Annotated in this window: 60 protein-coding genes (2 of these 60 only partly in view); 40 read left to right on the top strand and 20 right to left on the bottom strand. The window is 66.7% G+C overall.

Annotated elements, in window-relative coordinates:
- Nucleotides 1–139: the 3' end of a peptide chain release factor 1 gene (gene prfA / locus HLH48_RS02765; RefSeq protein WP_182995966.1), read on the top strand. Its footprint begins 920 nt before the window's first position; the window shows 139 of its 1,059 coding nt (coding positions 921–1,059); the start codon falls outside the window, past its left edge; the stop codon is at nt 137–139.
- A 6-nt stretch (nt 140–145) separates the two neighbouring features.
- Here prfA and HLH48_RS02770 read toward each other — a convergent pair whose 3' ends face one another.
- Entirely contained in the window at nt 146–577 is a 432-nt protein-coding gene (locus HLH48_RS02770; protein WP_408871442.1) for a hypothetical protein, read from the bottom strand.
- 63 nt (nt 578–640) lie between these two features.
- On the opposite strand from HLH48_RS02770, the gene prmC reads away from it, so the two are divergent.
- Nucleotides 641–1,579, top strand: coding sequence for a peptide chain release factor N(5)-glutamine methyltransferase (prmC, locus tag HLH48_RS02775; RefSeq protein WP_182995968.1), 939 nt, complete (start codon nt 641–643; stop codon nt 1,577–1,579).
- 237 nt (nt 1,580–1,816) lie between these two features.
- Nucleotides 1,817–2,251, top strand: coding sequence for a DUF4167 domain-containing protein (locus HLH48_RS02780; protein WP_182995969.1), 435 nt, complete (start codon nt 1,817–1,819; stop codon nt 2,249–2,251).
- 45 nt (nt 2,252–2,296) lie between these two features.
- Here HLH48_RS02780 and HLH48_RS02785 read toward each other — a convergent pair whose 3' ends face one another.
- Nucleotides 2,297–3,562 (bottom strand): adenosylmethionine--8-amino-7-oxononanoate transaminase, encoded by a 1,266-nt coding sequence (locus HLH48_RS02785; protein WP_182995970.1) that lies wholly within the window; start codon nt 3,560–3,562, stop codon nt 2,297–2,299.
- Between the two features lie 46 nt (nt 3,563–3,608).
- Between HLH48_RS02785 and HLH48_RS02790 the strand changes: the two genes are divergently transcribed.
- Genes HLH48_RS02790 through bioD form a run of 3 tightly spaced genes read left to right on the top strand, consistent with a single transcriptional unit; the run spans nt 3,609 to nt 6,914 of the window.
- Nucleotides 3,609–4,832: an aminotransferase class I/II-fold pyridoxal phosphate-dependent enzyme gene (locus HLH48_RS02790; protein ID WP_408871443.1), complete on the top strand. Its 1,224-nt coding sequence runs from the start codon at nt 3,609–3,611 to the stop codon at nt 4,830–4,832.
- The gene (locus HLH48_RS02795) at nt 4,816–5,499 is read left to right on the top strand and encodes an alpha/beta fold hydrolase (RefSeq protein WP_182995971.1); all 684 of its coding nucleotides are present in this window, start codon (nt 4,816–4,818) and stop codon (nt 5,497–5,499) included. The genes HLH48_RS02790 and HLH48_RS02795 overlap by 17 nt, the downstream gene beginning before the upstream one ends.
- A complete protein-coding gene (gene bioD, locus HLH48_RS02800; protein ID WP_182995972.1) occupies nt 5,496–6,914 on the top strand; it encodes a dethiobiotin synthase in 1,419 nt (472 codons plus the stop codon). Before HLH48_RS02795 ends, bioD begins: the two co-directional genes overlap by 4 nt.
- Here bioD and lexA read toward each other — a convergent pair.
- Nucleotides 6,905–7,648, bottom strand: a complete 744-nt coding sequence (gene lexA, locus HLH48_RS02805; protein ID WP_182995973.1) for a transcriptional repressor LexA — start codon at nt 7,646–7,648, stop codon at nt 6,905–6,907. The two genes, bioD and lexA, sit on opposite strands and share 10 nt — an antisense overlap.
- 121 nt (nt 7,649–7,769) lie before the next feature.
- Nucleotides 7,770–8,975 carry a molybdopterin molybdotransferase MoeA gene (locus HLH48_RS02810; RefSeq protein WP_182995974.1) on the bottom strand — a complete coding sequence of 402 codons (1,206 nt, stop codon included), beginning with the start codon at nt 8,973–8,975 and terminating at the stop codon, nt 7,770–7,772.
- Between the two features lie 159 nt (nt 8,976–9,134).
- Here HLH48_RS02810 and rpmG point away from each other — a divergent pair, with 159 nt between their 5' ends.
- Nucleotides 9,135–9,302, top strand: a complete 168-nt coding sequence (rpmG, locus tag HLH48_RS02815; RefSeq protein WP_114728317.1) for a 50S ribosomal protein L33 — start codon at nt 9,135–9,137, stop codon at nt 9,300–9,302.
- Between the two features lie 91 nt (nt 9,303–9,393).
- Here rpmG and HLH48_RS02820 read toward each other — a convergent pair whose 3' ends face one another.
- Nucleotides 9,394–9,723, bottom strand: a complete 330-nt coding sequence (locus HLH48_RS02820; RefSeq protein ID WP_182995975.1) for an FtsB family cell division protein — start codon at nt 9,721–9,723, stop codon at nt 9,394–9,396.
- A 117-nt stretch (nt 9,724–9,840) separates the two neighbouring features.
- Nucleotides 9,841–11,121, bottom strand: a complete 1,281-nt coding sequence (gene eno, locus HLH48_RS02825; RefSeq protein ID WP_182995976.1) for a phosphopyruvate hydratase — start codon at nt 11,119–11,121, stop codon at nt 9,841–9,843.
- Nucleotides 11,122–11,297: 176 nt separating this feature from the next.
- Here eno and HLH48_RS02830 point away from each other — a divergent pair, with 176 nt between their 5' ends.
- Complete coding sequence (locus HLH48_RS02830) at nt 11,298–11,771, top strand: DUF3429 domain-containing protein (protein ID WP_182995977.1); 474 nt, start codon at nt 11,298–11,300, stop codon at nt 11,769–11,771.
- Nucleotides 11,772–11,790: 19 nt separating this feature from the next.
- Here the strand turns inward: HLH48_RS02830 and kdsA are convergent, their stop codons facing one another.
- The 4 genes from kdsA to tpiA all read right to left on the bottom strand — a co-directional run bounded on the left by kdsA (nt 11,791) and on the right by tpiA (nt 15,475).
- A complete protein-coding gene (gene kdsA / locus HLH48_RS02835; protein ID WP_182995978.1) occupies nt 11,791–12,621 on the bottom strand; it encodes a 3-deoxy-8-phosphooctulonate synthase in 831 nt (276 codons plus the stop codon).
- A complete protein-coding gene (locus HLH48_RS02840) occupies nt 12,618–14,249 on the bottom strand; it encodes a CTP synthase (protein ID WP_182995979.1) in 1,632 nt (543 codons plus the stop codon). The genes kdsA and HLH48_RS02840 overlap by 4 nt, the downstream gene beginning before the upstream one ends.
- 105 nt (nt 14,250–14,354) lie before the next feature.
- Nucleotides 14,355–14,696 (bottom strand): preprotein translocase subunit SecG, encoded by a 342-nt coding sequence (secG, locus tag HLH48_RS02845; RefSeq protein ID WP_182995980.1) that lies wholly within the window; start codon nt 14,694–14,696, stop codon nt 14,355–14,357.
- 35 nt (nt 14,697–14,731) lie between these two features.
- Nucleotides 14,732–15,475: a triose-phosphate isomerase gene (gene tpiA / locus HLH48_RS02850; protein WP_182995981.1), complete on the bottom strand. Its 744-nt coding sequence runs from the start codon at nt 15,473–15,475 to the stop codon at nt 14,732–14,734.
- Nucleotides 15,476–15,705: 230 nt separating this feature from the next.
- Here tpiA and HLH48_RS02855 point away from each other — a divergent pair, with 230 nt between their 5' ends.
- From HLH48_RS02855 to moaC, 6 genes are all read left to right on the top strand, one after another.
- Nucleotides 15,706–17,637: a peptidylprolyl isomerase gene (locus tag HLH48_RS02855; protein WP_182995982.1), complete on the top strand. Its 1,932-nt coding sequence runs from the start codon at nt 15,706–15,708 to the stop codon at nt 17,635–17,637.
- Entirely contained in the window at nt 17,634–19,202 is a 1,569-nt protein-coding gene (gene trpE, locus HLH48_RS02860) for an anthranilate synthase component I (RefSeq protein ID WP_182995983.1), read from the top strand. Before HLH48_RS02855 ends, trpE begins: the two co-directional genes overlap by 4 nt.
- Before the next feature lie 143 nt (nt 19,203–19,345).
- Nucleotides 19,346–19,942, top strand: a complete 597-nt coding sequence (locus tag HLH48_RS02865; protein ID WP_182995984.1) for an anthranilate synthase component II — start codon at nt 19,346–19,348, stop codon at nt 19,940–19,942.
- Between the two features lie 6 nt (nt 19,943–19,948).
- Nucleotides 19,949–21,064: an anthranilate phosphoribosyltransferase gene (gene trpD / locus HLH48_RS02870; protein ID WP_182995985.1), complete on the top strand. Its 1,116-nt coding sequence runs from the start codon at nt 19,949–19,951 to the stop codon at nt 21,062–21,064.
- 2 nt (nt 21,065–21,066) lie between these two features.
- Entirely contained in the window at nt 21,067–21,927 is an 861-nt protein-coding gene (gene trpC / locus HLH48_RS02875; protein WP_182995986.1) for an indole-3-glycerol phosphate synthase TrpC, read from the top strand.
- Nucleotides 21,928–21,930: 3 nt separating this feature from the next.
- Nucleotides 21,931–22,473, top strand: coding sequence for a cyclic pyranopterin monophosphate synthase MoaC (moaC, locus tag HLH48_RS02880; protein WP_182995987.1), 543 nt, complete (start codon nt 21,931–21,933; stop codon nt 22,471–22,473).
- On the opposite strand, the gene HLH48_RS02885 is transcribed toward moaC, so the two are convergent.
- Nucleotides 22,452–23,870: a helix-turn-helix domain-containing protein gene (locus HLH48_RS02885; protein ID WP_182995988.1), complete on the bottom strand. Its 1,419-nt coding sequence runs from the start codon at nt 23,868–23,870 to the stop codon at nt 22,452–22,454. The two genes, moaC and HLH48_RS02885, sit on opposite strands and share 22 nt — an antisense overlap.
- A gap of 345 nt (nt 23,871–24,215) precedes the next feature.
- On the opposite strand from HLH48_RS02885, the gene pdhA reads away from it, so the two are divergent.
- From pdhA to HLH48_RS02920, 7 genes are all read left to right on the top strand, one after another.
- The gene (pdhA, locus tag HLH48_RS02890) at nt 24,216–25,169 is read left to right on the top strand and encodes a pyruvate dehydrogenase (acetyl-transferring) E1 component subunit alpha (RefSeq protein WP_182996053.1); all 954 of its coding nucleotides are present in this window, start codon (nt 24,216–24,218) and stop codon (nt 25,167–25,169) included.
- Nucleotides 25,170–25,172: 3 nt separating this feature from the next.
- On the top strand, nt 25,173–26,519 hold the full coding sequence (locus tag HLH48_RS02895; protein WP_182995989.1) for a pyruvate dehydrogenase complex E1 component subunit beta: 1,347 nt from the start codon (nt 25,173–25,175) through the stop codon (nt 26,517–26,519).
- A 12-nt stretch (nt 26,520–26,531) separates the two neighbouring features.
- Entirely contained in the window at nt 26,532–27,788 is a 1,257-nt protein-coding gene (locus HLH48_RS02900; RefSeq protein WP_182995990.1) for a pyruvate dehydrogenase complex dihydrolipoamide acetyltransferase, read from the top strand.
- A gap of 70 nt (nt 27,789–27,858) precedes the next feature.
- Nucleotides 27,859–29,268 carry a dihydrolipoyl dehydrogenase gene (lpdA, locus tag HLH48_RS02905; RefSeq protein ID WP_182995991.1) on the top strand — a complete coding sequence of 470 codons (1,410 nt, stop codon included), beginning with the start codon at nt 27,859–27,861 and terminating at the stop codon, nt 29,266–29,268.
- 128 nt (nt 29,269–29,396) lie between these two features.
- A complete protein-coding gene (gene lipA, locus HLH48_RS02910) occupies nt 29,397–30,386 on the top strand; it encodes a lipoyl synthase (RefSeq protein WP_182995992.1) in 990 nt (329 codons plus the stop codon).
- Nucleotides 30,386–30,880 (top strand): type II toxin-antitoxin system RatA family toxin, encoded by a 495-nt coding sequence (locus HLH48_RS02915; RefSeq protein ID WP_182995993.1) that lies wholly within the window; start codon nt 30,386–30,388, stop codon nt 30,878–30,880. The genes lipA and HLH48_RS02915 overlap by 1 nt, the downstream gene beginning before the upstream one ends.
- A gap of 61 nt (nt 30,881–30,941) precedes the next feature.
- The gene (locus HLH48_RS02920) at nt 30,942–31,283 is read left to right on the top strand and encodes a hypothetical protein (RefSeq protein WP_182995994.1); all 342 of its coding nucleotides are present in this window, start codon (nt 30,942–30,944) and stop codon (nt 31,281–31,283) included.
- 13 nt (nt 31,284–31,296) lie between these two features.
- On the opposite strand, the gene HLH48_RS02925 is transcribed toward HLH48_RS02920, so the two are convergent.
- The 4 genes from HLH48_RS02925 to HLH48_RS02940 are packed head-to-tail and all read right to left on the bottom strand — an operon-like array spanning nt 31,297 to nt 34,821.
- Nucleotides 31,297–31,794, bottom strand: a complete 498-nt coding sequence (locus tag HLH48_RS02925) for a CinA family protein (protein WP_182996054.1) — start codon at nt 31,792–31,794, stop codon at nt 31,297–31,299.
- 26 nt (nt 31,795–31,820) lie between these two features.
- The gene (locus HLH48_RS02930; RefSeq protein WP_182995995.1) at nt 31,821–32,300 is read right to left on the bottom strand and encodes a phosphatidylglycerophosphatase A family protein; all 480 of its coding nucleotides are present in this window, start codon (nt 32,298–32,300) and stop codon (nt 31,821–31,823) included.
- Nucleotides 32,297–34,234, bottom strand: coding sequence for a lytic transglycosylase domain-containing protein (locus HLH48_RS02935; RefSeq protein WP_182995996.1), 1,938 nt, complete (start codon nt 34,232–34,234; stop codon nt 32,297–32,299). The genes HLH48_RS02930 and HLH48_RS02935 overlap by 4 nt, the downstream gene beginning before the upstream one ends.
- Nucleotides 34,231–34,821, bottom strand: a complete 591-nt coding sequence (locus HLH48_RS02940) for a YjbE family putative metal transport protein (RefSeq protein ID WP_182996055.1) — start codon at nt 34,819–34,821, stop codon at nt 34,231–34,233. Before HLH48_RS02940 ends, HLH48_RS02935 begins: the two co-directional genes overlap by 4 nt.
- 220 nt (nt 34,822–35,041) lie before the next feature.
- On the opposite strand from HLH48_RS02940, the gene purB reads away from it, so the two are divergent.
- From purB to HLH48_RS02990, 10 genes are all read left to right on the top strand, one after another.
- Nucleotides 35,042–36,397 (top strand): adenylosuccinate lyase, encoded by a 1,356-nt coding sequence (purB, locus tag HLH48_RS02945; RefSeq protein ID WP_182995997.1) that lies wholly within the window; start codon nt 35,042–35,044, stop codon nt 36,395–36,397.
- Between the two features lie 25 nt (nt 36,398–36,422).
- Entirely contained in the window at nt 36,423–37,157 is a 735-nt protein-coding gene (locus HLH48_RS02950) for an NRDE family protein (protein WP_182995998.1), read from the top strand.
- Between the two features lie 143 nt (nt 37,158–37,300).
- Nucleotides 37,301–38,065, top strand: coding sequence for a phosphoribosylaminoimidazolesuccinocarboxamide synthase (gene purC / locus HLH48_RS02955; RefSeq protein WP_182995999.1), 765 nt, complete (start codon nt 37,301–37,303; stop codon nt 38,063–38,065).
- Nucleotides 38,062–38,304: a phosphoribosylformylglycinamidine synthase subunit PurS gene (purS, locus tag HLH48_RS02960; RefSeq protein ID WP_182996000.1), complete on the top strand. Its 243-nt coding sequence runs from the start codon at nt 38,062–38,064 to the stop codon at nt 38,302–38,304. Before purC ends, purS begins: the two co-directional genes overlap by 4 nt.
- Nucleotides 38,301–38,678: a Rap1a/Tai family immunity protein gene (locus HLH48_RS02965; RefSeq protein ID WP_182996001.1), complete on the top strand. Its 378-nt coding sequence runs from the start codon at nt 38,301–38,303 to the stop codon at nt 38,676–38,678. The genes purS and HLH48_RS02965 overlap by 4 nt, the downstream gene beginning before the upstream one ends.
- Nucleotides 38,675–39,376 carry a phosphoribosylformylglycinamidine synthase subunit PurQ gene (purQ, locus tag HLH48_RS02970; protein ID WP_182996002.1) on the top strand — a complete coding sequence of 234 codons (702 nt, stop codon included), beginning with the start codon at nt 38,675–38,677 and terminating at the stop codon, nt 39,374–39,376. The genes HLH48_RS02965 and purQ overlap by 4 nt, the downstream gene beginning before the upstream one ends.
- Nucleotides 39,373–41,586, top strand: coding sequence for a phosphoribosylformylglycinamidine synthase subunit PurL (gene purL, locus HLH48_RS02975; protein WP_182996003.1), 2,214 nt, complete (start codon nt 39,373–39,375; stop codon nt 41,584–41,586). Before purQ ends, purL begins: the two co-directional genes overlap by 4 nt.
- A gap of 28 nt (nt 41,587–41,614) precedes the next feature.
- Entirely contained in the window at nt 41,615–41,851 is a 237-nt protein-coding gene (locus HLH48_RS02980; RefSeq protein ID WP_182996004.1) for a BolA family protein, read from the top strand.
- Nucleotides 41,852–41,908: 57 nt separating this feature from the next.
- Nucleotides 41,909–42,244, top strand: coding sequence for a Grx4 family monothiol glutaredoxin (gene grxD, locus HLH48_RS02985; RefSeq protein WP_182996005.1), 336 nt, complete (start codon nt 41,909–41,911; stop codon nt 42,242–42,244).
- A 139-nt stretch (nt 42,245–42,383) separates the two neighbouring features.
- Entirely contained in the window at nt 42,384–42,704 is a 321-nt protein-coding gene (locus HLH48_RS02990) for a hypothetical protein (RefSeq protein WP_182996006.1), read from the top strand.
- 12 nt (nt 42,705–42,716) lie between these two features.
- Here the strand turns inward: HLH48_RS02990 and HLH48_RS02995 are convergent, their stop codons facing one another.
- Entirely contained in the window at nt 42,717–43,136 is a 420-nt protein-coding gene (locus HLH48_RS02995) for a YraN family protein (RefSeq protein WP_246386742.1), read from the bottom strand.
- 99 nt (nt 43,137–43,235) lie between these two features.
- Here HLH48_RS02995 and cls point away from each other — a divergent pair, with 99 nt between their 5' ends.
- On the top strand, nt 43,236–44,654 hold the full coding sequence (cls, locus tag HLH48_RS03000) for a cardiolipin synthase (protein ID WP_182996007.1): 1,419 nt from the start codon (nt 43,236–43,238) through the stop codon (nt 44,652–44,654).
- Here cls and HLH48_RS03005 read toward each other — a convergent pair.
- Together HLH48_RS03005 and HLH48_RS03010 are read right to left on the bottom strand one after the other, a co-directional pair.
- A complete protein-coding gene (locus tag HLH48_RS03005; RefSeq protein ID WP_182996008.1) occupies nt 44,645–45,346 on the bottom strand; it encodes an endonuclease/exonuclease/phosphatase family protein in 702 nt (233 codons plus the stop codon). The two genes, cls and HLH48_RS03005, sit on opposite strands and share 10 nt — an antisense overlap.
- Nucleotides 45,343–46,413, bottom strand: coding sequence for an AI-2E family transporter (locus HLH48_RS03010; RefSeq protein ID WP_182996009.1), 1,071 nt, complete (start codon nt 46,411–46,413; stop codon nt 45,343–45,345). Before HLH48_RS03010 ends, HLH48_RS03005 begins: the two co-directional genes overlap by 4 nt.
- Before the next feature lie 219 nt (nt 46,414–46,632).
- Here HLH48_RS03010 and HLH48_RS03015 point away from each other — a divergent pair, with 219 nt between their 5' ends.
- The 6 genes from HLH48_RS03015 to HLH48_RS03040 all read left to right on the top strand — a co-directional run bounded on the left by HLH48_RS03015 (nt 46,633) and on the right by HLH48_RS03040 (nt 51,548).
- Nucleotides 46,633–47,505: a sulfurtransferase gene (locus tag HLH48_RS03015; protein WP_182996010.1), complete on the top strand. Its 873-nt coding sequence runs from the start codon at nt 46,633–46,635 to the stop codon at nt 47,503–47,505.
- A 47-nt stretch (nt 47,506–47,552) separates the two neighbouring features.
- Complete coding sequence (gene metC / locus HLH48_RS03020; protein WP_246386765.1) at nt 47,553–48,740, top strand: cystathionine beta-lyase; 1,188 nt, start codon at nt 47,553–47,555, stop codon at nt 48,738–48,740.
- An 84-nt stretch (nt 48,741–48,824) separates the two neighbouring features.
- Nucleotides 48,825–49,607: a 5'/3'-nucleotidase SurE gene (gene surE, locus HLH48_RS03025; protein ID WP_264813394.1), complete on the top strand. Its 783-nt coding sequence runs from the start codon at nt 48,825–48,827 to the stop codon at nt 49,605–49,607.
- Between the two features lie 209 nt (nt 49,608–49,816).
- A complete protein-coding gene (locus HLH48_RS03030; protein WP_182996012.1) occupies nt 49,817–50,152 on the top strand; it encodes a PadR family transcriptional regulator in 336 nt (111 codons plus the stop codon).
- Nucleotides 50,149–50,733: a DUF1700 domain-containing protein gene (locus HLH48_RS03035; protein WP_182996013.1), complete on the top strand. Its 585-nt coding sequence runs from the start codon at nt 50,149–50,151 to the stop codon at nt 50,731–50,733. The genes HLH48_RS03030 and HLH48_RS03035 overlap by 4 nt, the downstream gene beginning before the upstream one ends.
- Before the next feature lie 41 nt (nt 50,734–50,774).
- Entirely contained in the window at nt 50,775–51,548 is a 774-nt protein-coding gene (locus HLH48_RS03040) for a GIN domain-containing protein (RefSeq protein WP_182996014.1), read from the top strand.
- A 32-nt stretch (nt 51,549–51,580) separates the two neighbouring features.
- Here the strand turns inward: HLH48_RS03040 and HLH48_RS03045 are convergent, their stop codons facing one another.
- A complete protein-coding gene (locus HLH48_RS03045; protein ID WP_246386774.1) occupies nt 51,581–52,753 on the bottom strand; it encodes an outer membrane beta-barrel protein in 1,173 nt (390 codons plus the stop codon).
- A 375-nt stretch (nt 52,754–53,128) separates the two neighbouring features.
- On the bottom strand, nt 53,129–53,710 hold the full coding sequence (locus tag HLH48_RS03050) for a TetR/AcrR family transcriptional regulator C-terminal domain-containing protein (protein WP_182996016.1): 582 nt from the start codon (nt 53,708–53,710) through the stop codon (nt 53,129–53,131).
- 70 nt (nt 53,711–53,780) lie between these two features.
- On the opposite strand from HLH48_RS03050, the gene HLH48_RS03055 reads away from it, so the two are divergent.
- Together HLH48_RS03055 and HLH48_RS03060 are read left to right on the top strand one after the other, a co-directional pair.
- Nucleotides 53,781–54,221, top strand: coding sequence for a hypothetical protein (locus HLH48_RS03055; protein ID WP_182996017.1), 441 nt, complete (start codon nt 53,781–53,783; stop codon nt 54,219–54,221).
- A 55-nt stretch (nt 54,222–54,276) separates the two neighbouring features.
- A protein-coding gene (locus tag HLH48_RS03060) for a hypothetical protein (RefSeq protein WP_182996018.1) crosses the window boundary here: on the top strand, nt 54,277–54,766 show its 5' portion. It continues 110 nt past the right edge of the window; only the first 490 of its 600 coding nucleotides appear in the window; the start codon lies at nt 54,277–54,279; its stop codon lies off the right edge, out of view.

Below are 54,766 nucleotides of genomic sequence, written 5' to 3' on the forward strand. Positions count from 1 at the left end.
CCAGGGCCGGGTGACCGACCACCGCATCAACCTGACCGCCTACAAGATCGACCGCGTGATGCTGGGTGAGTTCGACGAATTCATCGATGCGCTGATCCAGGACGAACAGGCCAGCCTGCTGGCCGCCGAGGGCCTGTAGGAGGTCTCAGGATGTCGGCACCGAACAGACGGACGAGCGGCCGGGCTGGCGCTCGACCACTGTCGGGTCGTCGGGGTCGGCCAGATAGAATTCGGTGAAATTGCGCGTGCCCAGCGCGTTCAGCGTGCGCCCTTCCGGACGATGCAGGATACCGCCGCCATTAACCTCGTGCGTCTCGGTTCTGCCATCGGGCAGGCGTATGGTAATTTCGCCGCACAGCGCATAGGTGTGGTTGGCGCGCCCCGCCGCGGTCTCGACCCGGACGGATCGCTGCGGCAACGTGGCGTCGAGTCGGATCGTGGCGGCAAGCTGGTCGTCGACATACAGGCGGGAGATTTCGGAAATCTCGTTATCGGCGCGGCCGTCGACGACGACGAAACTGCCTGCCCGGGCCGGTCGGCCCACCAGCGTCAAGGCCGCGAGGCCGCCCAGAAACACGAGGATTGTCCATGAATGAGGCAGCCGCGTCATGCGACCAGAGTAGGACGGATCCGGCCTGAAATGAAAGAGGACACACCGGCCGCGCCGGACGACGAGGCCGATCTGCGGGCTTGCCTGGCCTGGGCGGGTGCGCGTCTGCGCGACGGGGGCGTGGACGATCCGCGTCGCGAGGCGCGGCTGCTGATGGCCCACGTGCTCGGCACCGATCTGGCCGGCCTGCTGGCGCGGACGCGCATCGACGATGCCGGTCGGACCTCCTTCCTGTCGGCGGTGCGGCGCCGCGCGGCGCGCGAGCCGATGGCGCATATTACGGGGCGGGCTGGCTTCTGGTCGCTGGAACTGGAAACCTCGCCCGCGACCCTGATCCCCCGCGCCGACAGCGAAACGTTGATCGAGGCCCTGCTGGAACACCGTCCCGACCGTGCGCGGGTTCGCAACGTGCTGGATCTGGGAACCGGAACCGGGTGCCTGCTCCTGTCGGCGTTGAGTGAATATCGCGCGGCCTGGGGAGTGGGGGTGGATATCGCCCCCGATGCCGCCCGCCTGGCCGCGCGCAACGCCCGGCACGCGGGGCTGGACGACCGCTGCGCGATGCTGGCCGGCGATTGGGCGTCGTCGATTCGCGGTACGTTCGACGTGGTGTTCAGCAATCCGCCCTATATCCCGCGACGCGATCTGGCCGGCCTGATGCCCGATGTCCGGGAATACGAGCCCGCCCGCGCGCTGGATGGCGGAACGGATGGACTCGACGCCTATCGGAAGTTGACGGAGACCTTACCCTTGCTTCTGGCGCATGACGGGATTGCAGTTTTCGAGATCGGGATCGGCCAGGAGCACAGCGTGCCGTCCCTGGCACGGCGATCCGGACTGGAAATCGTGGATATTCGCGCCGATCTGGGGGGGATTCCCCGCGCTGTATTGATGCGCCATCGGCCGGATCGACGCATCGGGGCACGCGCAAGCGAAAAATCATTTGGCAGACCGGATATAAGGGCATAGATTGCCAACGGAATGCGGGCGGGGGTTTTTACCTTTCCGAGGTGCCGCATGCCGATCCTGAATGCATGAAAACTGAAATGACCGCACGGGTACGTGCAGGTATCCGGGTCATTGCATCATGTCGCGGGGTCAGATGCCGGGCTGCACGCCAGGCACTCAGAATGACAATAGGGGATGGATGGCCCCGGCGGTCGCGGGAAAACGGCGACCGTTAACAGGAAAGTGCTGCGACAGCCTATGAACATGAAACGCATGCGGGGCCGAAACCATCGTACGGGCGGCAGCGGTGGCGGAAGTGTACGCCAGCAGAACGGCCAGATCCCCCTCAATCGTAACCATATCTTCGACAGTAATGGGCCGGACCTGCGTATTCGCGGCACCGCCCAGCAATTGTTCGAGAAATATCTGCAACTGGGGCGCGATGCCAGCGGTGCGGGCGACCGCGTAATGGCCGAGGCCTATTTCCAGCATGCCGAACATTATTTCCGCATCCTCAACGCCATGGCCCAGGCGGCGCAGCAGAATCAGCAGGACCGCCAGGAACGGCATGTCCGCCAGCGTCCGCTCGCCGTGACTGACAGCGACGAGGCGCCCGAGGAGGGCGGCGAGGACGCCGCGGCCGAAAAGCACCGCCCCGGATCGGATTCGGAACTGACGCCGGTCGAAGCCTGATCCCGCAAGGGGCCGGCGTGTGGCGCCGGTCCCTGATGCCCGTTTTCAGGGAGCTTCGGCGAGGACGGTACGAATAGCCCGAGTCAGGTGGCCCAGCTCGTCTTTCGTTATCGTGAAGGCGGGCGTCAGATAGACGATCGTCCGGAATGGGCGGACCCATACCCCCTGGTCGAGCAGCCTGGCCTTCAGGCGGTTCATGTCGCTGATACGCTCCAGCTCGACCACGCCGATCGCCCCCAGCACCCGCACATCGCGTACCGCCGGCAGGTGACGGCAGGGCGCGAGTTCATCGCGCATCTGCATGCCGATCGCCGCGACCTGTTCCAGGCGCGGTTCGCTCTCGAACAGATCCAGCGAGGCGTTGGCGCAGGCGCAGGCCAGCGGATTGGCCATGAAGGTCGGGCCGTGCATCAGCGCACGCATCGGGTCGTCCGACAGAAAGGCCGCGAAGACGTGCCGCCGCGCCACGGTGGCCGCCAGCGGGACCGTGCCGCCGGACAGCGCCTTGGACAGGGTGATGATATCGGGCACGATATCCGCCTGCTGGCATGCGAACATCGTGCCGGTGCGGCCGAAGCCGGTAAAGATCTCGTCCAGGATCAGCAGCACGCCATGCCGGTCGGCGATCTCGCGCAGGCGCCGGAGGGTCGCGGGGTCGTGGAACAGCATGCCGCCGGCACCCTGGACCAGCGGTTCGACCAGAATCGCCGCCACGTGCTGCCCCTCGGCCTCCATCAGCCGTTCCAGCGCGGCTGTGGCTTGGTCGTCGCTGGGCAGGTCGGTGATGAAATGCTGGGGCAGGATGCCGGCGAACAGGCTGTGCATGCCTTCCTCGGGGTCGCATACCGCCATGGTCGCCAATGTGTCGCCGTGATAGCCGCCGCGAAAGGCCACCAGCCTGGTGCGCGCCTTCTGGCCCCGGTTCAGCCAGTATTGCATCGCCATCTTGATCGCGACCTCGACCGCGACCGAACCGGAATCGGAAAAGAAGACGCGCTCCAGGTCGCCCGGCAGCAGGTCGGCCAGCCGCCGCGCCAGGCGCAGCGCGGGTTCATGCACCAGCCCGCCGAGCATGACATGGGGCATGCGCGCCAACTGGTCGATGGCTGCCTGGCGGATATGCGGGTGATTGTAGCCATGGCACGCGGTCCACCACGAGGCAATTCCGTCCACCAGGTTCCGCCCGTCGGCGAGGTGGATCCGACACCCCGCCGTCGTCGTCGCGGGCAGGGGGGGCGATGCCGTGTGCATCTGGGTGTAGGGCAGCCAGATATGCGACAAGCCGGCTTCGCGCCAGTCCGGTCCGGTCATGGGGTGCTCTCCTCGCGGGGACGGCAGACTGGAATTGACCGGCTTCATGGGGTCCGGCACAAACCATCGCTTCATGACCCGTTTCGATGAATTTTTCCAGACCGCGCTGGATGGATTGTCCCGCGACCATCTGCGGCGTGCCGTGCGGCCGCTGGAACGCGACGGACCGGTGATCGTCCGGCGCGAGGGCGCGACGTTGCTGAATTTCTCGTCCAACGATTATCTCGGCCTGTCCGTGCATCCGGCGCTGAAGGCACGGTCCATCGACTGGACGCGGCGATTCGGCACCGGCAGCGGGGCCTCGCGCCTGGTGACGGGTACCAGCGAGCAGCATCGGCTGGTCGAGGAAAAGCTGGCACGCTTCAAGGGGACCGAGGCCGCGTTGCTCCTGGCATCGGGCTGGCAGGCCAATGCCGCGATCCTGCCCGCGCTGTTTCGCCTGTCAATGGAGACCACCGGCGCCCCGGCCGTGGTCTTTACCGACAGGCTGAACCACGCCAGCCTGCATCATGGCTGCCAGGCGGCCGGACTCCGCCAGATCCGCTTCGCCCATAACGATCTCGGCCATCTGGAACAGGCGCTGGAGCGTCATCGCGACCGGAAGGGCTTGCGGTTCATCGTCACGGAAAGCGTGTTCAGCATGGATGGCGACCGGACGGAGGTCGCGGCCCTGAAGGCGCTCGCGGCGCGGCATGACGCATTTCTGTATCTGGACGAGGCGCATGCGACCGGCGTGCTGGGACCGCAGGGCCGGGGCCTGTCCGCCGAGGCGGGAGGGGTGGATCTGGTGATGGGCACGTTCAGCAAGGCGCTGGGCGGGTTCGGGGCCTATGTCGCGGGCACGCGCGCGCTGTGCGACTGGCTGGTCAGCACCTGTTCGGGCTTTATCTATACCACCGCGCCGCCGCCCGCGCTGCTGGGGGCGATCGACGCGGCGCTGGACCTGGTGCCGACGATGGAGGACGAACGCCGGCATCTGGCGACGCTGGCGGCACATCTGCGCGCGGAATTGGGCGATCGGGGCTGGTCCACCGGCTTGTCTTCCACCCAGATCGTGCCGGTCATGGTCGGCGACAGCGGGCAGACGCTGGCGCTGGCCGAGACCCTGGCGCGCTTTGGGATTCTCGGTGGGGCGATCCGGCCGCCGACGGTGCCGTCCGGGACGGCCCGCATCCGGCTGGCGCTGAGCGCGGCGCATGATACGGCAATGGTCGATCGTCTGCTGCGGGCGCTCGATGAGGGGGCACGGGAGCATGGCATTGTCCGATGACCCGGCGTCGGTGGCGCTGTTTCTGATCCATGGCTGGGGATTTACGCCCGATTTCTGGCAGCCGGTCCGCGCGCGGTTGGGCCAGGTCGAGGCCACGGCGCTGGATCTCGGTTTCTTCGGTGCCGCGCGGATGGCGGATCGGCCGGCGGGACGCCATGTTGCGGTCGGCCATTCGCTGGGTGCGCTGTGGCTGCTGCTGAACCCACCGGCCGAGTGCGTCGGCATGCTGCTGATCAACGGGTTCGCCCGTTTCGGCGCCGCGGAAGACTACCGCCAGGGCGTCTCGCCGCGCGTGATCGAACGGATGGCGCGCGGGCTGGACCATCATCCGGACGATGTGGTCGCCGCCTTTCGCGGCCGGACCGGAATCACGACCCCTGCACCCGGCGCCGCCCGGGCGGAGCGGCTGGCCTGGGCGCTGGACCTGCTGCGGAACGCCGATGCGCGCGCGGCGTGCGATGCGGGGCAGGGCGCCGGCCTGCCACCGATCCGGGTGCTGGCAGGCGCCGAGGACCCCATCGCGCCGCCTGCGATGACCGAAGCCAGCTTCCTTGGCCGCGTGCCGGTGGAATGGGTCGAGGATGGTGGCCATCTGCTGCCTCTGACCCATCCCGACCGATGCGCCGACGCCATCACCCGCATGATCGCGGAGCCCTGCCCGCCATGACCACGCGCAAGCAACGGATTGCCGCCCGCTTCGGCGCCGCCGAAACCTATGACGACGCGGCGCGGGTGCAGCGCCTGGTCGCCGGGCGGCTGGCGGAGCGGATCGCCGCCACCGGCAGGGCGCCCACCCGGATCCTGGAGTTGGGATGCGGCACCGGTTTTCTCACCCAGCATCTGCGCCGCCTGTTTCCGGATGCCGACCTGACGGTGAGCGACCTGGCACCCGAGATGCGCGATCGTGCCCGCCGTCGCCTGGACAGCATGCAGGGATCAGGCCATGTGCGCTACCTGGTGCTGGATGCCGAGGCGCCGGAAGAGGTAGGCGGCCGCTACGACCTGATCTGTTCCAGCCTGTCGATGCAATGGTTCAGCGACCGCGCGGCAGCACTGGCACGGTTGGCCGCGATGCTGACCCCCGGCGGGATGATGGCATTTTCGACCCTTTGCGCGGGCAGTTTCGCCGAATGGCGGCGTGTGCATGCGGCGGCGGGGGTGGCGTGCGCGATCCCGCTCTATCCACCGCCGGCGACGCTGGAGGACGAGTGGCCTGCCACCGGCCAGGGCCTGTGGCAGGCCGAGACGATTCTCGACCGGCCGGAAACGTCGCTGGCATTCGTGCGCGAACTGCGTCAGATCGGCGCCTCGCTGCCGCGCGAGGGCACGCGCCCGCATGCGCCGGGCGTGATGCGGCGGCTGCTGCGCGCGCTGGAGACCCCCGAGGGCGTGACGGCAAGCTATATCGTCGGGTACGGCCTGTTCCGTGTCCCCGCCTGCCCGGGCGTCTTTGTGACGGGTACCGATACCGGGGTCGGCAAGACGCTGGTTTCGGCGTGCCTGGTCCATGCCTGGGCGGCGGAATACTGGAAGCCGTTCCAGACCGGCGTTGCCGAGGACATCGCCGACAGCGTGACGGTCGCGGAACTGGCCGGGCTGGAGCCGGCCCGCATCCATCCGCCCGCCGCCGTGCTGTCGGCTCCGCTCTCGCCCTTCGACGCCGCCGGGCGGGAGAATATCGTGCTCGACACCGCGGGGTTGAGGCTGCCCGCGCCGCGAGGCACGCGGCCGCTGGTGGTGGAGGGGGCGGGCGGGGTGATGGTGCCGATCGCGCCGGATTGCATGATGATCGACCTGATCGCCCGCTTCGCGCTACCGGTGGTGCTGGTCGCGCGCAGCCAACTGGGCACGATCAACCATACGCTGCTGACCTTGCAGGCCCTGCGCCGACGAGGGATTGCGATTGCCGGGGTGGTGCTGAACGGCCCCCCATCCCCCGAGGCGCGACGGGCCATCAGCCTGTTCGGGGGTGCCAGGGTGCTGGCGGAATTTCCGCATCTGGATAGGATCGGCCCGGCGGACGTCGAGCGACTGGCCCGGCTGCTGCCGTCTTTCGAACGTCTCCTTGCCCCTTATTCGTAACGGCGGAGCAGCCCGACCAGAAACCCCTGGATGCGCACCCGGTCGGCCGGCACGATGCGCGATTCGTAGCGCGCATTGGCGGGTTCCAGGGCGATGGTGCTGCCGCGCCGGCGAAGCCGTTTCAGCGTGACTTCCTGATCGTCGATCAGCGCCACCACGACCTGCCCGTTATCGGCCGTGTCGCTGCGGCGGATGACCACGGTGTCGCCGTCGAGAATCCCGGCTTCGACCATCGAATCGCCCGCGACTTCCAGCGTGTAATGATCGCCGCGGCCCAGCAGGGTCATCGGCACGGCGACCTGCGCCTCGGTCTCGCGCAGGGCCTCGATCGGCTGGCCGGCGGCGATGCGTCCGTAGAAGGGCAGGCTGACGGCCTCGGCATCGGTCGCGATGGGAGCGCCCGCCAGACGGCCGGCGAAATCGCCCTTGATGACATTCGGCACGAAAGGCTGATCCGCCGTGCCTGGCGCGGGACCGGCGTCAGGCGTGACATCCTTCGACGGGGTGGGAGGAGCCGCCATTTCCGGCAGGCGCAACACCTCCAGAGCCCGGGCGCGGTGATGGCGGCGTTGCAGGAAGCCCCGTTCCTCCAGCGCCGAAATCAGCCGGTGGATGCCGGATTTCGACCGCAGGTTCAGCGCGTCCTTCATTTCGTCGAACGAAGGGGAAAACCCCGTCCGCTTCAGGTGCCGGTCGATGAACAGCAGCAGTTCATGTTGCTTGCGTGTCAGCATTGGCACCCCGTGACATCGTTGTTCCGCCCGTCTGCCCATCGGTTGCCAGAAAAGGAACAAACAGGAAACAGTTCGGTTGTGTTCTATATTGGTTCCTGCCCGTCCGTCAATATCATTGCGCTCAGATCGAGAGCGTATCCAGCCTGACCACGCGGCACGATTCGCCCGCCCGCGCCGGCGGAGCGAAAGGCGGTCGCAGGATCAGGGCCTGGCTGCTGGCCAATATGTGCAACATCGCCGAATCCTGCCGGTCGAAGGCGGTTGCGACCAAGCTGCCATCCGGCACGCGGGACAAGGTGGCGCGCAGATAATCGGCCCGGCGGTCGTTCTCCGGCAGGTCGCCCCCAAGGATCGCCCGATCCTCGGGCAGGCACCGTTCCTGGTGCCCCGCCAGCGCGCGGATCGCCGGCAGCGCGAAGATCAGGCCGCAGACCAGGGCCGCCACCGGATTGCCGGGCAGCCCGAGGACCGGAACCCGGCCGATCCGGCCATGCATCAGCGGCTTGCCCGGGCGCATCGCGATCTTCCAGAAATCGACCGTCAGCCCGATCCGTTCCAGGCCCTGCTGCACCAGGTCGTAGCGGCCGACGCTGGCGCCGCCCACGGTCAGCAACAGGTCGGCGGTTTCGATTCCCTGCGCCAGGCGTGCGATGTCGGGCGCGGTATCGCGCGCGGCCGGCAGCATCACCGGCTCGCCGCCGCAGGCGCGCACCAGGGCGGCGAGCATCGGGGTGTTGGAATTGGCGATACCGCCCGGAGCGATCGGGTCGCCCGGCAGCGCGATTTCATCGCCCGTGGAGAGAATGACGACCACGGGGCGCCGCCGCACGGCGACCCAGGCATGATTCGCCGCCGCCACCAGGCCGATATCGCGCGCCGTGAGCGCGCGCCCGGCCGGGACGACCATTTCGCCCCGGGCGAAATCCTGGCCTCTCCGGCGGATATGCTGCCCGACGCCTGGTGTGGCGGCGACCGTGACCCGCTCCGCATCCTGCCGCGCGTTTTCCTGGATCAGGATCGCGTCGGCGCCCTGGGGAACCACGCTGCCAGTATAGAGTCTGACGGTCTCACCACTTCCGACCCGGCCGGGGAAGGGATGGCCTGCCGGACCTTCACCCACCAGCGACAGGACGTTGCCCGGCGCGCAATCCTCCGCGCGGACGGCGTAGCCGTCCATGGCGGACATATCGGCGGGCGGATTGTCCAGCCGCGCGGCAATGTCGGCGACGGCGATTCGTCCCCATGACTCGGCCAGGGATACCAGTTCCGGCCCCGTGGGCACGAGGTCTGCCAGGATACGCGCCTGGGCTTCGGCGACACTCAGCATCGGTCCCAATTCTCCCGTGTTCGACGGTCAGGCACATATATCTGCGCGATTCGTGCGACTAACGCTTGACCTCGGGGCTCTGTATGCGCATTTTCCGCCGACTTGAACCACTGCTGCACCTGATTGTTCCAGCAGCGGCGGAGCAGTGCTGAGGATTCCATGGCCAAGACCAACACCATTCAGATCAAGCTCGTCTCGTCGGCGGACACCGGGTATTTCTACGTCACGAAGAAAAACGCCCGTGCCCAGACCGGCAAGCTCGAAATGCGGAAATACGACCCCGTCGCGCGCAAGCACGTGGCCTTCCGCGAAGCGAAGATCAAATAATCCATCCGGTTCCGCGCCTCGCGTGCGGGCTGGACATGAAGAAGGCCGGGCATCCGCAGGGTGCCCGGCCTTCCTTGTTTTCAGGCACCCTTTAGAACAGCCGGTCGTGCGGTCCGTAGGGGATGACGAGTTCACCGGGCCGCGCCAGATTCAGCATCGCACGCGACCGTTCGTCCAGCGTGTCGCGGTCCAGCGCCTTTTCCTTCAATCCGTTGACCCTGCGGGCCCAGGCAGCCTGTTCCGACACCGCGTCCACCTGGGCGGCGCGGGCCTCGTCCAGCAGATGCAATTGCGCCTGATAGCTGTGGATCCCGTGATCGCCATGCATGGCGTTCACCCCGAAATAGGCGGTCAGGCCAATGAACAGGGCAGGGGGGACGACCATACGGACGGTCCGCCGCACAATCCGGCCGATCTGCATGGACGGTCTTTCTCCCGGTTTCCGCAAGGAATCGTTGGAATAGCTTACTATTCCCGATTCGGCGGCCGCTGGAAACTGTTTTCCGCGTTGCGCCGCCGAATCGGGTTGCTGGCTTGGTCAGGCCGTCTTCAGGATCGACCGGCCGGCATAGCGGGCGGCGGTCGCCAGCTCGTTCTCGATTCGGATCAACTGGTTGTATTTCGCCGTCCGGTCGGAACGCGACAGCGAACCGGTCTTGATCTGCCCGCAATTGGTCGCCACCGCCAGGTCGGCGATGGTCGAATCCTCGGTCTCGCCGGAACGGTGGCTCATCACCGCCGTGTAGCCCGCGCGATGCGCCATCTCGACAGCTTCCAGCGTTTCGCTGAGTGTGCCGATCTGGTTGACCTTGACCAGCAGCGAATTGGCGACGCCGGCCTTGATGCCGCGGCGCAGGCGATCCGGATTGGTCACGAACAGATCGTCACCGACCAACTGGACTGTCTTGCCCAGCGTCGCCGTCAGGGCGGCCCAGCCTTCCCAATCGTCTTCCGCCAGTCCGTCCTCGATCGACACGATGGGGTAGCGCGCCGCGAGATCGGCCAGATATCCGATCATGCCGGCCGAATCGAGGCTCTTGCCTTCGCCTTCCATGACATAGCGGCCGTCGTGGTAGAATTCGGTCGAGGCGCAATCGAGCGCGAAGGTCACGTCCTCGCCCGGGCGATACCCGGCTGCCTCGACCGCCTTGGTGATGAAGCCCAGCGCCTCGTCGGCCGATTTCAGGCCGGGGGCGAAGCCGCCTTCGTCGCCGACATTGGTGTTGTGGCCGGCCGCCGACAGGTTCTTCTTGAGCTGGGCAAAGATTTCGGAACCCACGCGCACCGCGTCGGCCAGGGTGGGCGCGCCCACCGGCTGGATCATGAATTCCTGGATATCGATCGGATTGTCGGCATGCTGGCCGCCATTGACGATGTTCATCATCGGCACCGGCAGGGTACGCGCGTAGACGCCACCGACATAGCGATAGAGCGGAACCTGCAATTCCTCGGCTGATGCCTTGGCGACCGCCAGCGACACCGCCAGGATCGCATTGGCGCCCAGCCGAGCCTTGTTGGGCGTGCCGTCCAGATCGATCATCGCTTCGTCGATCGCGATCTGGTCGGACGATTCGGCGCCTTGCAGGGCTTCGAGGATCTCGCTCTCGATATGTTCCAGCGCCTTGAGCACACCCTTGCCGCCGTAGCGGGACTTGTCGCCGTCACGCAGTTCGACCGCCTCGTGCGCGCCCGTCGACGCGCCGGACGGGACGGCGGCCCGGCCTTTGGCGCCGGACTCGAGTTCGACATCGACCTCCACGGTCGGGTTGCCGCGACTATCCAGGATTTCACGCGCGACGATATCGACGATAGCACTCATGGATCTAGCTTCCTCGGTTTATGACTATTGGGCCCGTTGCAGGTCAGGCAGCGACATGCAACGGCGGCCGGGAAATCGTTCCCGACATGCCTGGCAGGATTCATCTGCCGCCTGTGATCGGTATCATGGGCAAGCGGCGAGCCACGCGATAATAGCAGGGCTGGAGGAAGATAAACATGAAACGCCTGCCCCTTCCAACGGTTCTGATGGGAATTGTCAGCCCGCTTCCGGCCATTGTCCTCGCGGTCGGGGGGCTGTTTTCAACCGCCGACGTGCCGGGCACGACCATGGGCCTGGTAGAATATGCCGCCCTGCTGCTGGCTTTCAGCGGCGCGGTCCATTGGGGACTGGCACTGGACCGGCCGACGTTGATCACGGGCAAGCGGCTGGATACGCGGCGCGACGACCGGCGGCTGATGATCGGGGGACTGCCGCTGCCGGTCGGCTGGGTAGCGTGCCACGCGACCTTCCTGGGCCATGTCACGCTCGGGCTTGCCGCGCTGATGGCGGGATTTTTCGGGCTGTTTCTGGCGGAGCGGGCGGCATGGCGCCGGGGCGAACTGCCGTCGGGCTATCTGGCCCTGCGGCTGTGGGTCACCGCGATCTTCATGGCCTGCCTGGGGCTGGCCATGCTGATACGCCTGGCCTGACCCCGAGTGCGACGACGGATCAGGCGCCCTTGGTCAAACGATCGTAACGGGCCAGGCGCTCGACCAGGGGTTTCATTTCGCGGATCGGAATCATGTTCGGGCCGTCGCTGGGGGCGTGGTCCGGATCCTGGTGCGTCTCGATGAACACCGCCGCCACCCCGATCGCCAGCGCGGCGCGGGCCAGAATGGGGGCGTATTCACGCTGTCCGCCCGACGATCCGCCCAAGCCGCCAGGCTGCTGGACCGAATGGGTGGCATCATACACCACCGGATAGCCGGTCTCGGCCATGATCGGCAGGCCGCGCATGTCGTTGACCAGCGTGTTGTAGCCGAAACTGGTGCCGCGCTCGCACAGCATGATCCGCTCGTTGCCCGTCGAGGCGATTTTGGCCGCGACATTCTTCATGTCCCACGGCGCCAGGAACTGCCCCTTCTTGACATTGATCGCCGAGCCGGTTTCGCCCGCCGCCAGCAGCAGGTCGGTCTGGCGGCACAGAAAGGCCGGAATCTGGAGTATGTCGACGGCCTGGGCCACCGTCGCGCATTGCTCGGCCGCATGCACGTCGGTCAGCACCGGCACGCCGAACCGCTCGCGCACCCGGGCCAGGATTTCCAGCCCCCTGGCCATGCCGACCCCGCGTTGCGCGCCGATGCTGGTGCGATTGGCCTTGTCGAACGAGCTTTTATAGATCAGCCCGACCCCGGTCTCCTGCGCGATCGCGCACAGCGCCTCGGCCATTTCCATGGTGTGGGATTCGGATTCGATCTGGCACGGACCGGCGATCAGGACGAAGGGGCGGTCGTTGCCGACCGCGAGATCTCCGATCTTCAACAGACGGTGGTCGGTCATACCAGGCGCATCTTCTTGACCGCCGCGCCGACGAAGCCGGAGAACAGCGGATGCGGATCGAAGGGCTTGGACAGCAGCTCGGGGTGATACTGCACGCCGATGAACCAGGGATGATCGGGATATTCGACCACTTCGGGCAGGATATCGTCGGGCGACATGCCCGAGAAGCGCATGCCGGTCTTTTCCAACTGCTCGCGGTAATGGACGTTGACCTCGTAGCGATGGCGATGCCGCTCGCGGATGTCGGTTCGGCCATAGATCCCGGCCACGCGCGATCCCTCGGCCAGCTTGGCGGGGTAGGCGCCCAGGCGCATCGTCCCGCCCAGATCCCCACCTTCGCGCCGGCGCAGCAATTCGTTGTTGCGTGCCCATTCCGTCATCAGGCCGACGAGCGGTTCCCCGGTCGGGCCGAACTCGGTCGAGGAGGCGTCGGGCAGGCCCGCCAGATTGCGGGCACACTCGATGACGGCCATCTGCATGCCGAAGCAGATACCCAGGAATGGAATATCATGCTCACGCGCGAAGCGCACGGCCTGGATCTTGCCTTCCGCGCCACGCTCGCCGAATCCGCCGGGCACGAGAATCGCGTGGACGTTGTGCAGGGCTTCCAGCGCGTCTTCCGATTTCTCGAAGGTCTCGGCCTCGACCCAGTCCAGCCTGACCCGCACCCGGTTGGCGATGCCACCATGCAGCAGGGCCTCGATCAGGGATTTATAGGCGTCCAGCAGGGCGGTATATTTGCCGACGACCGCGATCCGGACCTCGCCCTCGGGGTGGCGGATGGCGTCGAGCGCCCGGTGCCAGCGCGACAGGTCGGGCTCCTGGTCGAAGGGCAGGCCGAAATGGCGCAGGACTTCGGTGTCCATGCCTTCGGCATGGTACGAGATCGGGCAGGCATAGATCGTGTCGACATCCAGCGCCGCGATCACGGCCTCGGAACGGACATTGCAGAAATTGGCGATCTTGCGCCGTTCGGCGTCGGGAATCGGCCGGTCCGACCGGCACAGCAGCATCTGGGGCTGGATGCCGACATTCTGCAATTCCTTGACGGAATGCTGGGTCGGCTTGGTCTTCAGTTCGCCGGCCGAGGGAATCCATGGCAGCAGGGTCAGGTGGACGAACATCGTCTGCCCGGCGCCCAGGTCGTTGCGCAACTGGCGAATGGCCTCGAGAAACGGCAGGCTTTCGATATCGCCCACGGTGCCGCCGATTTCGACCAGCACGAAATCCAGGTCCTCGGTGCCCGCGACCACGGCATCCTTGATGGCGTCCGTGATGTGGGGAATGACCTGCACCGTGGCGCCCAGATAATCGCCGCGGCGCTCGCGCGCGATCACGTCCGAATAGATCTGGCCTGTGGTGGCGTTGTCGGCCCGCGTGGCATGAACGCCGGTAAACCGCTCGTAATGGCCGAGGTCGAGATCGGTCTCCGCGCCATCGTCGGTTACGAAGACCTCGCCGTGCTGATACGGGCTCATGGTGCCCGGATCGACGTTGAGATAGGGATCGAGCTTGCGCAGCCTGACCTGGTATCCGCGCGCCTGCAACAGCGCCGCGAGGGCTGCGGAGGCGATGCCTTTACCGAGGGAGGAAACCACGCCGCCAGTGATGAATACAAAACGCGTCATGGATGGCCTCCCTACACCGTTTCGACCTGCCGGGCAAAGCGAATAACCGTCGCCTGTGCCCTGATAAAAAAAGGCTGCCTTCCGTGGGGAAAGGCAGCCGATCCTTCAGTGCGTGGCCGTGGGGGCCGTCGGAGCCGGAGCAGGCGCCGGAGGGCTGGCCGGGGTGACCGCCGCCGGTGCGGGCGGCTGGGCCAGGATGTCGTGGCCCCCGCCGGTCGAGGCGCCGCGATTGAGCACCGCCAGCGTCAGCGACAGCAGCATGAAGATGCCGGCCAGAACCGAGGTGGTGCGCGTCAGCAGATTGGCCGTGCCGCGCCCGGACATGAAGCTGCCCATGCCCTGGCTGCTGCCGATTCCCAGGCCGCCGCCCTCGCTGCGCTGAATCAGGACCGTCCCGATCAGGGCCAAGGTGACGAACAGGTGCAGGAAAAGCAGGAGGGTGATCATTCTCGACTTCCGAAAGGGCGGCGCAGACAGACCGTTTACAGATCAATGGCGGCGCGGACAATCGGCAGAAACGCATCGGCCTCCAGGCTGGCGCCCCCCACCAGCGCGCCGCCGACCTCCGCGATCGGCAGGATGTCCGAGGCGTCGCGCCCGCTGACCGATCCGCCATAGAGAATCCGGGTGGTCTTGCCGGCCTCGCCGAACTGCCGCGTCAGTTCGGCGCGAAGGAAGCCCATCATGTCCGCGATGTCCTGGACCGGGGCCGGCACGCCGGACCCGATGGCCCAGATCGGCTCGTAGGCCACGATACCGTTGAAATTGTCGGGCAGCGAACCCTTGATCTGCCAGCCGACGGCGTCCTGATATTCGCCGGCGGCGCGCTGGTCGGCGCTCTCGCCGACACAGACGATCGGCGTCAGGCCGGCGGCCATCGCCGCGAGCGCCTTCTCGCGCACCGTCTCGTCCAGTTCGCCATGGTCGCGCCGCCGTTCGGAATGGCCGAGAATGACATACTCCACCCCCAGTTCGGCCAGCATGCTGGCCGAGATGTCGCCGGTATGCGGGCCGGACGGCGCAGGATGGCAATCCTGGGCGCCCAGAGCGATGCCCGTGCCGTTCAACAGGGGACCAAGGACCGCCAACTGGGTAAAGGGCGGGCAGACCACGACCGGCGGGGGGTTGGGCGTGGCGCGCAGGCCGTCCGCGATCGCGCTCACGAGCGCGCGCGACGGGGCGCTCAGGCCGTTCATCTTCCAGTTGCCGACGATCATCTGCCTCATGTCGCTTGATCCCTATATTTATTTTATATTGCAGGGCCGTTGCGCCGCCCGGTTGCGGATTCATGGTACATCATGGGCGCCACGCCTGCACAATGGCCATGTGACGACGCGGCACCCGCGTACAGGGTTCTGGTCAATCGCGGGGCGTATCCCTATGGTGCCCCGCCGAATATGGCGGCCATCCGGCCGCCGCACGCGCCTGTACCGCCTTCGTCCGGATATTGTCGTTCATGATTTCCTTCCTGCGTCACGTCTTCGTCGATTCCTGGCTCGGGCGTATCATCGCCGGCCTGCTGTTCCTCGCCTTCGTCGGTTGGGGTGTGGGCGATGTCCTGTCGAATATCGGCAGCGAGCGCGCCGATGTCATCGCGCGGGTGGGCGATCAGACCGTCACCACCAACGATTTCCTCACGGCGGTGCAGAACGAATTGCAGCAGGTCGCGCGCCAAGCGGGCGTGACCGATCCGTCCCAACTGCCGGTCGCGACCAGGCGCCAGGCGGCGGAACAGGTGCTGCAACGGCTGGTGATGCAGTCCGAGATCGTGCTGTCGGCGGACAGGCTGGGCGTGCGGGTGCCCGACCAGGCGTTGCGCGAGGAAGTCTTCGGGCTGCCGGCCTTCAAGGGGGTCGACGGACGATTCGACCGCAAGCTGTTCGATTCGCGCCTGCGGCAGATCGGCATGACCGAGGCCCGCCTCCTGGACCTGCTCCGCGCGGACATGGCGGTGCGTGCGCTGGTCGAGCCGCTCCAGAACGGTGCTCGCGCGCCGGAAATCATGGTCCGCCAGGCATTCGATTTCGCTGCCCAGACCCGGACCATCGATCTGGTCCGCGTTCCGCTGACCGCACAGGTGCCCGCGCCCGACGCCGCGCAGCTTCGCCGGTTCTACGACAACCATCCCTGGCTGTTCCAGACGCCCGAATACCGTCATGCGCGCATCGTCGTGCTGTCGCCCGACAGCGTGGCACAGTCGGTCGAGATCCCCGATGCCGAACTGAAGCGGCTATATGAGGCTGAAAGCGCGAAATATCACGTCCCCGAGACCCGCAGCGTGCAGATCGTAACCGCGCCGAACCAGGCCCGCGCCCAGGCGATCGCGGACCAGTGGAAGGGAGGCGCCGACTGGGGCCGCATCCAGGCCGACGCCAGGGATGCCGCCACGGTGCAGATGGATGATGTCCGCGAGGCGGGCATTCCGTCCGCGGGGCTGGCGAAGCTGGTCTTCGCCGCTGCGCCGTCCGACCTCCAGGGACCGGTGCAGGTCGATACAGGCTGGGTCGTCTTCAAGGTCACGCGGATCACCCCGCCGCACGATACCGACTTCGCCGCGGCGCGGCAGGAACTGCGCGAGCAGGTCGCCCGCGGGCAGGCAGCGGAGTTGATCGGCCAGCGCGTATCGAAGCTCCAAGATGCGATTGCCGGCGGCGGGCTGGACCATATTCCCGACAATCTGGGGGCCGCCGCGATTGCCGGCACCCTGGACGCGCGGGGCATGACGCAGGGGGGCGAGACCGCGCCGATCCCGGCCTCGCCCGCGCTGCGCCAGGCGATCATCGGAAGAATCTTCAGCCAGGCGAAGGGCGCCAACCCGACCCTGGTCCAGGGGCCGGAGAATGGCTGGTACGCGGTCGCGGTCGACAGCATCGTGCCCGGGCAGCTTCAGCCGTTCGATACCGCCATCGCCCAGGTGCGCGCGGCATGGAACGACGAGGCCGAGCGCCATGCGGCCAATGTCGCGGCCACCGCGCTGTATCTGGCCGCCAAGGCGCAAGGAGGCGTGTCCGCCGCCGCTGCCGCCACCGGCCGGCAGGTCGAACATCCTGCGCCGCTGACGCGCGGGCAGCAGGCCGATGGCGTGCCCGAGGAACTGGCGCGACTGGTCTTCCGCCTCGGTTCCACCGGGCAGACCGTCATGCTCGACGAGCCCGACGGCTTCTATATCGCGACGCTGACCGCGATCACGCATCCCGCGCCCGCGACCCAGGCCATGCAGGTCGACCGCATCCGCACCAGCCTGTCGCAGGCCCTGGCGGATGATATCGGAATGTCGTACGCCGCCGCCCTCCAGCAGGCGGTAAAGCCCAAGACCAACATGGGCGCGCTGAAATCCGCCCTGTCCTCGGTGACCGGCACGGGCGGTGCCGGCGAGGGCAGTCCGTGACCGCCGTCGTTCCGACCCTTCCCGCCGCCCCGACGCCGGCGGATCGCGAGGAGGCCCTGTCCGCGCTGCGGCTCGGGCACGGCAGCGTGGTGTGGAGTGTCGAGGCCGCCGACCTGCTGACGCCGGTCGCGGCCTATATGCGGCTGTCGCGTCTGGCCGGTGCCACGGAGACGGACCCGGCACGGAACGCCTTCCTGCTGGAGAGCGTCGAGGGCGGGGTGGCGCGCGGCCGCTATTCGGTCATCGGCCTGCTGCCGGATCTGATCTGGCGCTGTCATGACGGCAAGGCCGCGATCAATATCGCGCCCGACCGCGATGCGGACTGTTTTACCCCGGTTGCCGAGGCGCCGCTGGATTCGTTGCGCGCGATCATCCGCGACTGCCGGATGGCCCTGCCGGCGGGGTTGCCGCCGATGACGGCCGGCCTGTTCGGCTATCTGGGCTACGACATGGTGCGGCAGATGGAATATCTGCCCGACAGTCCGCTAGACGACCTGGATCTGCCCGAAGGGGTCATGATCCGCCCCGGACTGTTCGCCATCTTCGACACGGTGCGGGATGAACTGATCCTGGCGGCGCCGGTCCGTCCGGACCCGGATCGCGCGCCCGAACAGGCATGGCAGGCGGCGGCGGAACGGATCGCCCTGGCGCGCAGGACGCTGTCGGAACCCCTGACGCTGAACGAGGTCCGGCCGGACTATACCGGCCCGCTGGACCCTCCGCGCTCGAATTTCACACGGGAGGCATTCTGTGCCACCGTCCGACGCATTCAGGATTATATCGCGGCCGGCGACGCCTTTCAGGTCGTGCCCAGCCAGCGTTTCTCGACCCGGTTCACCCTGCCGCCGCTGGCACTGTACCGGGCCTTGCGCCGGATCAACCCGGCACCGTTCCTGTTTCATCTGGCCTTTGACGGCTTCAGCCTCGTCGGTTCCTCGCCCGAGATTCTGGTGCGTCTGCGCGACGGGCGGATGACCGTGCGGCCTCTGGCCGGCACGCGCCCGCGCGGCCGCACGAACGAGGAGGACCTGGCGCTGGAGCGGGACCTGCTGGCCGACCCGAAGGAACTGGCCGAGCATCTGATGCTGATCGACCTGGGCCGCAACGACGTGGGGCGCGTCTGTGAGATCGGCAGCGTCAAGGTCACGGAGAAATTCGTGATCGAGCGGTTCAGCCACGTCATGCACATCTCATCGAATGTCGAAGGCACGTTGCGGCCGGGGCTGGAAGCGCTGGACGCGCTGGTCGCCGGGTTTCCGGCCGGCACGCTGACCGGGGCCCCGAAGATCCGGGCGATGGAGATCATCGACGAGGTCGAGCCGACCCGCCGCGCCACATATGCCGGGTGCATCGGCTATTTCGGCGCGAACGGCGAGATGGACACCTGCATCGGCCTGCGGATGGCGGTCGTCAAGGACGGGCAGATGCATGTTCAGGCCGGATGCGGAGTGGTCGCCGACAGCGTGCCCGACGCCGAATACGAGGAAACCCAGCACAAGGCCCGCGCGCTGTTTCGCGCGGCCGAAGCGGCGGTGCAGTTCGCGCGCGGTGGCAACGCGGAATGACCGCGTTGCTGGCGCTGGTCATAAAGTTACGTAATGTTCGGCGTTTTTGTAACAAATGACTCAATTTGCGAGAGTATGTATTATTTCGATGAAATTCTGAACTGTCGTTTGACCCGATTGGAACAGAAGGCCATCATATCGCCATGATCCTGCTGATCGACAATTACGACAGTTTCACCTTCAATCTCGTCCATTATCTGGGCGATCTGGGGGAGGAATGCCTCGTGCGCCGGAACGATGCGCTGGCGGTCGATGAGGCAATGGAACTGAATCCCGAGGCGATCGTCCTGTCGCCGGGTCCGTGTTCGCCGAACGAGGCCGGGATCTGCTGCGACCTGATCCGCCGCGCGGTCGGGCATGTGCCGATTTTCGGGGTCTGTCTCGGCCATCAGGCCATCGGGCAGGTCTTCGGTGGCACCGTGATACGGGCCCCGGCGCCCATGCATGGCAAGGTCAGCCCGGTCTTCCATGACGGCACCGGAGTCTTCGCCGGGCTGCCCAGCCCCTTCCAGGCGACCCGTTATCACAGCCTGACGGTCGAGCCCGACACTCTTCCGCCAGACCTGGTGCCCGACGCGCATACCGGGGACGGCGTGATCATGGGGCTTCGCCACCGCGCGTTGCCGATCTTCGGGGTGCAGTTTCATCCTGAGAGCATCGCATCTGAACATGGTCATGCGATCCTGGCCAATTTCCTGGCGATCACGCGAGGCCTCAATTCGCCGCGAAAGGCGGCCTGACCGAAGATGGATGGCACGCCGTCACCGATCGTCGACCCGTCCGACGCGTTTCGGGCCGTCCTGGGCCGGCTGGCGCGTGGTGAGATCCTGAACGAAGCCGACGCCGAGCAGGCTTTTGGCCTGATCATGGATGGCGGTGTGCCGGACATGCTGATCGCGTCCTTCCTGATGGCGCTGCGGGTGCGGGGCGAGCGGCAGGTCGAGCTTCTGGGAGCCGTCCGTGCCGTGCGCGCGCGCATGCATGGCGTCACGCCGGTACCGGCGGGCACGATCGATGTCTGCGGGACCGGCGGCGACGGGCTGGGCACGCTGAACATATCGACCGCCGTCGCGTTCGTGCTGGCTGCCCTGGGCGTGCCGGTGGCCAAGCATGGCAACCGGGCCTTGTCGTCGCGTTCGGGGGCCATCGACGTGCTGGGGGCGTTGGGCGTGGCGCTGTCGGACGATCCGGCGGTGATCGCGGCGCAACTGAACGATACCGGCCTGGCCTTCATGGCGGCACCGGCGCACCATCCGGCCATGCGCTATGCGGCGCCCGCGCGCAAGGCGCTGGGGATGCGGACGCTGTTCAATCTCATCGGGCCATTGTGCAATCCCGCCGGCGTCACGCGTCAGTTGGTCGGGGTGTTCGATCCGTCCTGGTTGCGTCCGGTCGTCGAGACGCTCAAGCTTCTCGGCTCGGAGCGGGCCTGGGCCGTTCATGGATCATGTGGCGTGGGGCAGGGGGTCGATGAACTGACATTGGCCGGCCCGACGGCGATCGCGGCCTTGCAGGACGGCATTCTGTATGATTTCACTCTGGAACCCGGCGATGCCGGCTTGCGCCCGGCGCCGATTTCAGCGATCGGAGGCGGCGGTCCGGCGGAAAACGCCGTCGCGCTGGAAGCTCTTCTGGCCGGTGCCCATGGCGCGTATCGCGATACCGTGCTGTTGAACGCCGCGGCGGCGCTCCATGTCGCCGGCCGTGGGGACATTCTGCAAGAAGGCGCCGTGCAGCGCCCGGCGTTGCGGGCGCTGATCGCGGAGGCGGCGCGTGTTCTGGATGACGGGTCCGCGCTGGCTGTTTTAAAATCCGTGCGCGGTGACCGGCCGTCCGTACAAGACGAATGCATACAGGGTTGATTATGAACGATACCGCGACGAATCTCACCCCGGGCGCGTGCGGCACCATCTTGGATCCGGATGGAATTCCGGATGTTCTCGCGCGTATCTGTGCCCGGACCAGGGTGGATGTCGCGCAACGGGCGACCGTGACCCCGTTGAAGGAAATCACGGCCCGCGCCCGGGAGATCACCACGCCGACCCGTGGTTTCGGCCAGGCGCTGAAGCAGCGGACGGCGGACCGGCAGATCGGATTGATCGCGGAAGCCAAGAAGGCCTCGCCATCGGCCGGCATCCTGCGTCCGGACTATGATCCCGCCGGGATTGCCGCCGAGTATGAAACGGCCGGTGCGGCCTGTATCTCGGTGTTGACCGAGGGGTCGTGCTTTCATGGCTGCGCGGAAGATCTCCAGCGGGTGCGCGAGGCCTGCTCGCTGCCGATCCTGCGCAAGGATTTCATCCTCGATCCCTGGCAGGTGCATGAAAGCCGCCTGATCGGCGCGGATTGCATCCTGCTGATCCTGGCGGCCCTGACCGACAGCGAGGCAGCGGAATTGCTGGATATCGCGCGCGGACTGGACATGGACGTGCTGGTCGAGGTGCATGACGAGCCCGAACTGAATCGTGCCCTGGCGCTGGATACGTCGCTGATCGGGATCAATAACCGCAATCTCAAGACATTGAAGACCGATCTTGAGACAACGATTCAGCTTGCTCCGCTGGTGCCGCCGGACCGGATCGTGGTGTCGGAGAGCGGGATCAAGACCCATGAAGACATTCTCCGGCTTTGCGACGTCGGCGCAAGCGGCTTTCTGGTCGGCGATGTGCTACTGCGCAATCCCTCGCCGGGCGCGGGTGCGCGCGCCCTGCTGGGCACCGCCTGAGCCATGTCGGGTGTCGGTGGGCTGACCCATCTCGACGCGCGTGGCCACGCCGTGATGGTGGATGTGGCCGGCAAGCCGGTGACCACGCGACAGGCGATCGCGCGCGGGCGGGTTGGCATGCGGCGGGAAACGCTGGACCTGATCCTGTCGGGCGGCATGAAGAAGGGTGACGTTCTGGCGGTCGCGCGGATCGCGGGTATCATGGCCGCCAAGAAGACGGCGGATCTGATTCCGCTTTGCCATCCGCTGGCGCTCAGTTCGGTGCGCGTGGAACTGGCCCCGACCGAGGATGGGGGAGGAATCGGGATCGAGGCCTGTGTCGGCACGACCGCGCAGACAGGGGTGGAAATGGAGGCACTGACGGCGGTCACTGTCTGCGCCCTGACCCTCTACGACATGTGCAAGGCCGTCGATCGCGACCTGACGATCGAGCATATTTGCCTGATCGCCAAATCTGGCGGACGCTCCGGCCCCTATCGGCGCGCCGATGGAGACCCGGCGGCCGGCGAAGCAGCCGGCCAGGCTCAGCCACCCGCCGCCGGCTGAAAGAAGAAGCCGCTCTGCGGCATCGCGCGATGCTCGCAATCGGCGCGCACGCACGACCGGCAGCCGGGGCCGATCGAGATGAATGTGCGCGGATCGTGCAGGTTCAGCATCGACGAATAGACGACTTCGTCCGCATGGGCGACGGAACAGCCCAGCACGATGGCGCGTTTCGGCTGGCGGTCGAAGAATGACAGCGGGTGGGAGACCACGGCCCGCGCCACGCTGATGAACAGGCCGCCCTCGGTATCCTGCGAGATCTGGATGATCAGCTTGCCTGCCGCCGAAAAGCTTTCGAACACGTTCCAGCGGGGGCACAGGGCGCCGAAGCGGGCGCGGCTGAAGCGGTTGGCGCTGTAGCTTTTCAGCACGTTGCCCGCGACGTCCGCCTTGATGAAATAGAACGGCACCCCTTCCGCGCCTGGGCGCTGGAGCGACGAGAGTCGCTGGCACACCTGCTCGTAACTTGCCGAGAAGGTCGTTTGCAGGTGATCGAGATCATGCTTGAACGCCTTGGCTTTTGCCGCGAAGAGTTCGTACGGCATAATGAGGCCGCCCGCGAAGTAATTGGCCATCGCGGCGCGGGCGATCGACCTCGTGTTCTCGTCGGACAGGAGCGGGTGGCGGGCCGCTTCGTCGATCAGCGTGGAATATCCCAGATGGGCGATCAACCGCGCCATGCTGAAGGTCCGGGTCGGGCCGGGCAGGCCGGGGTTGAAGCGGACGCGCTTATCGGCGCTGTCGAAGTGACACGGGCTGCCGTTGCCGGCGACGGGTTCGGCGGTCGCGCTGGAAATCTTGACGCCGAAGCGATCGCGAAGATAGCGCTCCAGCCCCGCTCCGATCGTATCCGTCTCCAATCGCGCGGTTTCGAATAATTGCTCGGCGGTCCGATCGAGCGTATCGAAATAATTCCGCTCCGCCTGTACCCAGTCACCGACGATCTCGTAGGCCGAGGAGAGTTTCGACCATGCGGAGACGCGCTCCGCCTCGGTTCGCTTGTCGGGCTGGATCTCGCTTCCCTGCTCGTGCATGGCCCTGACCGAGCGATAGAGTTCCAGGAACATTCTCACGAAGGCAGGATTGTCCCTGATGGCGCCATGGATCTCGCGTTCCGGCAACGATGAGCGGAACATCGGGTCGCTCGATGCCTCGCGCAGCAGCCGGAGCATCCGGATCTCGCCGTCATCGCCGAAATAGCTCGGCGCGACGGAGAACATGTCGCACAACGTCATCAGCAGCCGCGTCGGGACCGGTTTGACGTTGTTTTCGATCTGATTGAGGTAGCTCGCGGAAATGGCCAGGCGCTGGGCCATCATCCTCTGCGACAATTCATGCGCGATCCGCAATGCACGCACGCGATTGCCGCAGAACATCTTTCGGCCATTGGTGTCGGTCACGTTCACTCCGTTTGCCAAATACGTTTGGTTTGTTTCCGACCCTACACCTCTTTCCGCCTTTGAGGACGCCTCGTCGCGCGGTAAAAAGGCAGGGAACATCACAGATCTGCCGTCCGATTCCGCCGATACCGTCGAATGCCGGCTTATGGAGAGGCCTGCATTCCCCATCCGTGAACACGGCAAATTGAGTGAACATCATCAGACCGGAGCGCCGAAGGGCAGGATTCTCATCCCTTTCCGGCGCCGCGGTGCATGAAAAAAGGGAGAGAAACCGTGGACGAAAAAAAACCGTCCGGCACTGACGCGGGCATCGCCGAGCCCGACCGGAACAATGCGATCTTCTCCATGGACGAACTGAAGCACGCCTTTCACGACATGGTGCTGATCCGCCGGTTCGAGGAGCGGGCGGGCCAGTTGTACGGCATGGGCCTGATCGGCGGCTTCTGCCATCTGTATATCGGCCAGGAAGCCGTGGTGGTCGGCGTCCAGATGGGACTGAGGCCGGGCGACAAACTCATCACCTCCTATCGCGACCATGGCCAGATGCTGGCCTCCGGCATGGACCCGCGCGGCGTGATGGCCGAACTGACGGGGCGCGCAGGCGGCTATTCCCGCGGCAAGGGCGGGTCGATGCACATGTTCTCGCGCGAGAAGAATTTCTATGGCGGTCACGGGATCGTCGGCGCGCAGGTATCGCTGGGAATCGGGCTGGCCTTCGCGAACAAGTATCGCGGCAGCGACGAGGTCTCGATCGCCTATTTCGGCGAGGGCGCGTCCAGCCAGGGCCAGGTTTATGAAAGCTTCAACCTCGCGGCCCTGCACAAGCTGCCCTGCGTGTTCGTGATCGAAAACAATCATTACGGCATGGGTACCAGTGTCGAGCGGTCTTCGGCGTCCAAGGAATTGTGGCGCAATGGCGAGCCCTGGGGGATCCCGGGGCGCAAGGTCGATGGGATGGATGTCGAGGCGGTACACCAGGCGGCGCGGGAAGCGATTGCTTATTGCCGGGAGGGCAAGGGCCCGTTCCTGCTGGAAATGACGACCTATCGCTATCGCGGCCACTCCATGTCCGACCCCGCGAAATACCGTCCGCGTAGCGAAGTGGACGAAATGCGCAAGAATCACGACCCGATCGACCGGGTGCGTCGCGAATTGCTGACGCTGGGCGTCGATGAGGCGGAACTGAAAGGGATCGAGGACAAGGTGAAGGCGATTGTCGCGGACGCAGCCGATTTTGCGCAGAACAGCCCCGAACCCGACCCGTCCGAATTGTGGACCGACGTGCTGGTGGAGGGCTGAGCCATGACCACCCAGATCCTGATGCCCGCCCTGTCGCCGACCATGACCGAAGGCAAGCTGGCCCGCTGGCTGAAAACCCCCGGCGACCATGTCGCCGCCGGCGACGTGATCGCCGAAATCGAGACCGACAAGGCGACGATGGAAGTCGAAGCCGTCGATGAGGGGACGCTGGGCGACATCCTGGTGCCGGAAGGGACCGAGCATGTCGCGGTGAACACCCCGATCGCGAACCTGCAATCGGACGGCGCGAATGCCGCGCCGGTGGCGGCACCGCAGGCCGAGGCTCCGGCACCGGCCGCGACTGCCCCTGCCGCGCCAGCCGCCCCGGTGGCGCCGGCCTCGCCGGTGGCAGCGCCCGAGAAGGACTGGGGCGAGACGATCGAGATCACGGTGCGCGAGGCCCTGCGCGACGCGATGCTCGCCGAGATGCGGCGCGACGAAGACGTGTTCCTGATCGGCGAGGAAGTCGGGCAGTACCAGGGGGCCTACAAGGTCTCGCAGGGGCTGCTGGACGAATTCGGCGAGAAGCGCGTGATCGACACCCCGATCACCGAACATGGCTTCACCGGCATGGCGGTCGGCGCGGCGCTGACGGGGCTGAAGCCGATCGTGGAATTCATGACCATGAATTTCGCGATGCAGGCGATCGACCACATCATCAATTCGGCGGCCAAGACGCGCTACATGTCGGGCGGCCAGATTTCCTGCCCGATCGTCTTCCGCGGCCCGAACGGCGCCGCCGCCCGGGTGGGCGCCCAGCATTCGCAGTGCTATGCGAGCTGGTATGGCCATGTGCCCGGCCTGAAGGTGGTCGCGCCCTGGTCGTCGGCCGATGCCAAGGGGTTGTTGCGGGCCGCGATCCGCGATCCGAATCCGGTGATCGTGCTGGAAAACGAGATCCTGTACGGCCAGAAATTCCCGTGCCCGGTCGATGACGATTTCATCCTGCCGATCGGCCGCGCGAAGGTCGAGCGCGAGGGGACCGACGTGACGATCGTCGCCTTCTCGATCATGGTCGGCACGGCGCTGGAAGCCGCCGCGATCCTGGCGGAGCAGGGAATCTCGGCCGAGGTGATCAACCTGCGGACCATTCGCCCGCTCGACACCGAGACGATCGTCGCCAGCGTGAAGAAGACCAGCCGCCTGGTTTGTGTCGAGGAAGGCTGGCCCTTCGCCGGCATCGGCGCGGAAGTGGCGATGCAGGTTATCGAACATGCGTTCGACTATCTCGACGCGCCGCCGGCGCGGGTGGCCGGTGCAGACGTGCCGATGCCCTTCGCCGCCAATCTGGAAAAGCTGGCCCTTCCCAACCCGGCCTGGGTGGTGGATGCGGTCCGCAAGCTGGTCTGAGGAACGCACGCCATGTCCGTGAACATCCTGATGCCGGCTTTGTCGCCGACGATGACCGAGGGCAAGCTGGCCCGCTGGCTGAAGAAGGAAGGCGAAGCCATCGCCTCCGGCGACGTGATCGCCGAGATCGAGACCGACAAGGCGACGATGGAGGTCGAAGCCGTCGATGACGGGACGCTGGGGCGTATCCTGGTCGAGGCCGGTACCGAAGGCGTGAAGGTCAACGCGCCGATCGCCATCCTGGTGGCGGACGGCGAGGCGGTGCCCGATACGGCGTCGACCGCCGCATCTCCGGCTTCCGTTCCTGCTCCGGCTGCATCCCCGGCGGCGGCCGCTTCCCCCGCGCCGGCTTCGGTTGCTGCGGTCGCGCCGAAGGCGGGGCGGGTCTTCGCCTCGCCGCTTGCCCGGCGCATCGCGGCCCAGAAGGGCATAGACCTGGGCGCGGTGAAGGGCAGCGGCCCGAATGGCCGCATCGTGCGTCGCGACGTCGAGGCGGCCGTGGCCGCACCGGCTGCCGCTCCAGCCACTCCCAAACCCGCGCCGCTTCCAACACCGGCAGCCGCGATCGACGTGCCGCATACCGTCGTGCCGAATTCGTCGGTCCGCAAGGTCATCGCGCGCCGGCTGACCGAGGCGAAATCGACCATTCCGCATTTCTACGTCGCGATGGACGTGGAGCTGGATGCGCTGCTGGCCCTGCGCGCGCAGCTCAATGCCTCCTCGCCGGCCGAAGGGCCGGGGGTGTTCAAGCTGTCGGTCAACGACCTGCTGATCAAGGCCGTCGCCGTCGCGCTGCGGCGGGTGCCGAAGGTCAATGCGTCCTATACCGAGGATGCGACCATCCTGTACGACGATGTCGATATCTCGGTCGCCGTGTCGGTGCCCGACGGGCTGATCACGCCGATCATCCGCAATGCCGACCGCAAGTCGCTGAGCCAGATCAGCAACGAGGCGAAGGAGCTGATCGCCCGCGCCCGCGCCGGCAAGCTGAAGCCGCAGGAATTCCAGGGTGGCTCATTCTCGATCTCGAACATGGGCATGTACGGGGTCCGCGAATTCTCGGCCATCATCAACCCGCCGCAGGCCGCCATCCTGGCCATCGCGGCGGGCGAGAAGCGGGCGGTGGTGAAGGGGGATGCCATCGCGATCGCGACCGTCATGACGGTGACGCTGTCGGTCGATCATCGCGTGGTCGACGGCGCGCTGGCTGCCGAATGGGTCGCCGCTTTCCGTTCGGTGGTCGAATCGCCGCTCAGCCTCGTGGTCTGAACCGCCGTGGCCCGGCATGTCCGGGCCACGGATCTTCTGAACCGGCATCCTGCCCCGGGAACGTACATCAATGAACAAGACAGAATTCGATCTCGTCGTCGTCGGCGGCGGTCCCGGCGGGTATGTCGCCGCGATCCGCGCCGCTCAGCTTGGGCTGCGGACCGCCCTGGTCGAAGCCAATCATCTGGGCGGCATCTGCCTCAACTGGGGATGCATTCCGACCAAGGCGCTGCTGCGGGCGTCCGAGATCAACCACCTGCTGCATCATCTGGGTGAATTCGGCTTCGCGGCCGACAATGTGCGCTTCGACCTGCAAAAAGTGGTCAAGCGCTCGCGCCAGGTTGCCGGCCAGCTTTCGTCCGGCGTCGGGCATCTGCTGAAGAAGAACAAGGTCACGGTCTTCGACGGGTTCGGGGCGCTGGCGGGCAAGGATGGCGGCCGCCGCCTGCTGTCCGTCACCAAGGACGGCAAGCCGGTGGCGACGCTGAGTGCGAAGAACATCATCCTGGCCACTGGCGCGCGCGCCCGTGTGCTGCCGGGGCTGGAACCCGACGGCAAGCTGATCTGGTCCTATCGCGAGGCGATGGTGCCGACCGAGATGCCCCGATCGCTGCTGGTGATCGGCTCGGGTGCGATCGGCATCGAATTCGCCTCGTTCTACCGCAATATGGGCGCGGAGGTGACGGTCGTCGAGGTGCTGGACCGGATCCTGCCGGTCGAGGATGAGGAAATCAGCGCCCTGGCGCACAAAGCGTTCGTCAAGCAGGGCATGACCATCCTGACGGGCGCGAAGCTGGGCCCCCTCACCAAGGGCGCCGACAGCGTCAGCCTGTCGGTCGAAGCCGGCGGCAAGACGCACGCCATCACCGTGGACCGTGTGATTTCGGCCGTGGGCATTGTCGGCAATGTCGAGAAGCTGGGCCTGGAAGGCACGGCCATAACCGTCGACCGGACGCATGTGAAGGTCGATGCGCGATGCTTCACCGGCGAGCCGGGCATTTACGCCATCGGCGACCTGGCCGGGCCGCCCTGGCTGGCGCACAAGGCGAGCCATGAGGGTGTGATGTGCGTGGAGGCGATCGCCGGACGGCATGTCCACCCGATCGACCCGCTGAACATTCCCGGCTGCACCTATTGCCGGCCGCAGATCGCCTCGGTCGGGCTGACCGAGGCCCGCGCGAAGGAGGCCGGGCACGCGGTGCGGGTTGGCCGCTTTCCGTTCATCGGCAACGGCAAGGCGATTGCGATGGGCGAGCCCGACGGGCTGGTGAAGACGGTGTTCGATTCCGAAACCGGCGAATTGCTGGGCGCGCACATGATCGGGGCCGAGGTGACGGAGATGATCCAGGGCTATGTCATCGCCCGGACCTCGGAACTGACCGATGCCGAGTTGAAGGAAACGGTCTTTCCGCATCCCACCATCTCGGAGGCGATGCATGAGGCGGTGCTGGCGGCCTATGACGGAGCATTGCATATCTGAGTGGATACGCCGCCGGCGCGGCTCCTGAGCTTTTGATCGCGGAGGTGCGACGCGGGGGGATGTTCGCTTGACGCGCCCCCCGCGACGTTCCACTTCTGGCTGTCCGTTTGCTTTATGGGTTCTGCCTTATGTCCACGCGTCTGGTGATCGACCACAGAAAAGGCGGTGCCGCGCTCCGCCATCCCGAGAAAGCGCACCGGCCGGACAATCCCATCGCCCGCAAGCCGGACTGGATCCGCGTCAAGGCGCCGAACCACCCTGTCTATCACGAGACCCGCGCCCTGATGCGCGAGCAGAAACTGGTAACGGTGTGCGAGGAGGCAGCCTGCCCGAATATCGGCGAGTGCTGGTCGCAGCGTCACGCCACCATGATGATCATGGGTGAGATCTGCACCCGCGCCTGCGCCTTCTGCAACGTCACCACCGGCATGCCCAATCCGCTGGATGATGGCGAGCCCGAGCGTGTGGGCGAGGCCGTGGCGAAGCTGGGGCTGCGCCATGTCGTCATCACCTCGGTCGATCGCGACGACCTGCCGGACGGCGGCGCGGCGCATTTCGCCCGCGTCATCCGCGCGGTGCGCGCGGCTTCGTCCAGCACCACGATCGAGATCCTGACCCCGGACTTCCTGCGCAAGCCCGCGTCGCTGGAAGTGGTCGTGGCGGCGCGCCCCGACGTGTTCAACCATAATCTGGAAACCGTGCCGCGCCTGTACACCACCATCCGCCCCGGCGCGCGCTATTACCAGTCGCTGCGGCTGCTGGACGATGTGAAGCGCCATGACCCGTCGATTTTCACCAAGTCCGGCCTGATGGTCGGGCTGGGCGAAGACCGACCGGAAATTCTTCAGGTCATGGACGACCTGCGGGTGGCGGATGTCGATTTCATCACCCTGGGCCAGTATCTTCAGCCGACGGTGAAACATGCCCCGGTCAGGGATTTCGTCACGCCGGACGCATTCGCCGATTATGCCGCGATGGCGCGGGCCAAGGGCTTCCTGCAAGTCAGCGCCTCGCCGCTCACCCGGTCGTCCTACCATGCCGATTCCGACTTCGCCGAGTTGCGCGCGGCGCGCGAGGCGAAACTGGCGGCGGTGCGGAGCGGGGCGGAGAGCGTCTGATGCCGACGCATGCGGAACGTCGCCTGATCGCCTATTCGCCGGAGCAATTGTTCGACCTGGTGGCCGATGTCGGCAAATATCCGCAATTTCTGCCCTGGTGCGCCGCCGCGCGGGTGCGCACCCGCACCGCGACCGAACTGGTCGCGGACCTGACGATCGGCTTCGGCCCGTTTCGCGAAACCTTTACCAGCCGGGTGGACCTCGAACATCCCGCGCGCATCGGCGTTCGCTATGAAAAAGGGCCGTTTCGCTACCTGAACAATGTCTGGACTTTCGCGCCGGACCCGCGGGGTTGCCAGGTCGATTTCTTCGTCGATTTCGAATTCCGCTCGCGCCTGCTCCAGGCGGCGATCGGGGTGGTGTTCAACGAGGCGGTGCGCCTGATGGTCTCGGCCTTCATCCGGCGCGCGCGCGATATCTACGGGCCGCCCGAGACCGCCAAGACATTGGCGCAGCCCGCCAATGCGCAACCCGCCGGAACCGGAGGCGCCTGACGGGCGTTGGCGCCATGTGCCCGGCATGCGGGCGCGTTCCAGCCATGGGGGAACGATCGTGATGAAATTGTCTGTCGGTTCGATGATAGTCAGCACGGCACTGGTTGTCGGCACGCCGGTGCTCGCGAACGCCGATCACCATCATCACCATAAAGACCGCCACCACCAGGAGGCGTCCACCGGATCGCCCACGACCGAGGACCTGAACGCCAAGAGCCTGGCGTCCGCCCGTGCGGGCACCCCACCGTCGTCCGAGCCTTCGGCGCCCCCGGGCACCATGCCGATGGCGCCACCGATGGCACCGATGACTCCCATGCCGCCCGCGACTGTCCCTTCGGGAACCGGCACCGTCGCGCCGCCATCGCCTCCGGCACCGGCGATGCCCGACAGTTCGCCCCAGTAGGCTTTCCGGTACGCTACGCGGCGTCCGTCAGGTCGGCCAGCAGGTCCAGTGCCTGTTCGACGGCCTGTCGGCGGATGGCCGCGCGATCTCCGGTGAAGTGGCGCGATATCGTGCTGCCTTCGCCGTCGCGTCGTATGGCCCCGAACCAGACCAGCCCGACCGGCTTTTCCATCGTGCCGCCGCCGGGCCCGGCGATGCCTGTGATGGAAACCGCAAGATCGGCATCCGGCGCATGGGCCAGCGCGCCGCGTGCCATGGACGCCGCGACTTCGGCGCTGACCGCGCCGTGGCGGACCAGCAACATGGGCGGCACGCCCAGCAGCGCGGACTTCATCCCGTTCGAATACGTGACGAAGCCGCCCTCGACCATGTCGGATGAGCCGGCATGGTGCGTCAGCGCGGCGGCGACCAGGCCGCCGGTGCAGCTTTCGGCGGTGACGGCCCGCACACCGGCACCACGCAACCGGTCCAGTACCTCGGCCGCGCGGGCCAGGATCGTGTCGTTCAGCATGGATGACATGGGCACCCTCCGCGATTTCAGGCCAGGACGATCAGGATCCGCGCGGCGGTCATGATTGCCGCCGCGATCAGTCCGGCGACGATATCGTCACCCATGATGCCCGCCGCGTCATGCCGCCGGTCGAACCAGCCGACGGGACCGGGCTTGGTAATGTCGAACAGCCGGAACAGCGCGAATGCCAGCAGCAGCCACAGGACATCGATCCGGTCGGGCCGCGACGGGTCGACGGGATGGGGACCAAACGCGAGCGGAGCCATCGCGATCCACATGCCCGCGACCTCGTCGATCACGATCCATTGGTAGTCCTCGCCGCCGCTGACCTTGAGAGTGGCGGCATAGCCCGCGACGCAGCACAGCAGGATCGCGGCCCCCAGGACCAGCGGGTGGGGCAGGAACAGCAGGCCGCAGACCAGCGCCGCCAACGATCCCACGGTGCCCGGGGCGACTGGGGAAAAACCGCAGCCGCCGAAGCTGGCGACGAGGCGGGCAGGGGTCATGGCGGGGCCTCCGGTCGGGATTCGGAGGCCAGAGCCTGGTAGATGGCCAGGTTTTCCTCCACGCGCTGGATATAACTACGGGTTTCGGCAAACGGAATGCTCTCGATCCAATCGAGCATCGCCGTGGGTGTCGGGTCGGCGTGCGCCGGGTCGCCGACCGAGGCCAGCCATTGGTCGGTGCGGTGCGGCCCGGCATTGTACGCCGCCAGGACATAAGGGATCGTCCCATCGAACTTGCGCATCAATCGGGACAGATAGGCGGTGCCGATCCGCATGTTCAGGGCCGGGTCGGTCAGGCTTGCGCCTGTCAGCGTGCCGGTCGCCAGCCCCGCCCAGCGCGAGACGTCGCGCGCCGCTGCCGGCAGAAGCTGCATCAGCCCGTAGGCGCCGGCCGGACTGACGATCGCGGGATCGAAGCTGCTTTCCTGCCGGATTACCGCCATGACGAAGCCCGGGGGCAGGCCGTCCTCGCCGGTCGGGAACGGCGTCGGCCAGCCCAGCGGCAGCAGCGCGATCCCGTCGCGGCCTGCGCGGCGGGTGATCGTCACCGCCACGTCGGGTATCCCCAGCCGTAGGGCCAGCACCGCCGCCAGCGCATGGCCGGCGGCGCTGCCACCGCGCGAATCCTGCATCAGCACGAAATCGCGCGCATGGGTCAGATCGCCCCGCGCGGCCAGAAGTCGGGCGGCCTGGACCAGGTCGCTCGCCTCGAACCGGGCGGTTTCGGCGTCGTTCCATGCGGGCGGGGCCATCGCGCCCAACCGCGCGCGGATCAGCGCGCCGGAGCGTTCGGGAAACAGCAGCGGACTGGCCACGTCCCCGTCCAGCCGCGACAGCGCCATCTGGCCATAGAAGGTTCCGGGCAGGGCGGCGGCCCGCTGCCATTCCGCATGAGCGCCCGAGATATCGCCTTCCTCTTCCAACGCGCGGCCGGTCCAGTACAGGCCACGGCTAAGCGTGATCAGCGATGGGGAGGAACAAAGCGGTCTGAAGCGCCCCGCGGCCCGCTTGGGGTCATGCAGCCGGCGCAGCAGGATCCAGCCGGCGAGGAAATCGGCGTCATTCCGTGCCGCCGGGGTCATGTCGGCGGTCGTGGCCGCCAGGGCCAGCGCGCCCTGGTCCCGGCCGGCCAGCAGCATTTCATGCGCCAGCGCGTCCCGTTCGCTCCAGAAGGCGGGCAGGGGCAGGCGCCGTTCGGCCGCCATGCCCGCCTGCGGCCAGAGCGCGGCGGCCTGGTCGATCTGTCCCGTGCGCCGTAGCCAGCGCAGCCGGTCCAGCACCAGGACCGGATCGCCCGCCAGCGCCGGCGGTACCGTCGCCAATGCCGACAAACCAGGCCCCGGCCCGGAATCGGGCCGCGCCGTCCGCAGGGCAAGTCGGGCGAATGCCAACGTCTTTCGTGCCGGAGGCAGTCGTCCGGCCTGTCGCCGCGCCGCATCCACATGGCCGTCCAGTTCCTGACGATTGAACCGGCGCCACTGGTCGTCTTCCGTCAGGGCGCCGCCGAAGACCGCCAGAAACGGTGCTTCATCGGTCGCACGGTCGATCCCTGCGATCCAGGCCTGACGGGCCCGCGCTGCCAGCCCGCCGGGAGGGGACGCACTGCCGGCACAGGCCAGCAGAGCGGGGGACGCGGTCAGCGTCAGCTTCGCACAGGCCCGTGCGAGGCCGCCATCATCAGGGGGGACCAGGGCCATCAGGCCCTGCACGCGCGCCAGCATGGCGGCACGGCGCGGCCACGCCGGCTGCTGGTCCAGGAACGTCAGATAGTCGTCGATGCCCCCGCCTTCGGGCGAGAGCAGGTGCAGATAGGCCTCGACCCGCGCCGCCACGGCGGCCGGGGCCGGGTCACGGGCGGCCGCGGGACGGAACAGGCAGGCAAGAACCGCCAGTGCCGCGAGCCCGGCGATGCGCCGCCCGCGAGGCGCCGTCATGACACGACATGCCAGATTTCGCCGCCGCCCTTGACGATCAGTTCGATCGCCACGGCAAGCACGATCAGCAGTCCGATCCAGGCGATCCAGCGGAACCGCTCCAGCAGCCGGGCGATCACCGATGCCGCGACGGCCATCATCAGGACCGAAATCGCCAGACCGGCGATCAGCACCCAGATATGCTCGCCCGCCGCCCCGGCGACGGCCAGCACGTTGTCCAGGCTCATCGACAGGTCGGCGACGATGATGCGGACGATCGCCGCGCGCAGCGCCCCGGGCGGGGCGGTGCCGGTCGCGACGGGCGCGTCCTGGTGGCGCAGCTCGCGGAACATGCGCCAGCACACCCACAGCAGCAGAATCCCGCCCGCCAGGGTCAGGCCGATGATCGCAAGCAGCCGGACGGCGACGATCGCCAGGCCGACGCGGAACAGCGCGGCCGCCGCGACCCCGGCCAGGATGGCGCGCCCACGCAGGGAAGGCGGCAGGCCGCGCACGGCCAGCCCGATCACCACCGCATTGTCGCCGGCCAGGGTAAGGTCGATCAGAATGACCTGCACGAGCGAGGTCAGGGCGGAAAGGGTGAGGATGGTCGCGCTCCCGATGGATATGTCCGGCGATGTTGACCATTCCCGCCGTGGCCGGGCAAGAGGCGGCCCGCTTTCGGAGGAAGACGCGACGCGGGAAATCGGCTAAAGGGGCAGCCCGCCCCGGAGCAGCATGACAGCCGCATGATCATGAACCGGGATCGCCGCATGACGTGAGGACGCCGCCGCGCGGTGTCCGGTCGAAGAGAGAAAGCCGAGCACGATGGTTCCGCGTTATACCCGCCCCGCCATGGCCGCCATCTGGGCCCCCGAGAACCGGTACCGGATCTGGTTCGAGATCGAGGCCCTGGCATGCGAAGCCATGGCGCAATATGGCGCCGTGCCGGCGGAGGCCGCCCGCGTGGTGCGCGAGAAGGGCGACCGCGCGATGGCCGCCTTCTCGCAGGCCGATCTGGACCGTATCGACGAGATCGAGGCCGAAACCCGCCATGACGTCATCGCCTTCCTGACCTGGCTGGCCGAGAAGATAGGCCCCGAGAGCCGCTTCGTGCATCTGGGCATGACGTCGTCGGACGTGTTGGATACCTGCCTGTCGGTGCAACTGGTTCAGGCCACCGACATGCTGCTGGCCGATCTGGATGCGGTGCTGGACGCGCTGAAGCGCCGGGCGTTCGAGCATAAATATACGCTGACCATCGGTCGCAGCCACGCGATCCACGCCGAGCCGACGTCGTTCGGTCTGAAGCTGGCCGGACATTACGCCGAATTCGCCCGCAATCGCGCGCGCCTGGTGCAGGCCCGCGCCGAAATCGCGACCTGCGCCATTTCGGGCGCCGTGGGCACCTATGCCCATGTCGATCCGCGCGTGGAAACGTTCGTGGCCGAAAAGCTGGGGCTGGAGCCCGAAGGCGTGTCGACCCAGGTGATCCCGCGCGACCGCCATGCCGCCTATTTCTGCACGCTGGCGGTCATTGCCAGCGGCATCGAGCGGCTGGCGACCGAAGTGCGCCATCTCCAGCGCTCTGAAGTGCGCGAGGCCGAGGAATTCTTCCATCCGGGCCAGAAGGGCTCGTCGGCGATGCCGCACAAGCGCAACCCGGTACTGTCGGAAAACCTGACCGGCCTGGCGCGGCTGGTGCGCGCCCATGTCGTTCCGGCGCTGGAGAACGTGGCGCTGTGGCACGAGCGCGACATCAGCCATTCGTCGGTGGAGCGCAATATCTGCCCCGACGGCACGATCGGGCTTGATTTCGCGCTCGCCCGCCTGGCCGGCATGATGGAAAAGCTGGTGGTCTATCCCGACCGGATGCTGGCCAATCTGGAAAGCCTGGGCGGCGTCGTGCATTCGGGCGAAGTCCTGCTGGCGCTGGCGCGTGCCGGCATCCTGCGCGAGGACGCGTACCGCATCGTCCAGCGCAACGCCATGGCGACCTGGACCCGGCTGGGGCAGCCGGACGGCCGCACCTTCCGCGAGAACCTGGACGCCGACCCAGATGTCGCGGGGCGCGTGCCCGCCGAGGTGCTCGATGCGGCCATGAACAGCGATGCCCACCTGGCCGCGCTGGACCACAGCTTCACCCGCGTCTTCGGCGAAGCCGGCCCGGCGCGGGCCGGCTGAGGCACAGGAACAGTCAGGGAAGCGAATGTGTACGATCGTCCTGTCCTTTTCTCCCGGTTCCGCGTGGCCCCTGCTGTTCGGCGCCAATCGTGACGAGCGGCTGGACCGCACATGGGACGCGCCCGGCCGTCATTGGCCGGACCGCCCGGCGGTGGTCGGCGGGCGGGACAGGCTGGCCGGCGGGTCCTGGCTGGCGCTGAATGATTCAGGCGTCGTCGCCGGGGTGATGAATCGCGTGGGCAGCCTGGGGCCCGCATCGGGCAAGCGCTCGCGCGGCGAACTGCCGCTACTGGCGCTGGAACACGCCACGGCGTCCGACGCGGCGCGGGCCATCGGCAATCTCGACGCCGGGGCATGGCGGTCGTTCAACATGGTGGTCGCCGATCGTTCGAGCGCCTATTTCATTTCCGGTCTGGGCTATGCCACGCCGGAGATCAGGGCGCTGGAACCCGGCACCCACATGGCCGCCACGACCGAACCCGACGATATGTCCATCCCCCGGATCGGGCGCCATCTGCCGCGCTTCCGCGAGGCCGAACGGCCGATGCCCCCGGACTGGAGCAATTGGACCCGCCTGCTGTCCGACCGCTCGCTGCCGGCCGGCAGCGAGCTGAACATTCCGCCGCGCGCCGGATTCGGCACGTGCAGTTCATCGGTCATCGGCCTGCCGGTCGATCCGGCGGCCGCGGCGTCATGGTCTTTCGCCGGCGGGGCGCCTGATCGCGCCGGCTATGCGGAGGTCGATCTTTCGGCCGCATGAGCGGCCGGCGGCACCGGCAAGGGAATGGTATCTTCCGCGATCAATCATTGCTATGAGGCAGTCGCATTCCAGGGGTCCTGACCGGGGCCCCGTTTCGGAGGGCATGCAGCCCATGCCCTCCACCAGCCGCATGAAGGACGAGTATGGCCCGCCGTCGTCAGCTCTACGAAGGAAAAGCCAAGATCCTCTTCGAGGGTCCGGAACCCGGGACGCTGGTCCAGTATTTCAAGGACGACGCCACGGCCGGAAACGGGGCGAAGAAGGGGATCATTACCGGCAAAGGCGTGCTGAACAACCGTATCAGCGAACATCTTATGCTGCGCCTGCACGATATCGGCATCCCGACCCATTTCATCCGCCGCCTGAATATGCGCGAGCAGTTGATCCGCGAGGTCGAAATCATCCCGCTGGAAGTCGTGGTGCGCAATGTCGCCGCCGGCAGCCTGTCGAAGCGGCTGGGCATTCCCGAGGGCACGCGCCTGCCGCGCACGATCATCGAATATTACTACAAGAACGACAGCCTGAACGACCCGATGGTCAGCGAGGAGCATATCACGGCCTTCGACTGGGCCTGCACCCATGACCTGGACGATATCGTCGCGCTGACCATGCGCACCAACGATTTCCTGACCGGGCTGTTCGTTGGCATCGGCATCACGCTGGTCGATTTCAAGCTGGAATTCGGCCGGCTGTGGGAAGGCGAGGAAATGCGCATCGTCCTGGCGGACGAGATCTCGCCCGACAATTGCCGCCTGTGGGATGCCAAGACCAGCGAAAAGCTGGACAAGGATCGCTTCCGGCGCGACCTGGGCCGGGTCGAGGAAGCCTACCAGGAAGTGGCGTGGCGGCTCGGCATCCTGCCCGAGGCGACGAATTCCGACATGAAGGGCCCGGAGGTGATGCAATGAAGGTACGCGTGACGGTCATGCTGAAGGACGGCGTGCTGGACCCGCAGGGCAAGGCCGTGGGCCATGCCCTGCATGTGCTGGGCTTCGGTGGCGTGGGCGAGGTCCGGATCGGCCGCGTGATCGAGCTGGAACTGGACGAAACCGATCCCGCCGCCGCGCGCGAGAAGGCCGATGCCATGGCGCGCGGCCTGCTGGCGAATCTGGTGATCGAGGATTTCGTGACCGAGGTGATGGCATGAGCGCCCGTCGTTTCCTCCTGCTGGGCGCGGTCCTGGCGACCGCCCTGCCGGCTTCGGCCATGGCCCAGCGCGTTTCGACCCTGCAAGGCGGCCGGTTCCTGGAACTGTGCAGCCGCGCGCCCAGCGTCGCGATCTGCGATGCCTACCTGTCCGGCCTGGCCGATTCCGTCGCCCTGACGCATGTCTATGATCGCAACGAGGGCGACAAGGCCGCGCCGACCGGATTCTGCATCAAGTCCGGCGTGACCAGCGCCGAGATGCGCAGTCATGTCGTATCGTGGCTGCATGCCCATACCGACCAGTTGTCCCGGCCGGTCGGCGAACTGGCCTTCACCGCGCTGCATGAATCCTATCCCTGCGGTGGCGGCAAATGAAGGCCGGAATCGTCGTCTTCCCGGGCACGAACCGGGAACGTGACATGGCGATCGCGCTGCGGGCCGTGACCGGGCGCGACCCGGCGATGATCTGGCATGGCGAGACCGCGCTGCCGGACCTGGACCTCGTGGTGCTGCCGGGAGGGTTCAGCTATGGCGATTACCTGCGCTGCGGCGCCATGGCGGCCCATGCGCCGATCATGGCGCCGATCCGCCGCTTCGCCGAGGCCGGCGGCCATATCCTGGGCGTGTGCAACGGATTCCAGATCCTGACGGAAGCCGGCCTGCTGCCGGGCGCGCTGCTGCGCAACGGCGCGCTGCGCTTCCTGTCGCAGGACTGCCACCTGCGGGTCGAGCGCGGCGATACGCCGTTCACGCGCAATTGGCATGTGGGCGACGTGTTCCGTGCCCCCATGGCGCATGGCGACGGCAACTACATCGCCGACGACGCGACGATCCGCGACCTGGAAGACAGTGGTCGCATCGCCTTCCGCTACGCCCGGCCGGACGGTCGTGTCGATGAAAGCGACCGGCAGACCAATCCCAATGGCAGCATCAAGGCGATCGCCGGCGTGCTCAGCGCCAATCTGCGGATCTGCGGCATGATGCCGCATCCCGAGGATCTGGTGGACCCGCTGATGGGCGGTGAAGATGGAAAGCCCCTGTTCGAGGGGTTGGTGGAGGCTCTGGTCCGATGAGCGGCACAACGGGGCAGAAGCCCGTCGATGAAGCCCTGGCACGGGAATTCGGACTATCGGCCGAGGAATACGGCAATGTGCTCTCGATCATGGGACGCACGCCCAGCCTGACCGAGCTGGGCATCTTTTCCGTTATGTGGTCGGAACATTGCTCCTACAAATCCTCGCGCGTGTGGCTGCGTACGCTGCCGACCACGGCACCTTGGGTCATCCACGGCCCCGGCGAAAACGCGGGTGTGGTCGATATCGGGCAGGGGCTGGCCGCCATCTTCAAGATGGAAAGCCACAACCACCCGTCCTTCATCGAACCCTATCAGGGGGCGGCGACGGGTGTCGGCGGCATTCTGCGCGACGTGTTCACCATGGGCGCGCGTCCGGTCGCCAACCTCAACGCCCTGCGCTTCGGCAGCCCGGAAAACCCGCAGACCCGCCGCATCGTCGATGGCGTGGTGCGCGGCATCGGCGGCTACGGCAATTGCGTCGGCGTGCCGACCGTGGGCGGGGAGATCAATTTCCATCCGGCCTATGACGGCAATCCGCTGGTCAATGCCATGACGGTGGGCATCGCCCGCCAGGATCGCATCTTCCTGTCCGCGGCGGCCGGAATCGGCAATCCGGTGGTCTATGTCGGTTCCAAGACGGGGCGCGACGGCATTCACGGCGCCACCATGTCGTCCTCCGAATTCGACGAGGACGCGCTGGCCAAGCGCCCGACTGTGCAGGTCGGCGACCCGTTCGTGGAAAAGCTGCTGATCGAGGCGTGCCTGGAACTGATGGCCACCGACGCCATCGTGGCGATTCAGGACATGGGTGCGGCCGGCCTGACCTCGTCGTCGGTCGAAATGGCGGGCAAGGGCGGGGTCGGCATCGACCTCGACCTCGACGCCGTGCCGCAGCGCGAACGCGGCATGACCGCCTATGAGATGATGCTCTCCGAAAGCCAGGAGCGCATGCTGATCGTGGTGCATCCGGACCGGACCGAACTCGCCCGCGCGATCTTCGAGAAATGGGAACTGGATTTCGCGATCATCGGCCATCTGACCGATACCGGCCATATCGTCGTGCGCCATCAGGGCCGCGTCGAGGCCGATATCCCGCTGGACCCGCTGGCCGACCAGGCGCCGCTCTATCGCCGCCCCACCGCGCCGGCGCCCGCGCCGGAGCCGCTCGGCCCGATCACCGACCCGGTCGGGATCGAGCAGGCGCTGATCCGGCTGATCGGCTGCCCGGACCTGGCCTCGCGCGCCTGGGTGTGGAACCAGTACGACAGCACGGTCGGCGGCCAGACCGTCAAGCGGCCGGGCGCCGCCGACGCCGCGATCGTCAAGGTCGAGGGCACGTCGCTGGGCCTGGCGCTGACCACGGATTGCACGCCCCGTTATTGCCGGGCCGACGCCCGCCAGGGCGGCGCGCAGGCGGTCGCCGAGGCATGGCGCAATATCGTGGCCACCGGTGCCCGGCCGTTGGCGGTGACCGACAACCTGAATTTCGGCTCGCCGGAAAAGCCCGAGGTGATGGGGCAGTTCGTCGCCGCGATCGAGGGCATGGGCGAGGCCTGCCGCGCCCTGGACTTCCCGGTCGTCAGCGGGAATGTCTCGCTCTACAACGAGACCCGCGCGCCGGACGGCTCGTCGGTCTCGATCCTGCCGACGCCCGCCATCGGCGGTCTGGGCGTGCTGGACGATGTCAGCCGCGCCATCGGTCTGGCCATGCCCCGCGAGGGCACGGTGATTCTGGTCGGCGCCACCCATGGCGAACTCGGCCAGTCGCTGTGGCTGCGTGAGATCCATGGGCGCGAAGACGGCGCCCCACCCGCCATCGATCTGGCGGCGGAGCGCCGGAACGGCGATTTCATCCGCCAGCAGATCGAAGCCGGCCGGGTCGTCGCGTGCCATGACGTGTCCGATGGCGGGATCCTGGTCGCGCTGGCCGAAATGGCGATGGCGGGCGAGGCCGGGTGCGTGCTGCTGGCGCCGCAATCGGGCATGCGGCCCGAGGCCTTCTGGTTCGGCGAGGACCAGTCGCGATATATCGTGGTGGTTTCCGACGCCGAGGCCTTTGCCGCCGCCGCGACATCCGCGGGCGTGGAAACACGGGTCCTGGGCGAAGTTGCGGGTGACGGTTTGACTTTGCCCAGCGGCGCCACAATATCGAAGGCGCGGATGAAAGCAGTCAATTCGGCGTTTTTCCCCGCCCTGATGGACGATTGAGCGACTGCGTCGCGAAGGAGGAACGTCGATGGCGATGACGGCACAGGAAATTGAGACCTATATCCGCACCGCGCTGCCGGATGCCGCGATCAGCATCGAGGATCTGGCGGGCGACGGCGATCATTATGCTTGCACCGTCGTCAGCGAATCCTTTCGGGGATTGTCGCGCGTCCGCCAGCACCAGATCGTCTATGCGGCGCTTCAGGGCCATATGGGCGGCAAGTTGCATGCCCTGGCACTCCAGACGGCGGCACCCGACCAATAAAAAAGATGCCCACCATCACGCGGCCGCCCCCGGCCGCTCTTGCACAGGACCGAACAAATGGCTGAAACCATCGCGCAGCGTATCCAGAACGATATCGATAGCAACCCGGTCATGCTGTACATGAAAGGGAATGCCCTGTTTCCGCAATGCGGCTTCTCGGCCCGGGTGGTGCAGATCCTGAACCATACCGGCGTTCCGTTCCAGACGGCCAACGTGCTGGAAGACCCGGAACTGCGCCAGGGGATCAAGGAATTCACGAACTGGCCGACCGTGCCGCAGCTCTACGTGAAGGGCGAATTCGTCGGCGGCTGCGATATCGTGACCGAAATGTTCCAGACCGGCGAACTGGAAAAGCTGTTCGAGGAAAAAGGGATCGTGCCGGCGTCGGCCTGAGCCCGCGCACCGCGTGACCTGCAGAACGGGCCGGTCGTCATGATCGGCCCGTTTTTTATAGTGCATCCCCGCCCTTTCTCTTGTCGCGCGCCCCGCCTTTCGTTTAGCCTCCACCGATCAGGTTGGCGTGAGGTGATGGATGTTTCGTTCGGTATTCGGGAAAACCGCGTTCCACGCATTGGGGGCCGGGATGGTCCTGCTGCTCGCCGCCTCTCACGGCGCACAGGCGCATGTGGTCACGGATGACGAAGCCGGGCGGCTGACGCTGGATGCCCTGACCGCCGTCCCTGCACCGGTCCGCCACGTCACCTATCGCCACGCCGTCCATATGATGTCGGTCAGCGACCGCCATGCGGTCCATGCGACCGTTCGCTCGCGTGGGCTGGTCCACAATGTCGTCTATCATCCTCGCGTCGCCACGGCGGCGCGGCATGTGTCCAAGGCACATCGTCGCACCTGATCGGTCCGGCACCTACATTTCCGGCCTGAACGCGTCGGCGATGTGGTGTACCGACCCATCGGCGACCACCAGCAGCACATCGAAGCGCATCTGTCCGCACAGCCAGTCGGGGTGGGCGGCACAGAGGGCGACCGCGGCGTTCGCCAGACGCCGCATCTGACAAGGGGTCAGACACTCCGCCGCCTCTCCGTAGGACGGGCGGCTTTTGATCTCGCAGAATGCCAGAAGATCGTCCCGGCGCGCGACCAGATCGATCTCGCCCCAGCGTGTACGGGCCCTGTGTTCCAGGATCGTCCAGCCATTCTGCCGCAACCATGCCATTGCGGCATGTTCGGCGTGCAGGCCTCGGGCATGGGCGGCGGCCCCGCGCGCCTGCTTGCGGGCAAACGAACCTGGCGGCGATTGATCATTGCCCCATTTCCGCTGCACCATCGATCGTCCTGACCATTCCGTTCGCGTCGGCTTCGACAGTGCGCCGATGCCACCCGATTCGACAATGGCGCCGCCTCTCATCCTGGATCGACCCGTCGCATGCTGATCGTGTACTGGCAAACCGTCCTTCTGCTGATCGCTGTATTCCGTGTGATGGTTGCAGGCTGCGTGACGATGCATGTCCTGCTGAACAAGAAGGATGTCGGTGCCGCGATCGGCTGGATCGGCATTGCGATCCTGATGCCGTTCACCGGCGGAACCTTGTACGCGATGTTCGGCATCAATCGGGTCCATCGCCGTGCGCGCAAGCTGATCGGGCGGGCCTCCTGGCACAGCCGCACGCTGTCCTCTCGCTGGAAGCGAGCCGAGGAAGGCCGCTTCGCCCCTCTGGCGCAGATGGTCGGCAAGCTGACCGGCCGCCCGTTGATGGGCGGCAATCAGGTCGAGATGCTGCATAACGGCGACGAGGTCTATCCGCAGATGCTGGCGGCGATCGATGCCGCCAGCAGCAGCGTGCTGCTCTGTTCCTATATCTTTCGCGGCGATGAAGCCGGCGAGCGGTTCCTGGCCGCGCTGGTCCAGGCCCATCGTCGCGGCGTCGCGGTGCGGGTGCTGGTCGATGGCATCGGCAGCGGCTATTTCCGTTGCGCGGTCGCATCCGCGCTGCGCCGGGCCGGGGTCCCGGTGGCGCGGTTCATGCATTCGATGCTGCCTTGGCGCATGCCCTTCATCAACATGCGCAACCACAAGAAGATCCTGGTGGTGGACGGGCATCTCGGCTTCATGGGCGGACTGAATATCGGGGTGGAGAACCTGATGGCGACCCACCCGCGCCATCCGGTCGCGGATACGCATTTTCGGCTGGAAGGCCCGATCGTCCATCAATTGACCGAAGCCTTCGCCCAGGACTGGTCCTTCGCCTGGGGCGACGACCTCGCCCCGGCCTCGATCTTTCCCGAGGTGACGTGGAAGGGCGACACGCTGGCACGAATCGTCACGGCGGGGCCCGATTCCGACCTGGAGAAGATCGAATACACCATGCTCCAGGCCATCACGATGGCGCGGCAGTCGGTGCGGCTGATGACGCCCTATTTCCTGCCCGGCGAGCGATTCCTGACCGAACTGGCCCTGGCGGCCCTGCGCGGGATCGAGGTGGATATCGTGGTGCCGCGGCACAGCAATCATACCCTGATCGACTGGGCCCGTTCGGCCAACCTGCCGCGCTTTCTCGATTCCGGATGCCGCGTCTGGCAGGCCAGGCCGCCCTTCAACCATTCGAAACTGATGGTGGTGGACCGGCACTGGACCTTCGTCGGCAGTTCGAACCTGGACGTGCGCAGCCTTCGGCTGAATTTCGAGATCAATCTGGAGACCTATGACGACGCGCTGGCGGCGCGGATCGACGATTTCATCGCCATTCACCGGTTGGACCGTCTGACCCATCACGATCTGGACCGCAGGCGGCTGCCGACCCGCCTGCGCGATTCCGCGGCGCGCCTGTTGCTGCCCTACCTGTAGCCCGACCGTTCCAGCCGCACCGCGATCGGCCGGTGATCCGACGCGTAATGGTTCAGCACCCGCGCCTGGGTGCAGACCAGGCCGCGCACCAGGCATCGGTCGATCCGGATCGGCACCATGTCGACCATCCTGTGGGTCGGTGCGCGCGGCCCGACATCGCGGAAGCTGGGCATCAGGGTCGGGCCGACCAGGTTGAAATCGCCCAGCACGGCGGCGTGAGACGGCAGGATCTCGACCAGGCGGCGCAATTGCCGACGGTTCATGATCTGGCCGTGCGACAGATGGACATTCGCCACCGAAAAGCCGAATGCCGCGCATTCGATCACCTGCGCGACCCGGCGCACCAGCGGCCCCGAGGGCAGGGTGCAGGCCAGCGGAGGCCGCCGGAACGGTGTCGGGCTCCAGCACGCGACGCCATGGACGCGTCCCGGCAGGGGCGCCCGGGCGTAATATCCGCCGATCAGGTGGGGCAGGGCGTCGACATCCACAGTGGCTTCCTGCATCAGCAGCAGGTCCGGCCGTTCTTCTTCGATCAGGTGGATGACGTCGCGCGGGGTGGCGCCGACGCGGTGCAGCAGGTTCCAACTGACGATCTTGCGCTCCGGCCCGACGGCGGGCACCGGCATATGGGCCGGACGCGGACGCTGCCCCGGGCGCGGCGCCAGCAGCGGGGAGGGGTGCGGGATGCTCATGATTCGATGAACGTCTCCTGTATCCGGGCGGTGTCTCCCGCGCCGCCCGGCGCGTTGGCAGCGAATTCGGCCGTCAGCGTGTAGCCGACGCCCAGCAGCACTGGGCCCAGGAAGATCCCCAGCGCGCCGAAGGTCCAGACGCCGCCCAGGACACCCAGGACGGTCAGCAGGTAAGGCAACTGCGCGCCGCGCGAGATGAACATCGGGCGGATGACATGGTCGGCCCCGGAAATGATGAAGGTGCCGAACGCCACCAGGCAGACCCCGCGCCAGAGATGATGCGTCAGCATCAGCACCAGCGCGCCCGGAATCCAGACCAGCGGCGCGCCGACCGGCAACACCGCGACCCCGGCGGTGATCATGCCGAACAGCACGGGTTGCGGCAGCCCGGTCAGGGCGAAGCCCAGCCCCGTCAGCACGCCCTGGATGATCGCGGTACCCAGGATGCCGTAGACCGTCCCACGGATGGTCCGGCCGATGATGCCGATAATCCGGTCGGCATAGGCCCCGGCGATGCGCCGGATGACGGCCGAAAAGGTGGAACCGAGCCCATCGCCGCCCAGCCAGAAGAAGAAGGCGATGAACAGCGCCATGCCCAGATGGACCAGCCCGCTGGCCACCAGCATCAGGCCGCTCAGCATCGATTGCGCGATACTGCCGGCATAGGGCAGCAGCATATGCTCGGCATGGCCCAGGTCGGTTGCCCACTGGGTCCAGCGGTTCGCCAGGTCGGGCCCGATCAGCGGAATATGCGACAGCCATGCCGGCGCGGGCAGGTGGACCGAAGTCAGCGAGGCGGTCAGGCGCGCGAAGGTGCCGGGGAGGTCGGCGATGCTGGAACTGACCACGATCACCAGCGGCACGGCGACCACCAGCGTGGTCAGTATCGTCATGATGGCGGCGCCCGTCACCGGGCCGGCGCGGCGCCGGAGGCGGACATAGGCCGGCCAGGTGGCGAAGGTCAGGATCGCCGCCCAGAGCAGTGCGGACATGAACGGATAGAGGATGGCGCCGCACCCGAAGGCCACGCCGCCCAGCAACAACCCCATCATGATGCGCTCGGTCATTGGTTCCCGCCATGGCTCGCGATGCCGGAGCGCATCCGGCACTCTCAGATGATGTGGCACGGCACCGGGATGGTAAAGGGCCCCATGATGCATCCTGACCCGCCAGCCCCGATGGTTGATCGGGACCGAGGCACTCCGCTAAGGACGGTCTGTGCTTCGCAGGCCCCGCCGCTCCGTCTGGGCCCGGAACAGCACGGAACCGTGATGGAGCCCCGATCCATGCATCCGTCCATTCATCCCCTGATCTCGCCCGTCCGGCTACTGGATCTGCTGTCCGCGCCGGATCTCGTCCTGCTCGACGCCACGCTGGCGCTGCCTGGCGAGACGTTCGACCCGGCGCTGCGGTTTGCCGAAGCTCGGCTGCCGGGCGCCCGCCGCTTCGATATCGAGCAGTTTTCCGACCCCGAATCTCACCTGCCGCACATGATCCCGACCCAGGCGCGCTTCGCGGCACTGGCGGGCGCGCTGGGCCTGTCCGACAGCGCGCACGTGGTGTTCTACGACCAGGGCAACGCGGCGTCGGCGGCTCGGGGATGGTGGCTGGCCCGCCTGTTCGGGCTGGATCGCGTCCAGGTGCTGGATGGCGGCCTGCCGGCCTGGCGACGCGCCGGCGGCCCGGTCGAGGAAGGCACGCCGCAGGGCGCGCGCGCCGCCGCCTTTCGTCCTGCACCGCGCTTCGTGCAGGTCGCGGGGCTGGGCGACATGCGCGATCATGTGGCACGCGGAAACCGGCTGATCCTGGATGCACGGGCCCCGGAGCGTTTCAGGGGCGAGGTCGCGGAGCCCCGGCCGGGCGTGCGGTCGGGCCACATGCCCGGCGCGCACAACCTGCCGTACGGCCTGCTGCTGGATGAACAGCGCGCCTTCCTGCCGCCCGAAATCCTGCATGCTCGCTTCGCAGCGGCAGGCGTGACCGAGGATCGGCACGTCGTCACCACCTGCGGTTCCGGCGTGTCGGCGGCGGTCCTTTCCCTGGGGCTGGCGATCTGCGGCCGCGCGGGTGACGCGTTGTATGACGGGTCCTGGGCCGAATGGGGCTCCACCCCCGGTGCGCCGGTCGAAACCGGGCCGGGACGGGGCGCCGCTTCGTGACCGAACGCGAGACCCTGCATCACGCCGTGTCGCGCGGCTGGCGCGAGATGGGCACCCTGCTGGTCCATCTGGCCCGCGACCTGCCGGCGGATGCGCGCGGCACGCTGGTCAACCAGCCGCCGACACGCGGCTCGACGGTGCTGTTCCCGACCGTTGCGGACATGAACCGCAACGGGGCCCGGCGCTACGACCACGAAGTGATCTACGGTGCCATGGGCACGCCGATCCAGCACGAGCTTGAAGCCGCGATCGCCGCGATCGAGGGTGCGCGCCATGCCCAGATCGTATCGTCGGGCCTGGCGGCCTGCACCACGCCGCTGCTGGCCTTCCTGGGCAAGAACGGCCACTGCCTGATCCCCGATTCCGTCTATGGCCCCACGCGGCGCTTCGCCAACACGGTGCTGCGCCGTTTCGGGGTGGACACCACCTTCTATCCGCCGCTGACCGATGCGGCCGGGCTGCGGGCGATGATGCGGCCCAACACCCAGGTCGTATTCGCCGAGAGTCCCGGCAGCCATACGTTCGAAGTTCAGGATGTCCGCATGATCGCCGACGTCGCACATGAGCATGGCGCACGGCTGATACTGGACAATACGTGGGGCGTGGGGATCTTCCACCCGTTCGAACATGGGGTGGATATCGCGGTACAGGCGCTGACCAAATATCCTTCCGGCCATTCGGACAGCATCATCGGCGCGATTTCGGTCGCCGACGAGCAGGACTGGCACGTGCTGCGCGACACCTGCATCCAACTGGGGCAGGTGGCCGGCCCGGACGATTGCTGGCTGACCCTGCGCGGCCTGCGCACCATGGGCGCGCGGCTGGAGCGCCAGTCGCGCAGCGCGATCGACGTGGCGCTGTGGCTGGCCGGGCGGCCGGAAGTCGCGCGCGTGCTGCACCCGGCCCTGCCGTCCTGCCCCGGACACGATGTCTGGCGGCGCGATTTCAGCGGCGCCTCCGCGCTGTTCGGCGTGGTGTTCCAGCCGGACTACAGCCAGGAGGCGATGATCGCCATGATCGATTCTCTGACCCTGTTCGGCATCGGGGCGTCATGGGGTGGGTATGAAAGCCTGGTTCTGCCCACGACCGGCGGCATCCTCCGCACCTGCGCGGCCGAGGCGCCGGGCGGCCCCGCCTGCCGGCTGCATATCGGGCTGGAAAACGCCGACGACCTGATCGCCGACCTGTCGGCCGGGCTGGAGATGTTGACCGGGGCCGCGACATACGGCGATTGACCGCCACGCCCCGTTTCCGTCTCGACGCCGGGGTGATACGCAGGCGCTCCGGCCAGTCCGGTGGCCGATCGGGAAGGTGATGTGGTGGAAACCGATTTTATCGCGCGGCGCATTCTGCTGACCAATGACGACGGCATCGACGCGCCGGGACTGGCCACGCTGGTCGAGATCGCCGCGACCCTGGCGCCCGAAATCTGGGTGGTGGCACCCGAACGGGACCAGAGCGGCACCTCGCACGCGCTCAGCCTGCATGACCCGCTGCGGGTCAGCCAGCGGGGGGAGCGGCGGTACGGCGTCTCCGGCACCCCGGCCGACTGTGTGGTGATGGGCGCGAGCCACCTGATGGCCGGCCAGCCGCCGGACCTGCTGCTGTCGGGCGTCAATCGTGGCGCCAATCTGGGAATGGAGACGGTGTTCTCGGGCACGGTCGGTGCCGCGATGATGGGGCTGCTGATGGGTATTCCATCGATCGCCCTGAGCCAGTTGTTCGGCCGGGACCATCCGGTGCGGTGGGAGACGGCGCGGGCACTGGCGCCGACGATCATTCGCGACCTGATGCGGCTGGACTGGGCCCGCGACGCCTGCCTGAACGTCAACTTCCCCGATCGCCCGCCCGAGCAGGCGGGCGGCCCGGTGCTGACCAGCCAGGGGGCGGGGCTTCTGGGGGGTGCCTCCATCGCCGCGCGCATCGATCCGCGCAACGGTGCCTATCACTGGCTGAGCCTGAAACGGTCGTCCACCACCGACGACGCGGGAACCGAGACGGAGGCTGTTTTATCCGGAAAGGTCTCGGTCACGCCGCTGCGCTTCGAACGCACCGATCAGGACGTGCTGGAGCGCATGCGTGCCACGCAAGCGCGACTTTGATCGGATAGTGACATTATATCTTTAAAAAATAGTATATTATAAGAGTTTTCTCTCGTTTGATCGTATCAGACTCAGCCGGCTTGTCCGGCTTTTTTTGTGCCCGATTTTTCTCTCCGGCAAAAAAATCATTGCCAGGAACCAGCCAATAGTGGCTACCTTGCATAGACAGGTTCCGTGCGGTGCGGAACCCATTCAAGGAACGAGACGTCGTGGACAGCAATCTCGTCCAGTTCAAGAAAGGGGTGCTGGAACTGTGCGTTCTCGCACTTCTCGCGCGGTCGGACTCCTACGGCTACGATATCGCCAGCCGTCTGTCCGCCGCCATCGACATGGGTGAGGGCACCATCTACCCCCTGATGCGTCGGATGCAGAAGGACGGGCTGGTTTCCACCTACCTGGTCGAATCCTCTTCCGGCCCCCCGCGAAAATATTATCGCCTGACCGCAGGCGGCCGAAACAACCTCACTGCCCAGAAAGCGGCATGGACCGACTTTACGCGCGCCGTCGCCGCCATTCTGGATCCGGATCTGGAGAAGACATCATGAATGAGCGGGATTCATTTCTCCGGAGGCTGAGAAGCGGCCTGCGGGGGCTGCCGCGATCGACGGTCGACGACATCATCGCCGATTACGAGGGACATTTCGATGCCGGGCGCACGGCCGGCCGCAGCGAGGCCGATGTCGCCACCGCCCTGGGCGACCCCGCGCGCGTGGCCCGCGAACTGCGTGCCGAAGCCGGCCTGCGCCGGTGGGAAGACGAGCGCAGTCTCGCCGCCGCGCTGGGCGTCATCGTGGGCGTGATCGGCCTGGCCACGCTGGACCTGTTCGTCGTGCTGCCGGTGCTGGTCGGCGTTGCGTCCTCGCTGCTCGCCTTCCTGCTGGTCGGGATCGTGACCGCGCTGGGTGGCGGCCTGATCCTGCCGTTCGCGCTCATTACCAATCTGCCGGGTTTCACCGGCGACCGGCTACAGGCCGGCCTGTTGAGCCTGGGCGTACTGAGCGGCGGAGCCGCGCTGACCGCGGCCTGCATCCTGTTCACCATCGGGCTGGTCAATCTGCTGGTTCGCTACGGACGCGCCCACTACCGGCTGATCGCGGCCGGAACCGGCGCCCCGGTGCGCGACTGACGGCCAAGTCCGAACGGCGCCCTGCGCGCAAGGAGAAAATCATGATTCGTGGACTCATATTGGTGGCGGTCGGCGGGGCGTTCCTGTCCATGGCCTGCTTCGCCGTGGCGGCGGTGCGCGGCCCGATCAACTGGCATTTTGCCGCCCTGGACCTGCTGGATGACGACGATGACGGGCCGGCGGCGCCGGCGGCTTCGCACCGGATCGACTGGAAAGGCGGCGAGGCGCTGACCTTCGAGGTCCCGGCCAGCATCGTCTATACGCAGGGGCCGGCCGCCGGCATCACTGTCTCGGGCCCACGCGATATCGTGGATCGGGTAACGCTGAACGGCGACGTGCTGGGCATGGACCACGCCGTCCATCATCACTGGCATAACGGCCATCTGCGGATCGTCGTCACCGCGCCGGCCATCAAGACGCTGACCCTGCGCTCCGCCGGGTCGCTGACCCTGAACGACGTGGCGGTGGATCACCTGTCCCTGACGGTGGAGGGCGCGGGCAACGTGACCGGGCACGGCAGGGCGGACATGGTGGAACTGAGGGTCGCGGGCGCGGCGCAGGCCGACCTGTCGGACATGATCGTGCGGGACGCGGATATCGGCATTTCCGGTGCCGGCCATGTCAGCATCGGGCCGAGCGGGCACGCTTCCGTCCGCCTCAGCGGTGTTGGGGCGGTGGAACTGACCCGCAAGCCGGCGTCGCTGAGCAAGGAGATCAGCGGCATCGGCACGGTGACGATCGACGGCGGCGCCGACGGAGACCATGACAGCGATCATGATGGCGCGAAGGAAAAGCCGGGAGAGTTTCAGCTCTGAGCGTCCGACGCGTCGCTCATTTTCGTGCGGGATCAGAAGCCCAGCACCGCGTCTCCGCCAAAGGTGAACATGCCGGCGTTTCGCAGGTCGTTGAACGGCGTCGTGTTGCTCAGAGAACGGTCGAAGCGGATTTCCGGACGGATCTCGAACAGGCTGGCTCCATGGCCCGGCGACGGGTGCCAGGTCAGGCCCAGCGTCAGGGCGCCGTAGGTGGTCGGCGGAGCGGATTGCGTATCCGCCGGCCAGCCCAATGTGGAGCGCATATAGGCATTGTCGGCCAGGAAGCTGGTCACGATCAGCCCGGTATTGTCGCGATAGATCTCGCCCCGATAATTGAAGGTCAATGACGGGGCGAGCTGATAGCTGAGGAAGCTGACGAAACTGTAGGTATCGGCGCGAAGCCCCTCGTCGTGCAGCACGTTGAGTTCGCCGGTTACCGACAGGCGGTCGCTGAGCGTGTAGGTCGCGTTCAGGTCGTTCCAGAATCGTTGCGCGCTGTCGGCGCGCCTGCCCAGCGCGCGGACGGCATCTTCCGGCCCCACGCGCCCCAGATAGGTGAAGGACAGGCGCCCTCCCGCGAAGCCGCTGCCTGCAAGTCCAAAATAGCCGGCGGCGGCATTGTTGTTGTCGCCGCGACCGAACGAGACCTGATTGCCGGTATCGACCCCGAACAACACGTCGAACCGATCGGTGGCATGGAACTGGAACATCGCGCCGACATGCTCGAACGGCGTCGAATATTGCGTCGTATAGGCCATGGTATAGAAGGGGCGGGCAGTGGGGTCCAATGCTTCCACCCCCATGGGCGAACCCAGGATGCCGGCCTGCATGTCCAGCCCATGGTGCGTCAGCCAGGGCAGATGCATGTCCAGGTGGGCCTGGGCGGGTATGAACTGATAGCGGCCGCTCATCATCCGGTCGGTGATGCCGGCGATCTCGAAATACCGGGCATCGGCGCCGTACAAAGCCCGGACCATGAAGCCGACCTGATAAAGGGGGGCGCTCTGGTCAACGGGCCGGGCCACGGTCACGGCCACCTGGTTCAGTTGCGCCTGGTTGGCATGGTCGCCTATGAATTCGGCGAAATTATCGCCGTTCGCCGGCCGGGCGGGATTGGCATTGATTCCGCCCTCGATCTGGCCGTGCAGGGTCACGCCGCGCCACCAGTCCAGGATCGTATCGGCGCGGGCGATGCCGGCCTGCATGACGATCGTACCGGACAGGGCGAGCAGCCAGCGGGTTCTCGCCCCGGAATGGCGGCATATCCTCCGAGCGGCTCTCGTCATGTCGCATTCTCCGATGAGCAGACACTCAGTGTTCCCGGAGCGGGCCAGCGGCGCGTCACGACGTATCTTTCAGTCCGGAAGAAGAATAAATATTTTAAAACAATCATATATGACATCATGCGGCGCGCATGCATCCGCCGCGACACGCTCTAAACGCCCATTCCGCCGAGGACAAGCCCGCCGTACGCGCGCCAGGGCCGACGACGTTCATGTGTCAGGAGTTCGGGGGTGACCGCCCCTCCGCCGGACTGTTCAGGATCTCGCCCAGTGCGGGGCGTTCCGAGGCCGGCCCGTTCAGGAAGACGGGCGGTGGCTATCGGCGCGCGCGCCGCAACCCTGCAAAAATGTCGCAAGGCCGAAGACGAAGATCTCGTCATGGGTGCCGATGCGCGGTGCGTCTTGCGCAGGCTTCCCCCCCGTTTCCGCCAACACATGACCAATCACGAACATGCCCAACGCATCGAGGATGTAAAAGCTGTGCGGGCGCGAAAAGCCCGACTGCTCCAGGATGGATGCTCCAGCCGCCAATTTCTGCCAGGCGGCAGGCGAACGCACGGGACGAACCGCGATTTCCCCTACCAATCCGGGATGGGCTTTCAGGACCTGACGATAGCGGGAGGCCACCCGCGTCAACCATGCCCGCCAATCGCCCGCAACCGGCGCATCGTCGGCAGCGGCTTCCGCCAGAACGCGCGCGACGAGCAGATCCAGCAGCGCGTCCCGGTTTCGGACATGATGGTAGAGCGACATCGCCTCCACCCCAAGGCACGCGCCTAACGAACGCATCGTCAAGGCGCGTAGCCCCCCTTCATCGACAATAGCAAGCGCCGCATCGACGATGCGCGTGACCGTCAACGCCATCGTGGGAAAGTCCATTCCGTCATCTTGATCAACTTACACCGTAAAGATATAAGGTGGCAAAACTTACAATGTAAGGCTTTCCGTGGTGCTTCTCGTCCTTCAAATAGTCCAGGTCGGCATTTTGTGGCTGCATGACTGGTTGAAACTCGGCCCGCTGAACGATGCGCGCGCGGCACGCGATATCGATGGAACTGGCCGATTGATCGTCGTCACCGTCGTGCAGTCCCTCCCGTTCACGCTGTTCCTCGCTGCCAGCATGTGCTACGGTCGGGCATCGCTTCCGTTGTCGCTGCGGCGCGAATTGCTGTTCTGTTACGCTCTCCTGTTGGTCGGAGAGATCCGGGCATGGTGGTGGCCCTATCTGGTCCGGGCGGACCCGCGTCGGGCCGCACGCTATCGGTCCCTGTTCGGAAAGACGCATGCTTTTCTGCCGCAACGGAATGGCATGGTGCCCAATACGCTCCATTGCGCGTTGCATGCGGCCACTGCGGCGACGTGCCTGATGCTTGCGGCAGGCATGATTTGACCGCATCGTCTACCGATCGATACAGTTCCACATTGGCGACAAGGCAAGCATCATCGTGCGGGGCAGGAGACTGATCGCCGCGTGCGGCCTGGTGTTCATCATGTCCAATACGGCTGCGGCCGGCGCTCCACCCTCACCCCTGTCAGGTGACTGGACCGGGGCGCTGACGGCCCCGACGGGCGCGATCATTCCGCTGGGCCTGCATGTTGCGGATTCGGCTGACGGATGGACCGCGACCCTGGACAGTCCCGAACAGGGCGCGCTGGGCCTGCACGCACGGAGCGTCACGCAGCAGGGCAGGGTAGTCTCCATCCGGTTCGCGGTTCCGCGCGCCACCTACACGGCAACCTTGTCGCCCGACGGTGGAACATTGGCCGGAACATGGTCGCAGGGGGCCGGGACGCTGCCACTGGTCATGACACGGGCGGCGAGCGCCACGGAACGGCCCGTCATGCGCATGCAAACACCGCGTCCGCCTTTCCCCTATCGAAGCGAGAACGTGCGCTACGACAACGACATCGGTCACGCCCACCTGGCGGGCACTC

The organism is Gluconacetobacter sacchari (genome assembly GCF_014174255.1).
Lineage (GTDB): Bacteria > Pseudomonadota > Alphaproteobacteria > Acetobacterales > Acetobacteraceae > Gluconacetobacter > Gluconacetobacter sacchari.

Excerpts from the sequence above, each read along its gene's own strand:
- prmC (WP_182995968.1), top strand. The coding sequence starts at position 641 with ATGAAAGAGGACACACCGGCCGCGCCGGACGACGAGGCCGATCTGCGG.
- HLH48_RS02780 (WP_182995969.1), top strand. The coding sequence starts at position 1,817 with ATGAACATGAAACGCATGCGGGGCCGAAACCATCGTACGGGCGGCAGC.
- HLH48_RS02785 (WP_182995970.1), bottom strand. The coding sequence starts at position 3,562 with ATGACCGGACCGGACTGGCGCGAAGCCGGCTTGTCGCATATCTGGCTG.
- HLH48_RS02790 (WP_408871443.1), top strand. The coding sequence starts at position 3,609 with ATGGGGTCCGGCACAAACCATCGCTTCATGACCCGTTTCGATGAATTT.
- HLH48_RS02795 (WP_182995971.1), top strand. The coding sequence starts at position 4,816 with ATGGCATTGTCCGATGACCCGGCGTCGGTGGCGCTGTTTCTGATCCAT.
- bioD (WP_182995972.1), top strand. The coding sequence starts at position 5,496 with ATGACCACGCGCAAGCAACGGATTGCCGCCCGCTTCGGCGCCGCCGAA.
- lexA (WP_182995973.1), bottom strand. The coding sequence starts at position 7,648 with ATGCTGACACGCAAGCAACATGAACTGCTGCTGTTCATCGACCGGCAC.
- HLH48_RS02810 (WP_182995974.1), bottom strand. The coding sequence starts at position 8,975 with ATGCTGAGTGTCGCCGAAGCCCAGGCGCGTATCCTGGCAGACCTCGTG.
- rpmG (WP_114728317.1), top strand. The coding sequence starts at position 9,135 with ATGGCCAAGACCAACACCATTCAGATCAAGCTCGTCTCGTCGGCGGAC.
- HLH48_RS02820 (WP_182995975.1), bottom strand. The coding sequence starts at position 9,723 with ATGCAGATCGGCCGGATTGTGCGGCGGACCGTCCGTATGGTCGTCCCC.
- eno (WP_182995976.1), bottom strand. The coding sequence starts at position 11,121 with ATGAGTGCTATCGTCGATATCGTCGCGCGTGAAATCCTGGATAGTCGC.
- HLH48_RS02830 (WP_182995977.1), top strand. The coding sequence starts at position 11,298 with ATGAAACGCCTGCCCCTTCCAACGGTTCTGATGGGAATTGTCAGCCCG.
- kdsA (WP_182995978.1), bottom strand. The coding sequence starts at position 12,621 with ATGACCGACCACCGTCTGTTGAAGATCGGAGATCTCGCGGTCGGCAAC.
- HLH48_RS02840 (WP_182995979.1), bottom strand. The coding sequence starts at position 14,249 with ATGACGCGTTTTGTATTCATCACTGGCGGCGTGGTTTCCTCCCTCGGT.
- secG (WP_182995980.1), bottom strand. The coding sequence starts at position 14,696 with ATGATCACCCTCCTGCTTTTCCTGCACCTGTTCGTCACCTTGGCCCTG.
- tpiA (WP_182995981.1), bottom strand. The coding sequence starts at position 15,475 with ATGAGGCAGATGATCGTCGGCAACTGGAAGATGAACGGCCTGAGCGCC.
- HLH48_RS02855 (WP_182995982.1), top strand. The coding sequence starts at position 15,706 with ATGATTTCCTTCCTGCGTCACGTCTTCGTCGATTCCTGGCTCGGGCGT.
- HLH48_RS02865 (WP_182995984.1), top strand. The coding sequence starts at position 19,346 with ATGATCCTGCTGATCGACAATTACGACAGTTTCACCTTCAATCTCGTC.
- trpD (WP_182995985.1), top strand. The coding sequence starts at position 19,949 with ATGGATGGCACGCCGTCACCGATCGTCGACCCGTCCGACGCGTTTCGG.
- trpC (WP_182995986.1), top strand. The coding sequence starts at position 21,067 with ATGAACGATACCGCGACGAATCTCACCCCGGGCGCGTGCGGCACCATC.
- moaC (WP_182995987.1), top strand. The coding sequence starts at position 21,931 with ATGTCGGGTGTCGGTGGGCTGACCCATCTCGACGCGCGTGGCCACGCC.
- pdhA (WP_182996053.1), top strand. The coding sequence starts at position 24,216 with ATGGACGAACTGAAGCACGCCTTTCACGACATGGTGCTGATCCGCCGG.
- HLH48_RS02895 (WP_182995989.1), top strand. The coding sequence starts at position 25,173 with ATGACCACCCAGATCCTGATGCCCGCCCTGTCGCCGACCATGACCGAA.
- HLH48_RS02900 (WP_182995990.1), top strand. The coding sequence starts at position 26,532 with ATGTCCGTGAACATCCTGATGCCGGCTTTGTCGCCGACGATGACCGAG.
- lpdA (WP_182995991.1), top strand. The coding sequence starts at position 27,859 with ATGAACAAGACAGAATTCGATCTCGTCGTCGTCGGCGGCGGTCCCGGC.
- lipA (WP_182995992.1), top strand. The coding sequence starts at position 29,397 with ATGTCCACGCGTCTGGTGATCGACCACAGAAAAGGCGGTGCCGCGCTC.
- HLH48_RS02915 (WP_182995993.1), top strand. The coding sequence starts at position 30,386 with ATGCCGACGCATGCGGAACGTCGCCTGATCGCCTATTCGCCGGAGCAA.
- HLH48_RS02920 (WP_182995994.1), top strand. The coding sequence starts at position 30,942 with ATGAAATTGTCTGTCGGTTCGATGATAGTCAGCACGGCACTGGTTGTC.
- HLH48_RS02925 (WP_182996054.1), bottom strand. The coding sequence starts at position 31,794 with ATGCTGAACGACACGATCCTGGCCCGCGCGGCCGAGGTACTGGACCGG.
- HLH48_RS02930 (WP_182995995.1), bottom strand. The coding sequence starts at position 32,300 with ATGACCCCTGCCCGCCTCGTCGCCAGCTTCGGCGGCTGCGGTTTTTCC.
- HLH48_RS02935 (WP_182995996.1), bottom strand. The coding sequence starts at position 34,234 with ATGACGGCGCCTCGCGGGCGGCGCATCGCCGGGCTCGCGGCACTGGCG.
- purB (WP_182995997.1), top strand. The coding sequence starts at position 35,042 with ATGGTTCCGCGTTATACCCGCCCCGCCATGGCCGCCATCTGGGCCCCC.
- HLH48_RS02950 (WP_182995998.1), top strand. The coding sequence starts at position 36,423 with ATGTGTACGATCGTCCTGTCCTTTTCTCCCGGTTCCGCGTGGCCCCTG.
- purC (WP_182995999.1), top strand. The coding sequence starts at position 37,301 with ATGGCCCGCCGTCGTCAGCTCTACGAAGGAAAAGCCAAGATCCTCTTC.
- purS (WP_182996000.1), top strand. The coding sequence starts at position 38,062 with ATGAAGGTACGCGTGACGGTCATGCTGAAGGACGGCGTGCTGGACCCG.
- HLH48_RS02965 (WP_182996001.1), top strand. The coding sequence starts at position 38,301 with ATGAGCGCCCGTCGTTTCCTCCTGCTGGGCGCGGTCCTGGCGACCGCC.
- purQ (WP_182996002.1), top strand. The coding sequence starts at position 38,675 with ATGAAGGCCGGAATCGTCGTCTTCCCGGGCACGAACCGGGAACGTGAC.
- purL (WP_182996003.1), top strand. The coding sequence starts at position 39,373 with ATGAGCGGCACAACGGGGCAGAAGCCCGTCGATGAAGCCCTGGCACGG.
- HLH48_RS02980 (WP_182996004.1), top strand. The coding sequence starts at position 41,615 with ATGGCGATGACGGCACAGGAAATTGAGACCTATATCCGCACCGCGCTG.
- grxD (WP_182996005.1), top strand. The coding sequence starts at position 41,909 with ATGGCTGAAACCATCGCGCAGCGTATCCAGAACGATATCGATAGCAAC.
- HLH48_RS02990 (WP_182996006.1), top strand. The coding sequence starts at position 42,384 with ATGTTTCGTTCGGTATTCGGGAAAACCGCGTTCCACGCATTGGGGGCC.
- HLH48_RS02995 (WP_246386742.1), bottom strand. The coding sequence starts at position 43,136 with ATGGTGCAGCGGAAATGGGGCAATGATCAATCGCCGCCAGGTTCGTTT.
- cls (WP_182996007.1), top strand. The coding sequence starts at position 43,236 with ATGCTGATCGTGTACTGGCAAACCGTCCTTCTGCTGATCGCTGTATTC.
- HLH48_RS03005 (WP_182996008.1), bottom strand. The coding sequence starts at position 45,346 with ATGAGCATCCCGCACCCCTCCCCGCTGCTGGCGCCGCGCCCGGGGCAG.
- HLH48_RS03010 (WP_182996009.1), bottom strand. The coding sequence starts at position 46,413 with ATGACCGAGCGCATCATGATGGGGTTGTTGCTGGGCGGCGTGGCCTTC.
- HLH48_RS03015 (WP_182996010.1), top strand. The coding sequence starts at position 46,633 with ATGCATCCGTCCATTCATCCCCTGATCTCGCCCGTCCGGCTACTGGAT.
- metC (WP_246386765.1), top strand. The coding sequence starts at position 47,553 with ATGGGCACCCTGCTGGTCCATCTGGCCCGCGACCTGCCGGCGGATGCG.
- HLH48_RS03035 (WP_182996013.1), top strand. The coding sequence starts at position 50,149 with ATGAATGAGCGGGATTCATTTCTCCGGAGGCTGAGAAGCGGCCTGCGG.
- HLH48_RS03040 (WP_182996014.1), top strand. The coding sequence starts at position 50,775 with ATGATTCGTGGACTCATATTGGTGGCGGTCGGCGGGGCGTTCCTGTCC.
- HLH48_RS03045 (WP_246386774.1), bottom strand. The coding sequence starts at position 52,753 with ATGCAGGCCGGCATCGCCCGCGCCGATACGATCCTGGACTGGTGGCGC.
- HLH48_RS03050 (WP_182996016.1), bottom strand. The coding sequence starts at position 53,710 with ATGGACTTTCCCACGATGGCGTTGACGGTCACGCGCATCGTCGATGCG.